This window comes from Pseudoalteromonas sp. ND6B (assembly GCF_000764215.1).
Taxonomy (GTDB): domain Bacteria; phylum Pseudomonadota; class Gammaproteobacteria; order Enterobacterales; family Alteromonadaceae; genus Pseudoalteromonas; species Pseudoalteromonas tetraodonis.
Genome location: NZ_JQFL01000089.1, coordinates 1 through 57,671, shown reverse-complemented (window position 1 = coordinate 57,671; position 57,671 = coordinate 1). Strand labels below are relative to the sequence as shown.

Below are 57,671 nucleotides of genomic sequence, written 5' to 3'. Positions count from 1 at the left end.
GGCTTTTTTACGAGGTTAAACTTTATTGGTGATTTATGGATATAAAAAAAGTTGCAATTGTAGGTGGTGGAACAGCCGGTTGGTTAGCTGCAAACCACATTGGCAAAGAGATGCTCAATCGTAAAGGTATATCTGTTACTTTAATAGAGTCCCCAGATATACCGCCAATTGGTGTCGGTGAAGGCACAGTCCCCGATATTAGGAATACCCTAAAAAGCTTTGGTATTCGTGAAGATGAATTTATTAGGCAATGTGATGCAACGTTCAAGCAGTCAATAAAGTTTATTAACTGGATGGATAAGAAAAAACATGGCGAAGGCAACTTTTTTCATCATTTATTTGATGTGCCAAGCCCTTATGATGCCAAGCATTTAACTTCTTATTGGTTAAATAACAAAGAGAAAAGTCAAAGTTATGCGCAGGGCTTATCTTCTCAGCATGTTATTTGTGAGGCAGGCTTAGCACCTAAAAATATCACTAATGCTCAATATGAAGGGGAGTTGGCTTACGCGTATCATTTTAATGCAGGCAAGTTTGCGCAACTACTTGCTTGTAATGCAAAAGAAAAATTTTCTGTAGAGCATATACACACCCATGTTACACAGGTAAAGCTTGGCGATGACGGCGCTATTGCTGCACTTATTACAGATAACAATGAAGAGCTTGAGTTTGACTTTTATATTGACTGCTCAGGCTTTGAATCTTTACTTATGAGTAAAGCGTTAAAGGTTCCTTTTGTTGATGTATCTGAGAGTTTATTAATTAACAGCGCATTAGTGGTGCAAGTACCAACCAAAGCCGATGATGCTATTCCTCCTTATACACTTGCCACCGCTCATCAAACTGGCTGGATTTGGGATATTGCGCTCACCAATAGGCGTGGAGTCGGTTTTGTTTATTCAGATAACCATATGACGGATGAACAGGCACATGAAAAACTTGACCGTTATTTAGGTGACAGTAAGCAAGATCTTACCTACAGAAAAATACCAATGCGGGTCGGTTACCGGAAAAAGTTTTGGCATAAAAATTGTATTGCCCTTGGCTTAGCGCAAGGCTTTTTAGAACCATTAGAGGCAACGTCAATATTATTAACTGACTTTTCAGCTAAATTTTTAACGTTGCGCTTCCCATCATCAACAACGCAGCTAGAGCAATTAGAAGAGCGTTTTAATCATGCTATGGGGTATGCATGGGAGCGGGTGATTGATTTTATTAAACTTCACTACTGTATATCAGACCGCACTGATTCAGCTTTTTGGATAGCAAATAAAAACCAAGACACTATTTCCACGTCATTAAAAGAAAAACTTAATTTGTGGAAAGAGTTTACCCCAGTCAGAGATGATTTTTTTAGTCAGTTTGAAGTGTTTTATCTAGAGAACTTCTTATTTGTACTTTATGGAATGAATTACAATACTAAGGCGTCTAACAGCCCCGATAAAGAACAGGCACACTGTTTAGCGCGTTTAAAACAAAGAGCTGAGATTGATCACTATTTAATAAATAAGCTTTCTGATCACAGAGCGCTTTTAAATAAAATTAAACAGTATGGGCTTCAGTCAATCTAACCTTATCTTACACTTGCAAAAGAGGCTATCGACAGACGGCCTTTTTTAGCATCGGCTAAGCAGCTTTGCTCAGAGTAAATATTTGCACTGTGTAATAAGTTACCTTGGTAAATAACAAGGCGATTAAATTTAGCATCTATTTTAAATACCTGCTCAAATAAGCTAGTGGTACCCGCTAAATAGCCTTGATGTTCATCAGGGTTATTTTTAACATCGTTAACTATATCTGCCAATAGTGGTTTGTGTTGCTCTTTAAATTCAATAATGTTTTGCGGTATGTATTTATAAATACTGGTGCCACCGAGTTCCTCACCAGATAAATAATGCACAAACGCATAGTCTCTTTCATCACATGAATCGATATGGGGCACTTTTTGATCGACAATTAAATTAGCCGGTTTACATGAAACTAATGAAAGCAAACTTTTATGAAGAATAGACTCGTGGTAGTTTTTGTTTTCTATTTTAGGCAGTATTTCATTTTGAAAAAATGCGTGCAGCAACCTCAAGTACGGTTGTGGCATATTATCGCGGATCCCCGGATAAAAGGAATTATCTGAAAACATAGGATTAAAGTAAGCTATGTTATGGGCAAAATTCATTACACTACTTGTATCTAAAAGAAAATCATCAACAACGTAAGCGTATACCTGTGTGCCAGGGATCATCAACTTTTCAATTTTTAACTGTGGATTTATGGTTAAATTTTTCATTTTTAAGGTCTAATTTTTGATGAGAATATTTAAGTGTAAACATCTTACCTCGCTGTAAAATTAATATATCACCTCTGACAACGCTGTCAAAGCTATCAGCGAGTGTATTTAATGGCTAATAGACCAGTGAACGTTGGCAAAAGTAACGTTTTTTATATATTTGTCTAAATAATCAGCGATAATGTTTTTGTTAATTAATAACGTACAAAATGACACAAAATTTTCACTTCCTTTTTGTCACCAAAACCATTAGCCTTAGGCCACTAATAGTAATAAATCAAATTAATAAATAACGGAGCAGTAACATGGCGGAGCAACAAGTACAGCCTTTACACAACGAAAAACATGCCAACACTAAAATTAAAAATGGCATCAATATCGAATTTATGAAAACTCAACACTTAGTGCCAGTTGTAGCACACGAGTTTGCGCGTATCGCCAATGAGTTTCCAATGTCTTTTGTTAAAAATAACGAAACAGGTACTTTTCAAGCGGTTGCTATGTTTGGCCTAGAGCCTGGCGAAAACTTATTTGTTGATGGCGACAAATGGACAGCAGCATTTGCACCTATGGCAACAACGCGTTACCCATTAGGTTTAGTAAAGCACCCTGAGCAAGATCAATTTGGTATTGTAATTGACGAAGCGAGCTCATTAGTTGGTGAAGAAGAGGGTAATGCATTATTCGAAAACGGTGAAGAAACTGATTACCTTAAGCGTCGTAAAGAAGCGTTAGTATCGTTCATTGAGTTTTCACAAGTCACTGATGCGTTTACTAAATTCCTTGCTGATAAAGAATTACTAGTAGCACAAACGCTAACGGTTGATATTAAAGGCGAGAAAAAAGACATCAACGGTATTTACCTTATCGATGAGAAAAAACTAAATGAGCTAAGCGATGCAGACTTTCTAGAGCTTCGTAAACGCGGTTATTTAGCACCTATCTATTCTTTCTTAACGTCTACTCACCAAGTAGCACGTTTAGCACGTTTAAAAGCGCAACAAGCGTAATTTTTAAACAGAATTCAAAAAGCGCCTCAGGGCGCTTTTTTTATGCCATTAAACTCAGTTCACTTGAAAAACCCCACGTAACCATTCACATTAGTTTTAATCTTAACTAACAAAAGAACGCACAATGAAAAAATCACTATTACTAGGACTGCTTTGCGGTAGTTTAATGAGTGTGAGCTCATCTGCATTGAGTGCGAGCACGCCGTTTGCCATTGCGATTCATGGCGGGGCAGGCACAATCGAAAAAAGTAAATTTACACCTGCTCAAGAGCAAGCTTACCGCGATAAATTAGCTCAAGCTGTTGAGACTGGGTATAAGGTACTTGAACAAGGCGGAGAAAGCCTTGATGCAGTCACAGCAGCCATTGAAGTGTTAGAGCAATCGCCTTATTTTAACGCCGGACGCGGCGCGGTATACACCTATGATGGTAGCCATGAGTTAGATGCCTCTATTATGGATGGTCGTAACCGCCAAGCTGGAGCGGTTTCGGGCATTAAGCATATAGAAAGTCCAATTAAACTTGCCCGTTTAGTGATGGAAAAATCAGTGCATGTGATGTTAAGTGGCCAAGGTGCAGAAGAGTTTGCTAAAGAGCAAGGAGTTAGCTTAGTAGAGAATAATATATTTGATACAAAGCATCGCTATGAAGCTTTATTAAAAGCAAAGGAAAAACTAGAGGCGAGCAAAAGCACCAATAAAGATTATCAAGCAGCGCACAAGGCGTTACCCGCTAATTATAAAATGGGGACTGTGGGTGCGGTTGCACTGGATAAACAAGGTAATTTAGCCGCGGGTACGTCAACTGGCGGAATGACCGCAAAACGTTTTGGCCGTATTGGTGATGCACCAGTTATTGGCGCGGGTACCTTTGCAGAAAACGCCTCGTGTGCAGTATCGGCAACCGGCCATGGCGAATATTTTATTCGTTATAATGTGGCAAGCGATATTTGCGCACGAGTAAAATATCAAGGTAAAACCATTGCTCAAGCCGGGGATGAAGTAATAAATGGGGTGCTTAAACCGATTGGCGGCACAGGCGGTGTTATTATTGTTGATACAAAAGGCAATATTAGCCTGCCGTTTAACACCACAGGCATGTACCGTGCGAGTAAATCGAATACGCAAGCGACTTATGTAGGTATTTTTAGCGACGAATAAGCGTTTTTCTTTAGTGGCTGGAGGTTTATATAATAATCCGCTGATTGTTATGTCCTTTACAGGATTAACCCCAGCCATTTAATTTGCTACAATCGGGACTCTTTGACTAATTTTTATAAGGTATGCAGGTGGTAAACCTAGGTCAGTTGTTTGGCGAGCTAAAAACGTGCTTAAAAAAAGATCAATTCAGTTTTAAAAAGCGCCTTCATGGCGTAAAAAAAATTACCGACGAGGCAAAACTTACCAGTGCGCTTGAAAAAATTACGGCTGATATCAGTCGCAGTCAATCGCTTCGCGAGCAGCGTTTAGCTGGGCTACCTAACGTTACTTATCCTGAGCAATTACCGGTCAGTCAAAAAAAAGACACCATTAAAGAAGCCATTGCTAATAATCAAGTGGTGATCATTGCTGGTGAAACCGGCTCAGGTAAAACCACACAAATTCCTAAAATGTGTTTAGAGTTAGGCCGCGGGGTTGATGGGTATATAGGCCATACTCAACCTAGACGTTTAGCTGCACGTAGCGTTGCCAATCGTATAGCAGAAGAAATGCAATGCGAGCTTGGTCAGCAAGTGGGTTTTAAAATTCGCTTTAGCGATCAGGTTTCTAATAACAGTTATATAAAACTGATGACCGACGGTATTCTATTAGCTGAAATACAACAAGACCGTTTTTTGAATCAATACGACACCATTATTATTGATGAAGCGCATGAGCGCAGTTTAAACATTGATTTTATTTTAGGTTACCTTAAAAATTTACTTCCTAAACGTCCTGACTTAAAAGTTATTATTACCTCAGCGACCATTGATCCAGAACGTTTTTCTAAGCACTTTGATGATGCGCCAATTATTGAAGTATCAGGCCGGACATTCCCTGTGGATGTACGCTATAACCCCATCAGTGATATCCAAAAAGAAGACATGGAAGCCGAAGGCGACCAGTTACAGGGGATTTTTGATGCGGTCGATGAACTTTGCGCTGAAGGCCCCGGTGATATTCTGATCTTTTTAAACGGTGAGCGAGAAATACGCGACACCGCCGATGCGCTAAGTAAGCGCAATTTAAAACACACCGATATATTACCTTTGTATTCAAGGCTATCGAACGCTGAGCAAAATCGTATTTTTGCGCCGCATTCGCGCCGCCACATTATTCTCTCAACCAACGTGGCTGAAACATCGCTAACGGTGCCAGGTATTCGTTATGTTATTGACCCGGGTACGGCGCGTATTAGTCGTTACAGTTACCGTACAAAGGTTCAACGTTTACCCATAGAGCCTATTTCGCAAGCCAGTGCTAATCAGCGAATGGGGCGTTGTGGACGTGTTGAAGCGGGTATTTGTATTCGCTTGTATTCAGAGGACGATTTTTTATCACGTCCTGAATTTACCGATCCTGAAATATTGCGTACTAACTTAGCGTCAGTTATTTTACAAATGCTGGCATTAGGGTTGGGTGATATGGCGCAATTTCCTTTTGTGCAAGCCCCAGATAGCCGCAACATTAACGATGGTTTAACACTGCTTGAAGAGTTAGAAGCGGTAAAAGAAGCTAAACGTCATCAAAAAACCAGTTTAACGCAATCTGGTCGAGAGCTGAGTCGTTTGCCAGTGGATCCGCGTTTAGCAAAAATGGTGCTGACTGCGCATAAGCTGGGTGCATTGCGTGAGGTGATTATTATTGTTGCTGCGCTCTCAATTCAAGACCCACGAGAACGACCACAAGAAAAACGCCAGGCAGCGAATGAAAAACACGGTCGCTTTGACGATCCAGACTCTGACTTTATCGCCTTTTTAAACTTGTGGAATTACCTCGAAGAGCAGCAAAGTGAGCTGACCAATAGCCAGTTTAGAAAGCTATGTCAAAAAGATTTTTTAGCGTATATGCGCATTCGTGAATGGCAAGACATCGTTTATCAAATCAGCACTGTGTGCAATGAAATGAAAATGAAAGCCACCACTAATGTTGCAGACAGCGAGCTTATTCACAAAGCACTGTTAAGTGGCATGCTCAGTCATATCGGTTTTAAAGACGAAAAGCAGCTGTATAAAGGCGCACGTAATAGCCAATTTCATATTTTTCCAGGATCTGGCTTGTTTAAAAAGAGCCCCAAGTGGATGATGTCGGCTGAATTGGTAGAAACCAGTAAACTCTATGCCCGTATTAATGCCAAAATAGATGTGAACTGGGTAGAACCGTTTGCTCAACATTTGGTAAAACGAAGCTATACAGAGCCACACTGGGAGAAAAAGCCCGGTGCAGTCATTGCCTTTGAGCAACAAACACTTTACGGCCTGCTTATCGTTAATAAACGCCGGTGTGTGTATAGCAAGATTGATCCTAAAGTAAGCCGCGAATTATTTATCCGCTCGGCGCTGGTTGAACAAGAGCTTGGATTAAATGAAGCATTTTTAGCGTATAACCGCGAATTAATTGAAGATATTCAAGTGCTCGAAAACAAGTCTCGTAGACGCGATATTTTAGTTGATGAGCAAACCTTGTTTGAGTTTTACGAGAAGAAAATACCCAGCGATATTAACAATCGTGCTGCGTTTATTAAGTGGTATAAAACACAAAAACAACAAGACAAACACTACCTGCACATGACGCGTGAAGAGCTCATGCAACATGGCGCCAGCAGCATTACCGAATTTGACTACCCAGATACATGGCAGCAAGATAATTTGATGCTGCCGCTTACCTATCACTTTGATCCAGGCCAAGCGGTTGATGGCGTTGCCGTACAAATACCCGTTGCACTGTTAAACCAAGTGCAAGAAAGTGGCTTTGATTGGCATATACCGGCATTTCGTCATGAGTTAATTTGTGGGTTAATTAAGTCATTACCAAAGTCATTGCGTCGTAACTTTGTTCCTGCGCCCAATTATGCCGATGCGGTGTTAGCGGCTATAGAGCCATTACAAGGCTCGTTAATCGACTCGCTAAGCAATCGATTACTACGTATGACCGGCGTCCGTGTAGACCCTGAGGCGTGGGATTTAACTGCGCTTGCTCCGCATTTAAGGCTACAATTTGAAGTGCGCGATGAACACGACAAGCTACTGGCACGTGGACTCGATTTAGCTAAACTTAAAGCGCAGCTACAAGGCAAGGTCACCGACACCTTATCTAAAGTCGCCGACAAAGGCATAGAAAAAACCGATTTAACGCAGTGGGATTTTGGAGAGTTACCAACATCCTATGTGAAAAAGCAAGGTCAGTACGAAATTAAAGCGTACCCTGCGCTGGTGGATAAAAAATCAACGGCGGCAGTGGAGTTATTCGATAACGAAATTAAAGCGCAATTAGCGCACCAGCAGGGGTTGCGTCGTTTAGTGTTATTAAACGTGCCATCACCCATTAAATACCTGCAGCAAAATTTACCAAACAAGGCTAAGCTAGGGTTGTACTTTAATCCTTTTGGTAAAATTGCCGATTTAATAGATGACTGCATTGCATCGGGTGTTGATAGCCTATTAGTTAAATATGGTGATATTCGTACAAGTGATGCATTTGAAGCGGTTAAAGAGCATATTCGCGGCGAATTAGGCGACACCGTAGTAGCAATTGCAACCCAAGTAGAACAAGTACTGAGTATTGCTCATGCGCTGCATAAAAAAATGAAAGGGCGAGTAGATTTAACCATGATCACTGCCCATGGCGATATTAAATCTCAGTTAGAATCGCTTATTTTTAAAGGTTTTGTGAGCCAGCATGGGGCGGATAAGCTCGGCGATTTAATTCGTTACTTAAAAGCGATTCAAAAACGACTAGAAAAGCTACCCGTCGACCCAAATCGTGATAGATTATGTGTGCTAGAGCTTGAAAAAGTGGCGCAAGAATATAAAAAACTGACGAATAAAACCCCTAAAGGAATGCCATTGCCTGACGATGTTGAGGCTATTTTTTGGATGCAGCAAGAATTACGCGTATCCTTATTTGCGCAAACCTTAGGTACACCTTATCCAATTTCAGCAAAACGTGTGTTAAATGCGATAAAAGAAATTGAATAATCCCTTTATTCGCTATTAAGCTAGGGTCTGTTGACCTTTGTGGATTAAAATTTGTTCAAACTAAGGGCGGTTTAATCGCGGCGCAAGGTTTGTAACCTAGTGGGCTAAGTAAAAACCACACCACATAGGCTCTGCCTTGCCTAAATACCAAACAGGCTACTGCAAATTCAACCTTGAACGGTCAACAGACCCTAAGGGACTAACTTGAGAAGGAAATGACATTGCTATGTCCTCATTACTAAAACACCAAGCGCGACAATTGTTAGTGGTTGATGATGAGTATTTCAATTTTGAAATACTCAAAGCAGGGTTAGCATCAACATTTGATTTAAGCTATGCTGATTCTGGTAAAAGTTGTTTAGCATCTGCCATTGCTAATCCGCCTGATATTATTTTGCTTGATGTATGTATGCCGGGGCTTGATGGTTATGATACCTGTCGCATACTTAAACATACGCCAGAGACAAAACACATTCCGGTGGTGATGATATCAGGACTTGAGTCAGAGCTTGAGCAACAAGCAGGCTTTGACTCAGGGTGTGATGCTTACGTTGTAAAACCTTTTTCTATCGCCGTACTACGAGAAAAAATTAATAATATTGTGTAGAGGGAATTATGTTTACTGAAGATAAGCGAAACTACAGACGTATGCAGGTTAACACACCCGCTAAGTTAACCTCGATTGAGCCCGTCGCAGGACTAAGTTACACAGGCACCTGCCTTGACTTAAGTGCAACAGGGCTCTCCTTGCAGCTCGATGATTTATTAGAGCTTAACTCAATTTTATCGGTTGATATTGCATCAACCCATCCAAGCATTGCACCGTTAAAAGCCACTGCAAAGGTGATACGTGCCAGCACAGAAGAGGATGGCACGATAACCGCAGGGCTAGAAATTATTGAGTTTAACTAAAATTAGTGTTTAGTAAACCTTACAAATAAGGCCTTTAAGATAAAAGCCTTCAGGGTAGCTGCCCGCAATAGGGTGGTCAGCTGCTTGATTTAAGCGCTCCATGATCAGCAAATCTTTACCTGCATCAAGTGCTGCATCTGCAACCACTTTTTGAAACAAATTTTGTTCCATTAAACCAGAGCATGAGAAAGTAAGCAGTGTGCCGCCTGGTTTTAATATTTGCATCGCAATCATATTAATATCTTTGTAACCCCGACATGCCCCAGTTAACTGCGCTTTATTATCAGCAAATTTAGGCGGATCCATCACAATCGTATCAAACATCACGCCGTCTTCACGGTATTGGCGCAATAACTTAAATACATCTTGTTTTACAAAGTCGACTTTATTTAAATCAAGGTTGTTATGTTCAACATTGCGCTTTGCTGTATCAAGAGCTGGTTGTGAAACATCGACATTGGTTACATGCTTACAGCCACCACGCAGGGCATAAAGAGAAAACGTTCCCGTATAACTAAAGCAATTTAATACGGTTTTATCTTTTGAAAAACGCTCCAGTGCAGCACGGCTATCACGTTGATCTAAATAAAAGCCGGTTTTATGGCCTTCAAGAATATCAACTTCAATTTTTAAACCATTTTCTTCAATGATAACTGGCGCTGTGGGTTCATTACCCCAAAGCACTCCTTTAATTGGCTCCAAGCCTTCTTTAGTGCGCACATCTACATCTGAGCGCTCATAAATATTTGAGCCTGGGAAAATAGCCATTAATGCGCCAACAATTTCACCTTTGTGGCGCTCAGCACCGGCACTGAGTAACTGACAAACCAAGGTGTTATCAAATTTATCTATGGTAACACCCGGTAAATAATCGGATTCAGCGGCGCAAAGCCTAAAACCGGTCAGTCCACCTTCTTCAATCGCATGGCTGCGCGCCTCTAAAGCACGACGTAGGCGACGCTCGAAAAAATGTTGATCTATGACTTCTTTTTCATCAAAGCTCCATACACGCGCGCGAATTTGTGAATGCGGGCTGTAAGCCGCGGTGGCTAAAAACTTACCTTCACTGTCGTGTATGGTTACCGTGTCACCTAATCCAGGTTTACCTTTAATTTTTTTGATGGCTTTAGAAAATAACCAAGGGTGTTTTCTTTTTAATGATTTATCGCGACCAGCTTGCAGGTAAACGGCAGATGACATATGGCTTCTCTGTAGTAATAAATAAGCGCTGTATTTTAGTCAAGCCACGCGCAACATACAATGAATGTTTTGCAAGGGCCTTATAAATCGCGTTAAAGTAGCCAATATTAACTCGTTTAAATAGATTTTTGGAAATTCGGTGGACAATTCAGCTCTTAGCCCCTCATTACAGCAACTTAATCAGCAATGCAGAGAATTTATAACAGCGCTTATCCATGCTGATGTAGCCCATGATATTACCCATATTGAACGCGTTGTCCGTGTCGCAGTTAAATTATGCACTGCTGAAAAAGCCAATATGAATGTTGTTTTACCTGCTGCTTGGTTACATGATTGTGTTGCGGTGGCAAAAAATCATCCAGACAGAGCGAAAGCATCAACAATGGCAGCCGATAAAGCGATTAGTTTTTTAGCGTCTATTGGCTATGATGAAGCGCTATTTGATGATATTCACCACGCCATAGCCGCGCATAGTTTTAGCGCCAATATTGCTATTAAAACCGTTGAAGCACAGATTGTACAAGATGCTGACAGAATGGATGCCTTAGGGGCTATTGGTGTTAGTCGTTGTATGAAAGTGGGGGGCTCAATAAGCCGACTTTTGTACAATCCTAATGATCCATTTTGTTTAGAGCGTGAACCTGATGATAAACAGTACACCTTAGATCATTTTTTTATAAAGTTGCTGCATATTGCAAAAAGTATGAATACACCTTCAGCTAAAGCTGAAGCACTTAGAAGAACAGATTATATGTATGACTTTTTAGAGCAGTTAAAATCTGAAATTGGAGGGTAAGACAGTGAGGCCAAAATTGAGCGGTATTGATCATTGTCATTTAAATGTTCAAAGCCTCAGCCAAGCCGTTGATTGGTATGAAAAGGTGCTTGGTTTTACCGTAGTAGAGGAATTAGCATTTTGGAATGAAGAAGGCAAAGGCCCTTTAACGCTTGAAGATGAAAACGCATCCACACGTTTAGCTTTATTTGAGGCACCAGGGACAAGCAAAGGAATCGCTTTTGCTGCAACCGGTGAGCAATTTATAGCGTGGTTAGCACATTTTGAGCAGCTTGAAATTAAAACGATACTGGCTGATCATGGCGTGACTTTTTCTATGTATTTTAAAGATAACAGTGGCAATAGCCATGAGATCACTTCCCATCACTACCGCATTATAAAACAGCATTTTCCGGCTGTAGCGTTAGGCTCTCACAATGCCAAAAGAGGCTAAATTAATTGCGTTCTTGATGAGCCTTTTTTATCGCTAAAATAGCGTCTATTTTGCTAATAAAAAGATCAACCAGCTGAGGGTCAAAGTGTTTTCCTGCTTGTTGTTGCATATGCTCTAGTGTTTGCTCAATGCTCCACGGCTCTTTATAAGGACGTTTTGATGTAAGTGCATCAAATACATCAGCAATCGCTACAATCCGCCCCTCAATAGAGATTTCCTCGCCTTTCAATCCATTAGGATAACCTGTGCCATCCCATTTTTCATGATGTTCAATAGCCAATACATGGGCAAGTTGCAGTAAGGGGGAAGGTGAGTTGGCCAATATTTTAGCCCCTATAGCGGCATGCTCTTTCATGTGTGCAAATTCGTCGGGGGTTAATTTGCCAGGTTTTAACAGTATCGAATCAGGAATACCTATTTTTCCGACATCGTGCATTGGCGCAGCTTGACGTAATAATTCTGCGTGTTGTTCATTCATTCCCAGTGCTAAAGCAAGTACTTTGCTGTATTGGCTCATTCGTGCAATATGCTCACCCGTATCGGTATCTTTATACTCTGCCGCGCGACCCAATCGCTCAACTAAATCTACATGTGCTTGTTTTAGTTGCTCGGCTTGTACTAAAGAAAGATGAGTTTTTACCCTTGCCTTTACAATCGCAGGGCTAATAGGTTTGGTTATATAGTCAACCGCACCTAGCGAAAACCCTTCCGATTCATCTTGTTCTTGCGTGAGGGCGGTGACAAAAATGACCGGAATGTGTGCGGTTTTAGGATTAGCTTTTAAAATTTTGCACACTTCAAAGCCATTCATATCTGGCATCATTACATCAAGTAAAATGAGTTTTGGCGGATCGTTTTCTATTAATTGCAGTGTCACAGCCCCCGATTTAGCAAACGATAAACGGTAGTTACTCGCTAAGACCTCGCGCATTACTTTTAAATTTGCAGGTTCATCATCGACGATTAATATTCGCGCCTGACTTATCGATTGATCCATCGTCATCCTCAGAAGAGCTAGTTATTGAGTGTTGTTAATAATGCGTTGAGCTGTGTTTGTGCATTATCAAATTCAAAGTCATTAAACTGCTCATAAATATTCAAAATAGCAGCTTTGTGTTGTTCGGGTGTTATTCTTTCAATATAACTTAATAACGTATCATCCAACTCTGCTCGTTTAGCTTGGCTGAGTAAAAGCGTTAATTGGTGAATAAATTCAGCATCTGACACGGTTTCTTTTTGTAATTCATTCTCTTTAAAAGCAATGTGTAAGTGTGATAATTCATCTGCTAGCTGCTGCCACTCTTGCTGACATTTTAATATGCACTGAGTATAACTTGTTATATCACGTTGTTTTTCAGCTTGCGCAATTAAGTAAGATAAATTATTGAGCGCTAAATTACCGGCAAGACCTTTTAAATTATGCAAAATATGAGCATGATGCTTATCGTTTAGCTTAGTGGTCGCCAAAGTTAGCATACTATTTTGATGCTGAGCTAAAAAGAGTACAACCTCTTTGAGATGTTTCTCTTTGCTGCCCCACATTTTTTCGCCTTTATTAAAATCTATACGAAGTTTTGAATCTATTGGATCGTTAGTTACTAACTGGCTGATAGTAAGCCCAAGCACCCGTGCTATTTCTTGGTTGAGTTGGTTTATGTCAACGGGTTTCGTTGTAAAACCATTCATACCCGCTTGTTTGGCTGTTAGCTTATCTTGCTGTAGCACACTGGCCGTTAAGGCAATTATTGGCGTGTGCTTTAGTTTTTTTTGCTGCTCTAAAGAGCGAATTGATGCTGTGGCACTGATCCCATCACATTTAGGCATATGAATATCCATTAGGATAATATCAAAGCGATGCTGATTAAACATGTCAATGGCCTCAAAACCATTATTTGCTTTACTTACCTGATGGCCTGCTTGGGAAAGCATAATAGTGAGTAGTTCGATATTTTGTTCAATATCATCCACCACTAAGATTTTTAATGGGGGTAAGCTAAATGCGTTTTTACTAATGGCTTGCACCTGACTTTTTTCGCCTGGCTCAAGCCCAACAGTAAAGGAAAAACAGCTACCTTGACCAAGGGTACTTTGTGCATATATTTTGCCGCCCATTAATTCAACCAGCTGCTTACTAATTGTTGTGCCAAGCCCTGTGCCACCAAATCGGCGTGTTGTGGTGCCATCTGCTTGCTCAAAGGGTTTAAAAATAGCCTCAAGGCGACCTTTTTCGATACCTATACCACTATCTTGTACTTCAAATAAAATGGGTTGATTGGGTTTATGAGTAACCGAAACAGTAACATGGCCTTGCTCAGTAAACTTTATCGCATTGCCGATTAAATTGGTTAGCACTTGGCGTAAACGCGTATCATCACCAAAATAAAATGGATTTACATTGTCAGCTATTTTTAAAATGAGCTGTAAGTCTTTGCGTTTTGCATCAAGCCAAAATGTCGACACAATATTATCGAGCAATTCTTGCAAGTTAAAATGTACTTTTTGAATTTCGAGTTTACCTTTCTCTAGCTTTGCTGAGTCAAGGATATCGTTGAGTAAATGCAATAAAGAACGCGCAGCGTTATTAACGGTAATAATTTGTTTTTGTTGTTCTTTATTAAGCGGACTATCCATTAAAATATCACTAAAGCCAATAATTGCATTCATGGGGGTACGTATCTCATGGCTCATATTTGCCATAAAAGACTGTTTAGCTTGCGCGGCTGCTTCAGCCTCGTATTTAGCTTGCTTTAAGCTTTGCTCATATTCATGGCGCTTGGTTATATCAACTAAAACGCCATCAACCCAGCGTGTATCATCTTTAGAGTTAGTGATAATACTTGCTTGATCAAGTACCCAAATAATATTGCCGTTGCGATGGCGAATGCGATACTCAATTGAGTATTGACTGGTCGATGCAACTGCTTGATCAATCGCTAAAGAAATAGCCGCTTCATCTTCTTTAACAATAAGCTCGGCAAAGGTAATACGCTGCTCAGTAAATTCTTCAGCGCGATAACCCGTTAGTTCATAGACGCTAGGGCTGATAAACAACATACTCCAGTGTTCATCTAACAAGCAGCGAAATACCACACCGGGCATATTGTTCATTAAGGTACGGTATTGTCGCTCTTTTTCAATTAAGCTTTGTTGTAACGCTCTTTGCTCAGTTAAATCGGTAATAAAGCCCACAAACAATGTTTCAGTTTGTAATTGCTTTACTTCACCAATCCCTAAGCGAATTGGAAATTGATGACCATTTTTATGTTTTGCCCACACATCGCGATTAACACCAATAACACGTTTTACCTCATGGTTTGTTGTATTTTTTAAAAAAGCATCGTGTTGATTAGCAATATCATCAGCCATTAATATTTTTACATTCTGGCCAATGACCTCATTATCTTGCCAGCCAAAAATTGTTTCTGCGGCTTTATTAAAGCTCAAAATAGTGCCTTTAATATTGATAGTAACGATGCCGTCAATGGCAGTTGATAAAATAGCATCAAGGCGAGACTCTTCAGCTGATTTTTTCCCCAACAGCATTCTATAACGGATCATGCCATTGATGATCACAACCACCGCTGTTAATAAAAGCGTGGCGAACGACACACTAATAGCAATAAAGGTTAGATGTGATTGGTTTGTTTGCTCGTTAATTATCGGGCTTGTTGCAATAAATCGCGTAGCAGCCATGCCCATATAATGCATACCAGCCACGGCAAGGCCAAGAATAAGGGCACAAATAATACGATTATGCACAGGCGTTAATTTTTTAAAGTGTGCTGGTAAATGAAAACGTGCATAGAGACTTATAAAAGACAGCAGCACTGCAACAACAATTGAAGCGCCAAACCATATTGGATCATAACGAAGTAAAGGACTTAATTGCATCGCGGCCATACCGCTGTAATGCATGGTGCCAACACCCGCGCCAAATAAAAGAGAGCTTAGAATTAAATTGATAATACGAGGGTTAGAGCTATATGTTTTCAAACAAGAAAAAGCAATGGTACATGCCAGTAACGCCGGTATAAACGACACAAAAGTGAGTGTGGGGTCGTATTCAATTGTAGTGCACAAAGAAAATGCGAGCATAGCAATAAAGTGCATGCTCCAGACCCCTCCGGCAAGGACTAAGGCTGCGGTTATATTGGCTAACTTTCGATAAGATTTAAAATGTGTATTATTTGCTAAATCGATAACGTGCAAAGAAAAATAAGCTGCAAAAATTGCGGTGAGTATAGATAGTGTCACTAAACTTGGGTCGTATACACCATTAATAATTAGGCTTGGATCTGGTTCGTTTATAAAAAAATTAGTTAACATCAATCATTCACATAATAACTCTTAAATTCAGTCTAATATAAAATACAATAATAATCACAAGGTATTGAGTTATAAATTACAAAAGTAACGTAAGTGTTTTAAGCTCTAAATCATACTATTTATTGAGTAGCACTAAATGCATTGTTATTAAAATGGCATTTAGTGGGGATTATTTATAGATTAGCCGTTATGGTACAAGGTAAAATAAAACCCAGTGGTTAATTATAAATAGGCAGCATTCATTGTTGGATTACACTTTAAAGCGTAGTAAGCGAAGAAAAACAGTGGCTATCAAAGTCGCACAACGTGAGCTTACGGTATATGCGCCCCATTTTGTAACGAAAACACAAATTAATGAATGGCTGTTAAGTAAACAGGACTGGATTGATGCTCAGTTACATAAGCAACAAATTCAAGCCGATACACGACAGTTTCCACTCAAAACCCAGAGTATTAAATTATTTAATGAAGCTGTTAATGTGCAATTTGATAACGCAGTACGCACTCAATGGCAGCAGCACAATGAAAGCCAAACGCTGTTACTGAGTATTTCTTCACGTGTAAAGCATCAAACGCAAATGTATCAAAGTTTGCTAGAGCAGTTTTTGCATGAGAAATTAGAAAGTTATATTGAAATGCGAGTTAACGATTATTGTCAGCTGATGGGTGAAAAGCTACCGAGTAATATTCGTATTCAATTGTATAAACGTCGCTGGGGTAGTTGTAATCGCAGGCGTGAACTAACCTTCAACTTACACTTGGCAAGTGCACCGACATGGGTCATTGACTACGTGATTGTTCATGAATTAGCACATTTAAAATATTTAAATCACAGTGCTCAATTTTGGCAACGTGTGGGATTATTTTATTCAGATTATAAACAAGCAAGTAACTGGTTAAACAATCATGGTATGAGTTTACAGTGGGTATTTGAATAAAAAGAAATAAGGTAGAGAAGAGAAGTGGTGGAGGGAGCTGGATTCGAACCAGCGAAGGCTGAGCCGTCAGATTTACAGTCTGATCCCTTTGGCCGCTCGGGAACCCCTCCACACTAATTGTTATTGCATTTGGCCCCACTTAACTTAGCCTAAGAAAAGTGGTGGAGGGAGCTGGATTCGAACCAGCGAAGGCTGAGCCGTCAGATTTACAGTCTGATCCCTTTGGCCGCTCGGGAACCCCTCCAATGCAACGCGGCAGATAATAGCAAACTTCTTATTTAAGTAAAGAAAAAAGCTAAAGAAAATTCAAATTTAGCCGATAAATACTTATTAATTAGTTAAATAGGCTAAAGTCTATGCAGATTGGTGATTTGTTAATCACGGAGAGCCAGTTAAAAACAAGGCTTAACGAAAGTGTGCACGAAAACCGCCGAGGCGAGTTTGCACTTTTATTAGCAATGCTCTCTCACGATGCACTCGATTTTAGTGAATTCCACCTACCCAAAAGTGACACTAAGCATTATCAAGCTAATGAAGATGCTCTGCGTAAACAATTTGGCGCAGGTCCAAAGCAGCCATTAGCGCCAGATACCTTTAATATGTTAATTGGTAAAAATAACACAGAGCTTTTAGCAAAAATGGGAAGCGCTGTAGGGATGAGTGATATAAAGTTAACTCAGTGCTTAAAGCCTGAGCCATTTAATATTCGTGATGATAGAAACCACATTCCGCTTAACGTAATGGATAACTGTGAATTAGCGGTACGTCGACGAATCCAAAATACCAACACCGAGTTATCAAACCCTCAAATGGATGCGGTGGCATTTTATGATGATTTACAAAATGAAGCTATCCACCAGCCATTACATTTGTTTAGTGCCTAATTATATGTGTTCAATTGCTGCTTTATACATGCCATTTAATTGTAATAAACTGTGTTTATAGTAGTAAGTAACTATTGGTTTTATAGGTGCTTTATTTTAATAACTGATTTAATATAAAAAAAGCATCCAAAATTTAAATGCAATTGCTATAATGGCGCAAATGGTATGACATTAAATGCCATTATCATTAAACCAAGGTAATTAGGAACGTAATGAAGAAAACATTCACGCTGAATCATGAGAAAATCAAATACCCTCGTATGGTTGATGCTGCAAAGCATGAAGTGAAAAAATATTTGAAAAGAGAACGTAATAAAACTTTACCTGTTGATGCCGACTACTGGGCATTTGATTGTAAGTTTGGTAACACGGCTGAAGAAGCCCAAGTGGTTCACGTTGCTGAAATTAACAATCACATCAGTGAAATTGAAAAGCAAGGTTTAACTTCTTTTTACTTAGAGATTTTAGCAAGACCTGCACAGCGTCAAGATTTCGATGAAGATGATGGCGAGTAAAACGCTAATTTGCGTTTAGTGTAGTTTTTGAAAATGGGCCTTGTGGCCCATTTTTTGTAGCTGAAGTTTATACACTATGACATTTTTTGTATTTTTTATTACTGCCACAAGGGCACGTATCATTACGTTTTACTTTAATATCGGCAACCGGTGTAATCTCACCATCAAGGTACCGCCATTGTCCATCTTCTTTAATAAACCTTGAATTTTCTGTCAACTCGCAATATAAATCTTGATAAAAGTAGTGAGCTTTAAATGTAACAAATCCTGTTTCATCATTATAACCAGAGTCTAATACGGCTAAGTTTATAAAACGGCAACTATTTGCAAAATCTTTAATTTCTGAAATTGAATTTTCAGCTTGTTTTTCTTTTGCATAACTTTCACGAACAAAAACCGCGTTTTTAACAGCATAAGCACTGTAGCGTGCACGCATAAGTTGCTCTGGTGTGAGTGGCTGTTTGGTTTTTAAATGAAAAGGCTCGCAGCAATCAGCATAAGGTTGCTGACTGCCACAAAAACATAATAGGGCGTTAGAAGTCATGATAAATGTACTGTGTATTAAAACGCTAGTTTATCAAGCTTATTGCGTAAGTGAAATCTCAGAATGAGCGCTTTTTTTGCTAAAGCAATACAACTTAGTGCGCGTATGGCTCAAGTTTAATGATAACTGCGACAGTTGTTGGTTATTTATTATGTCAGTCCAGGTGATCACCGCGGCAAAATTTCCATTGTGAAGTGCAGAACTTAAAACATACTCTAAATTAACTAAATGCTTTTGACGAATAACCAGTAATTTACTGGTATCAATTGAGCATGAATCAAGTAGCGCTTTGCTCGGTACGTTATCTGGTGCTATTAACAGTGTCCATGCGTTTAGGCTGTTGTATTGGTGTAATACTTTTAATAACTCAAACGTTGCTGAAATTTCATCTTCAATTTGTACAACGTTAACACAATCTGATTGGTCATCTTGCTGGTAGCTTTTAACTGTTCTTACGGTAATTGGCTGTAACATATTCTTCTCACTCACTGGGTTTTTATACAGTACATTCATACAGTAGTTTATACAGTTGTTTGGTGCAAGTGTTTTTTGCTATTTTTTTGTACAGTTATTCATCTTAAAACGCGACAGTTACTATAAATATACAAATAATCTATATATAACAATGGTTTAATTTTTATTGAAAGTTAATGCCCACAGAATTAATTTTAAGGCTGGGAGCAAATAAATACAGATGAACAGGGGGTATACAGTAGTTTAAATTAATTAAGCGTGCTTGCTTTGGCTATTAACGCTTAATTAATTTACAGATGAAATGAGTTGCTGGGCAGTGAAATTATTTTTCGCTACTAGAGGGGATCAAATGTGAAAATTGTAACTGGTGAATTTGTTCATACAGGCTGGCTGCGTAGCATTGAGCATCTTTAAGTCGTTTGGTACTAATATGTTTTCGTATATCGCTCATTGCTTCTATGGCAGGTTCATAGCCTTGACTACCGGCTAAGCTAAGCCACGCAGCACCATGAAATACACTTTGCGGCACACCTTGTCCTTTTATAAAAAACAGCCCTAAATAAAACTGCGCGCGATAATTTCCTGCCATTGCTGCCAAACGCATCCATTTTGCGGCTAAGGCGCCTTGTTCATTTTTAAGGTAATAAAGGGCTTTATTTAATGTGTCTTGATCGGTGTTTTTAGAGCTCGCAGGGAGATTTGCATCGCTTGGTTGCGTTACAAAAGAAAGAATGTTGTCTAATTGTTGCTCTAAGTCTTGGCCACTTGGTGTCGTTTTGATCATGCTACTTCGTTTGTTATTTTAATCACTTAGCTAGTTTAGTATATAGCAAGGTAAAATGTCCTGTAAAAAGTTATTTTTATGCTAAAATCTCGCCACTTTTTACAACCACAAGTTTATTATGCTCGAAGCCTTATTCAAAATCCGTGCAAATGATTCTTCGGTTCGCCGTGAATGTATTGCCGGTATGACTACATTTATTACGATGGTTTATATCGTATTCGTAAACCCAGCTATGCTTGCAGAAGCCGGTATGGACCAAGGTGCTGCTTTTGTTGCCACCTGTATTGCTGCTGCAATAGGGTGTTTTATTATGGGTTTGTGGGCCAATTATCCACTGGCATTGGCACCGGGTATGGGATTAAATGCATTTTTTACCTATGGTGTTGTATTAGGTATGGGTTATAGCTGGCAAGCTGCGTTGGGTGCGGTATTTATGTCAGGGTGTATATTTTTAATTCTAAGCTTATTTAAGGTGCGAGAGTGGATTATTAATGCAATCCCTCTGGTGCTCAAGCAAGCAATAGCAACGGGTATTGGCGCATTTTTAGCTCTCATCGCACTTAAAAGTGCCGGTATTATTGTATCAAGTCCTGCAACACTGGTGCAGTTGGGTGATATTACCTCGCATGGTCCTTTATTGGCTATTTTCAGCTTTTTTGTTATTGCTGCACTGCTTTATCGCGATTTTAAAAGTGGCGTACTGATTAGTATTTTACTAGTCACCGCGATTGCTGTGTCTATGGGGTTAGTGGAGTATCATGGTGTTATTGCTATGCCACCTTCTATCATGCCGACCTTTATGCAACTGGACTTTAGTGCCGCGTTTGAACTGTCGATGTTGAGTGTTATTTTTGCGTTTTTATTCGTTGATTTGTTTGATACCTCAGGCACGTTAGTTGCGGTAACTCAGAAGGCTGGTTTAGCAGATAAAAACGGTAATATGCCGCGTTTAGGTCGTGCATTAAGCGCTGACAGCACAGCAACCATTGCAGGTGCAATGCTCGGTACTTCAACAACCACGTCATACATTGAGTCTGTTGCAGGTGTATCTGTTGGTGGTCGAACGGGTTTAACCGCTGTGGTTGTGGGTTGCTGCTTTTTACTGATGATGTTTTTTGCGCCTTTAGCTCAAATGGTGCCTGCATACGCAACCGCGGGAGCTATTTTATATGTATCTGTATTGATGCTACAAAACTTAAAGTTTGTGAATTGGGACGACATGACTGATGCAATTCCGGTGAGTGTTGTATTATTAATGACACCGCTGACTTTCTCAATTGCACACGGTATTGCACTTGGTTTTATTTCTTATACGGCGGTAAAAGTGCTGTGTGGCAAAAAAGATCAGGTAAGCATTAGTGTTTGGATTTTAACTGCCTTGTTTATTGTTAAGTTCGCATTTTTATCTTAATGCAGTCAGCTTGTTAGAATGTGTATATGTCCTAATATGTAAACACAAAGTGGGGCAAAATCCTATTTAAAAAAAGCCCATGCAACTGCATGGGCTTTTTTATTTAGAAAGGAATTACCATTTCTTTTTAGGTGCAAATAATACGTCTAAATCATCTTGCTCTTGTTCGTTCTTTTTCTTCAATGATGTAGCATTTGATGCCTTGAGTTCATTACTTATCGTTTCAAGGTAGCCTTCAACTTCAGCTCGTTTTGCCGTAATGTAATCGTCATTAAATGAAACACTGTTAAGTGTGGCAGCTGCTTTTTCAAAGTACTGCCTAGCAGAGCCTATCATTCCAGCTGTTTGCGCTGATAACCCTCGTTTTATTTGGCTTTCAATGTTGATTCTTAGTTGTAGCTTTTCAAGGCGTTTGTCTTCTGCAATAAATACCTGGCTGTCTACTTTGCCTTTATTATGCTCAGAACGAATAATAGTGCGTAACTTTTTAATGCCTTGTATCAGCGATATCAGTTGTTTGTCGTTGCCTGGTAATACAAAGCCATCTGAACCGTCTTGAATTGGGTTTTGTAGTCGCTCTTTTGCTTCTTTTAAGCGGTTTTTTAGTCCACTACCTCCGCTTGAAATAGACACCATTTGACTGAGCGCATCATGAATTCGTCGTTGTAATATTCGCTGAGTTGCCTCTGAAAGTGGAATGTTGGCGCTATTCATTAATGCTTCTTCGGTTTCTTCAATGATTGCTTTTTGTTTTGTTAACTCTTTGCGTCGTTCAGCTTCTTGTTTTTCTTTGTGTTGCTGAACAGCACTAACCCATAGTGCAATGACTATAAGTGCAACAATTAATACAATTATAATGGAAACTATCATGTTATAATTCTCAAATTCTTAACCTTATTATCTAATCTTACATTAAATATATAAAAGGTGGGAAACTTTGCTCAGATTAACTGAAAAAAGCGTCACCATAAAGCGTTTAAATCTTAATATGTTATGTTTCGATTGCTGATAATCATTGCTACCTCAAGTTTATTTATTGTGTTAACCTGAAATTTCAACAAATTAATTGTTATATTATGTAACATTAATCAGCCTTTTATATAGCTACCTATAGTTAGGGTGCGCTTTTATCTGTCAATGTGAATTATAACGAAACTACATAGCCATGAAATTACAACAACTTAGATATATCGTAGAAGTTCAAAATCATAAATTAAATGTTTCAGCTACGGCTGAGAGTTTATTTACCTCCCAGCCTGGTATTTCTAAGCAAGTACGTATGTTAGAAGATGAGCTCGGTGTACAAATTTTTGGCCGCAGTGGTAAGCATTTAACTCATGTTACAGGCGCTGGCGAGGAAATCATTAACATATCACGCGAAATACTCTCAAAAGTTGAGGGTATTAAAGCGGTTGCGAATGAACATACTTTACCGGATCAAGGCAAACTTAATATTGCTACCACGCATACACAAGCACGGTATGCGTTACCGAGTGTAATTAAAGGCTTTACTCAAAAATACCCTGCGGTATCACTGCATATGCACCAAGGTACACCACAGCAAATATCGGATGCAGCCGCTCGCGGTGATGCTGACTTTGCCATTGCCACAGAAGCGCTTCATTTATATTCAGATTTAGTAATGCTGCCTTGCTACCATTGGAATCGTAGTATTGTGGTTGCTAAAGATCATCCCCTTGCGAAAAAAGTGGATAATTTAACAGTGGCTGATATAGCCCAATACCCACTCATTACTTACGTATTTGGCTTTACAGGTCGTTCGGAGCTCGACAAAGCATTTAATGCTTACGGATTAGAGCCACATATTGTATTTACTGCCACCGATGCCGATGTCATTAAAACGTATGTGCGTTTAGGGCTAGGTGTGGGTGTGGTTGCATCTATGGCAATTGATCAGGTAAACGACAGCGACTTAGTGTGCATTGATGCTAGCCATTTATTTGAGGCGAGCACGACTAAAATTGGCTTTAGAAAGGGCAGTTTTTTACGCACCTACATGTATGACTTTATCGAACGTTTTGCACCGCATTTAACTAAAGAGCGAGTAGAGCGTGCGAGTTTACTGCGTAATCAAGAAGATGTTGATAAGTTATTTGCTGATATTGAATTGCCGGTTAAGTAACCGCCATAAACAGCAATGAAAAGCCGCTTAGTTTTGCAACTAAGCGGCTTTTTTTGTGCTATGTAATTAACCTGAACTGTGGATAATAAATCCATCTCAAGCAGCTATTTTCAGCGCTAACTGCGTTGAATTTACTTGCAATAGGCTAGCTATTGACGCGTAATTTCGCCTTGTTTTCACTAAAAATCTCTAGCTAGAGAAAATAAACATAAATATCATTTTGATTCAATATGTTAGTAAATCTCTTAACCAGAGTTCAGGTTAATTAGCACTCGATAATATTAACGGCCAGTCCACCGCGAGCGGTTTCTTTGTATTTTGTTTTCATATCGTTACCCGTATCGAGCATGGTTTTTATTACTTTATCCAGCGATACTTTTTGCTCACCACTACCGCGTATAGCAAGGCGCGACGCATTAATTGCTTTAATAGCGCCCATTGCATTACGTTCAATACAGGGGACTTGCACTAAGCCGCCAACAGGGTCACAGGTTAACCCTAAGTTATGTTCCATACCAATTTCAGCGGCATTTTCTACGTGTACAACGTTACCACCAACAATTTCTGTAAGTGCGCCTGCGGCCATTGAACAAGCAACACCGACTTCGCCTTGGCAACCCACTTCAGCACCAGAAATAGAGGCATTCTTTTTATATAAAATGCCTATTGCAGCGGCTGTTAATAAGTAGCGGGTAGCAATATCACGGTCTACTTCTTTAATAAAAGTATGATAATACATTAATACTGCAGGTAAAATTCCGGCTGCGCCATTTGTGGGGGCAGTTACTACACGTCCTCCGGCTGCATTTTCTTCGTTTACAGCTAATGCGAATAAATCAACCCAGTCCATGGCGCGCAGCGGATCGTTACTGACTTCTACATTAAGCTTTAAATATAAGCTTGGCGCACGGCGTTTTACTTTTAATCCGCCAGGTAAAATACCTTCGGTGCGCATACCTCGCTCAATACAGGCTTTCATTACTTGCCAAATATTAAATAGCTCATCTTTAATGGCTTCTTCACTGCGTAGCGTCTTTTCGTTTTTCATCATTAACGTTGATACGCTGTAACCCGACTCTTTACACATTTCGAGTAATTCTTTAGCCGAGCCAAACGGGAACGGGGCTGGGTTTTCTTCACGGATATCTAAAGCGGCTTGTTTTTCTTTTTCAAACTCTTCATCAGTAACAATAAATCCGCCACCAATAGAGTAGTAAACTTTGCTATATACTTTTTCGCCATTGTTATAGGCAATAATTTCCATTGCGTTGGAATGTTTAGGGAGTGTCTTTCTGCGATGAAAAACAATCGCGCCTTGCTTAGGGAATTTAGCTTTGTGAGTTTGGTTTAGGTAAATAACCTGTTCTTTTTCAATTTTAGCGAGTATGTCATCCACTAAATCGGCATCAATGGTTTCAGGATCATACCCTGCTAAGCCAAGTATCACTGCTTTACCAGAGCCGTGGCCAACACCTGTTTGGCCAAGCGAGCCGTAAAGCTCTACTTTTACATCGGTCACATTTGCTAATAGTTGTTGTTCGTTTAGGTCATTAACAAATAAGCGTGATGCACGCATTGGGCCAACGGTATGTGACGATGAAGGGCCAATACCAATGCTAAACATATCAAATGCACTGATCATAATGTGTGTCTCTACTTAGTTTTCTCAGCATTAAGCTGTTCTTTGAACGGTCGACTATAATAACGTGGAAACGCAGGTGTGTAACCCTTATTAGTAAAGATTTAAACTGGTATGGCGAGTTGTTTTGTAAAGTTTTTAATAATGCTGGCTGTGGCTCCCCACAAAAGCCCGTGTGGGGTGATAAAGCCATTTAAGGTAATGATTTTTCCACCTCGTTCAAAGGGCAAAGGTTGCCAGTTAGCCGCGTTATTCAGCGCTTTTATAGAGAGTAAAAAGCTAGCTTGCACTTCGTTGTGGTCGTTTTCCCACACTGTTTCTTTTTTAATTAAGCCTACAAAGGGGCGTATAGTAAATCCGGTCAGGGTTGAATATTCAGGTAACTGACCTAACACATGGACATTTTGCGGGGCAATATTAAGCTCTTCATGTAATTCACGCAGTGCGGTGGTGCGTAGGTTAACATCATCAATTTCAAACTTGCCACCCGGTAAACAAATCTCCCCAGGGTGGTGATGAAGGTAGGTTGGTCGCTTACACAATAAAATATGTGCTTCGTTATCTATATCAATCAATGGCAGCATTACTGCGCTTGCGCGCTTTTTTTTATTATCTTTGAGCTGATCCACGGCTAAACTGCGGTTTAATTGAAAACGAGCCGAAATGGTTTCACTATTCAAAGCGACCTTCATTTAATATAGGAAGTATTTTATTTACTTTATCGTAAGTTTCTTGATATTCCAATTCGACTTTTGAATCAGCAACAATACCACCCCCAGCCCAACAATATATTTGTTGTTGATGTGTGACTAAAGTTCGAATAGTAATACTGGTATCCATATTGCCGCAGCCACTAATGTAACCAATAGAGCCACAATAAATGCTACGTCTATGTGGTTCTAGTTCTTCTATTATTTCCATGGCACGGACTTTTGGTGCGCCTGTAATTGAACCACCGGGAAACGCAGCTTCCAGTTGATCAACCGCTGTTTTACCCTCATCAAGGGTTGAGGTGACCGTACTCACTAAATGGTGTACCGCCGGAAAACTTTCAATAGCAAATAATGAGGGCACAATAACCGAGCCCGGTTTAGCGACTTTTCCTAAATCATTTCGCAGCAGGTCCACTATCATGACATTTTCGGCGCGGTCTTTACTCGAATTTGCCAGCAAGGTCGCTTGTTTTGCATCCTCAAGGGCATCTGCTTTGCGAGGTAAAGTCCCTTTAATGGGTTTTGTTTCTACTTTATTGTCGTGTACTGCAATAAAACGCTCGGGTGAGATTGACAAAATAGCGCCCTGAGGATGATTAATAAAACTAGAAAAAGGCGCTTTATTAGCCTGAGTTAATTTAACATAGGCGCTCCAAGGCGAGCCTTGGTAATGTGCGCTAAAACGCTGCGCTAAGTTAATTTGATAGCAATCACCACTTTTTAGGTATTCTTCAATCGCGGCAAACTTTTCGCTATAGCTAGTCTGACTCATATTTGACTGCCACGGTGATGTAAGCGAAAAGCTTTCGTGTTTAGTTGGTTGCGCTAAATGATGTTGATACAGCCAAAGGCGGTCTACATTGGGCTGCGAAACATAAAACCACGTGCGCAGTTGTTTATCGTAAATCAGTGCATCGAGGTAAAGTCCAACCGCCATTTGCGGTAAATTTATGTCGTGTAAAGCGCTGCTTGGTAGTTGCTCTATAGTACGGCCTAAGTCATAGCCAAAATAACCCAGCCAGCCACCATTAAAAGGTAAGTTGTTGGCGGCTTTAGTGCTGTCTAACTTTGCCAGTTCATTATTCATTATTTCAAAGCAGCTTTTTATGTTTGGCTGGTTATTAAAAACGCTTTGATTATTTTCGACTTCAAGGGTGCTCTGGGGGTCAATCGCAATAATGTCAAAACGACTGTTTATGTGATCACTATCACCCGAATCTAATAAAATGGCGTAAGGCAAATGAGCAAAATGCGAAAATACCTCAATACAATTTTGTGATATGGCTAATTCAACACAATTTTTTTTATTGTTTAGCATTTACTACCCCTATAAGAACTGGCTCCAAACGGGCTGGGAGGGTATCATAAGTCAAATTTATTTGGCAGCGTTTAGTGAGCGCTGTAGTTGAAAACAGTTCGAACCACCGTCACGGGTTTGATATCGCTTACGTGCTGCGTGAGTAACAACAACTTAAGGAACCACTATGAGTACAATTCGTCAGCAAGACTTTATTGATAGCATTGAAGATGCCTTGCAATACATCTCGTTTTACCATCCTCTTGATTTTGTTCAAGCACTAGAGAAAGCGTATAACAAAGAACAAAGTAAAGCCGCTAAAGATGCGATTGCGCAAATTTTAATTAACTCGCGTATGTCGGCAGAAGGTAAGCGCCCACTGTGTCAAGATACCGGGATCATCACTTGTTTCGTAAAAGTAGGGATGGATGTTAATTGGGATAAAACCGACTTAACAGTACAACAAATGGTTGATGAGGGAACGCGTCGTGCGTACTTAAATCCAGATAACCCTTTACGTGCATCGATTGTTGCAGATCCTGCGGGAACACGTAAAAACACTAAAGATAATACGCCATCAGTGGTTCACATTGACTTAGTTGCAGGCGATAAAGTCGAAGTGATGGTCGCTGCTAAGGGCGGCGGCTCAGAAAACAAAAGTAAAATGGTGATGTTAAACCCATCTGACGATGTGGCTGAGTGGGTAGAAAAAACGCTACCAACAATGGGGGCGGGTTGGTGTCCACCAGGCATGCTAGGCATAGGTATTGGTGGCACGGCAGAAAAAGCAGCGGTAATGGCCAAAGAGTCATTAATGGATCCGGTTGATATTCATGAACTAATTGAGCGCGGCGCAGAAACAACAGAAGAAAAGCTGCGTTTAGAAATCTTTGAACGTGCGAATAAATTAGGTATTGGTGCGCAAGGCCTTGGCGGTTTAACCACGGTTGTTGATATTAAAATTAAAACGGCGCCAACTCACGCGGCTTCAAAGCCAGTGGTTATGATCCCAAATTGTGCTGCTACGCGCCACGTTCACTTTACCCTTGATGGTTCAGGCCCTGCGAATTTAAAAGCACCTAAATTAGAAGATTGGCCAGAAGTGACTTTCGAAGTGGGTGAGGGCACACGCCGTGTTAATTTAGATACTCTTACTAAAGAAGACACTAAAGAATGGAAAATGGGTGAAACCGTTTTACTCTCAGGTACTATTTTAACGGGTCGAGATGCTGCTCATAAGCGTCTTCAGGATATGATCAACTCAGGGGAAGGTTTACCTGAAGGTGTTGATTTTGATAACAAGTTTATTTACTACGTTGGCCCTGTGGATGCAGTAGGCGATGAAGCAGTAGGTCCAGCGGGTCCTACAACGGCAACTCGTATGGATAAATTTACCGACATGATGTTAGAAAAAACCGGCATCGTGGGAATGATTGGTAAAGCTGAACGAGGCCCTGCAACGGTTGAGTCTATTAAAAAGCACCAGTCAGTGTATTTGATGGCGGTAGGCGGTGCGGCTTACTTAGTATCTAAAGCTATTAAAAAAGCACGTGTTGTTGCCTTTGAAGACTTAGGTATGGAAGCTATCTACGAATTTGAAGTAGAAGATATGCCAGTAACAGTTGCCGTAGACAGTGAAGGAGCAAATGCTCACACCCAAGGCCCTGCTATTTGGAAAGCAAAAATTGAAGAGCTAGACAGCAAAATGAAGTAAATTTTTACTTAAAAAGCAATCATATAAGCGAGCACTGTGTGCTCGCTTTTTTATTTACTTTTACATTTGCAAAGACTTATACACCTCAGACCAGTTTATGCTGCGTAGGCAATTAGTGTATAAGCCACTGTATTTTAAGCTGTAGTATACTTTTTTAGGGTGTATGGTTAAGTTTACAAATAACTGCAAGGTGACGTTCACGTAAGCGTAAGCTTTAATTGCGATGGTGTTTTTAGCTTTTATACTTAATCAAATGGTTATTTTTGGAATTTTTATGCTTACTTTTAACGATAAGTCATTTTATTTTTCACTTTGACGCGCTTTATTTGGTTTATCTACTCATAGTGTGGCGAACCATTAACTGAAGTGATAAAGTCTCGACAATTTGTAGCGTGCTTGCCCAAAAGGGCCCATTATTTTCGGAGTATTTAAAGTGGTTGTATTTAATCAAGTTGAATTTGATAACCATGAACAAGTGGTTTTTTGTTCAGACAAAGCGTCTGGTTTGAAGGCCATTATTGCGGTACATAACACAAACTTAGGCCCTGCGGTAGGCGGTTGTAGAATGTGGGATTATGCTAACGATGAAGACGCAGTATATGATGTGCTGCGTTTATCAAAAGGGATGACTTATAAAAATGCCGTAGCACGCTTGCCATTTGGTGGTGGTAAATCGGTTATTATTGGTAATGCCAAAGAAATCAAATCAGAGCAGTTATTTCGCGCATTTGGTCGCCAGTTAGAGCGACTAAACGGTAGCTACTACTCAGCAGAAGATGTAAACATTACCTGTGATGATGTGGCGTTAATGAACAAAGAAACAAATTACGTGCTAGGCCTTGAAGGAAAAAGTGGTAACCCTTCGCCGTTTACAGCCTATGGTACGTTTTTAGGTATGAAAGCAGCGCTTAACCATCAACGCGGTATTCAAGACTTTTCTGGTATTAAAGTTGCGGTGCAAGGTTTAGGTGCAGTAGCTTATGGATTATGTAAACATTTGTCTGAAGCTGGTGCTGAGTTATTTGTTACCGATATTAATCAAGCTGCAGTAGAACGTGTAGTAAATGATTTTGGCGCAACCGCAGTTGGTATTGATGAAATATACGACCTAGATGTGGATGTTTATGCACCCTGTGCATTAGGTGCCACTATTAATGACACAACAATCCCACGCTTAAAAGCAACGATAGTAGCAGGCTGTGCAAACAATCAACTTGCTGAATCACGCCATGGTGAAATTTTACGTGAAAAAGGTATTTTATATGCGCCTGATTATGTAATAAATGCAGGTGGTATTATTAACGTTTATTACGAAACTGCACCAGAGGGTTACAGTAAAGAGGCTTCTAATAAACACGTAGAAAGAATTTACGATACACTTAGTGAAATTTTTACCCGTAGTGAAAAAGAGCAAAAATCAACGCATTTAATTGCCGATGAACTGGCACAAGAAATTATTGAAAACGGACTTTAAGTTTCCACTCGGTTTAAAATAGGAGCGAAATACGCTCCTTTTTTACACCTTATGTAAGACTTTGGTATAACTACACCCAAAGCGTCATTTTAGTTAATGCGAATATAGATAAAGCACGGTAAAATTTAGTTTTACACTTTATCTATATTTTATGTCCTCTACTGATTTTTCTATTACCCCTCTTGATTTTGAGCAATGGCCTCGAAAGCAACACTTTGAGTTATTTCAGCAGTTCACTCAGCCTTATTTTAATGTGTGCGTACAACTGAATGCGAAAAAGTTATATACCGCCTGTAAACAAGCTAATATTGCTTTTTTTCATGGTTATATTTATTGCTTATTAAAAGTCTGTCATCAGTATGAGCCGATGATGCTGCGCATTATTAACCAAAAACCTTGTTACTTAAGTGCTACGCGGGCAAGTGTAGTCGAGCTTGCCGATGATGAGTCGTTTCGCTTTAGTTATTTTAAATTACACGAGTCGTTAAATGAATTTGCCCGTGAGGCGAAAGTTATTAGCGATACCACAAAATTAAACCCACTGTTTTCTGATGCGTTTGCAGCAACTGAAGGGCAAGCAGATTTAATTCATGTTTCTGTATTACCTTGGTTAAACTTTAGCAGCTTTTCGCATGCATTTACCCACGGTCAAAGTAATGGTATTCCTAAATTTGTGTTTGGCCAATACAACACTGAGACAGGTAAAATGCCGCTTGCTATTGATGTTCATCATGCGTTGTTGGATGGGCTTCATGTCGCTAAATTTATAAAGCAATTGCAGTATACATTTGATAATTTAAGTAATAATAATTAATGAAAAAGTTGTAAATTTTATGTTATTATTTGCCAGCAGTGCTTTTAACTTAAATTGTCACTCTAAACTTACCCAAATATAAAAATTAATAATTATAATTATAAAGGCAATATCTGATGAATCGCTTAGTGATTTTATGTATTTTGTTGGTGATTTTTTCTGTTGACGCACAACAGCAGACTCGTTTGCCGTTACGTGATTATTTTTTTGAAACTTGGAATACACGTACGGGTCTTCCTCACAATAGCATTAATAGCCTTGCACAAACACAAGATGGGTATCTATGGGTGGGTACTTGGGAAGGACTTGCCCGCTTCAATGGCCAAGAGTTTAAGTTATTTACTCGCTCCGAAATTACTGACTTGCCTGACTCAGGCGTACGTGCGCTAACCCCTACATCTGATGGCGGTTTACTTATTGCAGGGGCGCGCGGCGGTATTAGCTTATATCAACATCGCCAATGGGACACGCAACCACCTGCCCAAGCGATGGTTAATCATATATTTAAAAGTAAAAATGATAACTTGTGGCTAGCGCTTGAGAATGATGGTGTGTTTTATCGTTCAGCTAGTAGCACTCAAGACATCCCAATAATACAAAATGTCAGTGCGTATCGAATCATTGAAGACCCCAAGGGGGTTATATGGGCAGCAACCAGTGATGGCCTGTATAAAATAGTCAACTACAAACCCACTTTGATGACGCCACAACAAGGGTTACCAGATGCTCCCGTATATACCTTATTAATCACCCGTGAAGGTCGACTCATTATAGGAAGTGAAAGAGGGGCACGAATCCTTAATGGTGGGCTATTTGAATCGCCTCACCCACAACTCGACGCGGAATCTATTTCCAGTTTGTTAGAAGATGATCATGGGGATCTGTGGTTTGGCACCATTAATAAAGGTGTTTTTAGGCTTAGCGTCGATGGTTTAGAGCAATTAGATGCTAAAAATGGTTTACCCGCCAACCGTATTCTTTCTTTGTTACAAGACAGAGAAAATAGTATTTGGGTAGGCACCAATGCTGGTGTATTTAGGTTAAGAGAAGCGCCGTTTTCATCGTGGGGCAAAAAGCGAGGCTTATCTAGCGATTATGTGCGTACGGTATTGTCACATTCTGATGGCAGTTTATGGATAGGCGGAAGCACGGGGTTAGATCGGCTGCAAAATAATCAGATCAGCCATATTAAAGGCACTAAACAAGGCTCGCCATATTCAGTATTAAGCTTACTAGAGCAAAACCAAGGTGATGTCTGGGTAGGCACATACACCTCGGGTGTTTTAAAAGTGGTTAATAACGAACTCATACCTTATTTAAACCGTGATAATGGCTTAGGTAGTAATGAAGTAAGATCTTTACTTTTTGATTCAAAAAATCGCTTATGGATAGGCTCGGCCATGGGGCTGACACGCGTTAATACCGACGGTAGCTTAAACCAATTTACTAATGAAAAAGAGCTGCCGAGTGGGTTTATTTTAGCCTTGAGTGAAGATAACTCAGCTAATATTTGGGTAGGAACCGGTAATGGGGTCGTGGTTTATGACACTCAAACTGACGTGTTTAATCCTGTTGAGTTTCCTGCTGAATTTGCCGCGCAATATGCGTTTGGCTTTTACATTGACGATAAATACACGTGGATGGCTACCGATCGCGGCTTAGTTCGTTATCAGCATTCAAACGCAAAGATGACTATTTTAGGGCGTGAATTAGGTTTACCCGTTGATAAGCTTTTTCAAATTGTGCCGTTTAAAGACTCACTTTGGCTATCAAGTAACCGTGGCATTATTGAAGTCAATTATAAGCAGGTAAATGAGCTGCTTGATTCAAAATCTAACAATAGAGGTACGCTCGCCTTTCAATTATACGATGAGGGTGATGGTATGCTCAGTGCACAAGCAAATGGCGGTTCAACCCCCTCTGCAACCGCTCATTCAGATGGCACAATTTGGTTTGCTACCGCAAAAGGGGTGAGTACAGTAAAACCGGAACGCTTAAAAGAAGCCACTAAAATAGCGTTACCAACGATTGTTGAAAGCTTTTCTGTTGATGGTAAACCAACGTCGTTACCTATAGACGGTGAAACTATTATTTTACCACCAGGGGTGACGCGCTTGTCATTTCAATACGCGGGACTGAGCTTTATTATGCCGCAGCGATTAAACTTTCAAACAAAATTGGAAGGCTTTAATAACGAATGGATCAACCGTCAACACATAGCGACTGCTGAATACACTAACTTACCTGCGGGCAAGTATTCTTTTGCTGTACGTGCAGCCTATCCAAATACTGATTGGCAACAAAATCACAAAGTCGTTAACTTTGAAATTCAATCGCACTTTTGGCAAAAAACAAGCTTTAAGTTGTTTATGTTTTTTCTTTTTGTGGTGGTGATATATAGCGCTTATCGCTACCGCTTATATCGTTATAAACAAGTTGAAAAGGAATTAACGAGTCGAGTGGTGAAGCAAACGCAAGCACTGCAAGAGCAAGCCAGTGCCTTTGCGTATCAAGCCACACACGATCAGCTTACCGATTTACCGAATCGCCGCGCATTTGATGGCTGGCTGGCGGATAACTTTTCAGACTTTAAAGCATGTAATAAATCACTTGCTATCGCTATTATGGATATTGATCACTTTAAACGGATTAACGATGGTTGGTCACACCTCATAGGTGATCAGGTTATATGTGAAGTAGCTAACATTCTTAAAGCGCACTGCGAAGGTGAGCAAGAGGTAGCTCGCTGGGGCGGCGAAGAGTTTACTTTTGTGTTTCCTGATACGAGTGCAGTGCAGGCACAAGAAATGTGCGAGAAGTTGCGCAAATGTATTGAAAATAAAAACTTTTCAAATATCGCAGAAGGCCTCAGCGTAACCGTGAGTTTTGGTGTTTCTGACTCTGGTGATGTTGATGATTATGACCGATTATTATCACGGGCTGACCAAGCTTTGTATAAGGCAAAAAACAATGGCCGAAATCGAACTGAAGTGATGTGATTGAAAAACAGCCTCACTGCACCCATTACTATTTTAATAATACGGGCGCAGTATTTTGGCGTTAAAGCTAAATGGTTTGATTTAGGACGACCCAATGATAAATGGGCTATTAATTTTTGTTTTAATTGTATTTATTATAATGTTTTGGCGTTGGCCTGATATTCAAAATGCCGTGTGGCACCGTAAATACAGTGATTTATTGTTAAGTGAGCAACAACACACGTTGTTACTGCGTGCTATGCCCATATACAACAAAATGACCGATGCAGAGCGAGCCAAGTTAGCATCCCATATTGTGTGGTTTTTAAATGAAAAGCGTTTTGTTGGCTGCGATGGGTTGCAACTAACGGAGGCAATGAAACTCATTATTGCCGCCGATGCCTGCTTGCTGGTGCTTAACAAGCCTTGGCCTTTGTATAAAAACGTAAAAGAAATTTTACTCTACCCCAGCGCGTATTACGCGCCCCAATCAAGCCGCGATAACGCAGGCCTTGTCAGTTTTCATAATACAGTAAGGCAAGGTGAATCGTGGCCGGGGGGTACATTGGTGCTTAGCTGGCATGATGTGCTTGAGGGCAACCGCTTACCCAGTGATGGGCATAACTTAGTGTTTCATGAATTTGCACATCAACTTGATCAAGAAACCGGTAAAACCACCGGCACGCCACTACTTGCATCACAGGCAAAATACCAACAATGGGGGCGAGTGTTTAGCCGAGCGTTTTCGCAGTTAAAAACCCATGTTGCATATAGTATGCCGCATGTAATACATAGCTATGGAGCCACCAATGAGGCTGAGTTTTTTGCGGTGATCACCGAAACATTCTTAGAGAAACCTGCCGATTTACGCCGTGAAGACCCTGAAATTTACCATTTGCTAGTGGATTTTTATCAATTTGATCCTATTGTTTGGCACTGATTTTATGCACTTCATCCTATTACGCTGGTAACTTGCTGGCGTTTTTGTTGCAATCATGTAATAGATCAACACACAGCAACAATAATAAGTGAGATAAGCATGAAAAAAATGCTGCAAACAGCACTCGCGTTATCAGTTTCATTGGCATTAGGCCACGCACACGCAGAGCAAACGGATGAAAAAAAATGGCAAGTTGATTCACCTAAAGGGCAATTTGTTGATGCATCTATTAGTGTAGAGCAAGGCACATGGATGAATGTCGATATAAGTCCTGACGGAGAAACCTTAGTATTTGATTTACTGGGCGATATTTACACCATGCCAATGAGTGGTGGTAAAGCGACTAAAATAACCTCAGACATTGCATGGCAAATGCAGCCGCGCTTTAGCCCAGATGGCAAGCACATTGCTTTTACATCAGATCAAGGCGGTGGTGACAATATTTGGATAATGGATGTTAACGGCGAAAACCAAACCGCCGTCACTGACGAAACATTTAGATTACTCAATAGCCCTGCGTGGAGCCCTGATGGCGATTATTTAGTTGCACGTAAGCATTTTACCGCCAGTCGCTCGCTAGGTGCGGGTGAAGTTTGGCTTTATCACAAAGCCGGCGGTAAAGGGGTGCAACTGACTAAACGTGAAAACGATCAAAAAGATTTAGGTGAACCCATGTTTTCACCGGATGGTCGGTATGTTTATTTTTCGCATGATGCAACCCCGGGTAAAACTTTTCATTATTCAAAAGACTCTGTTGCCGGTATTTATAAAATTAAGCGTTATGACCGTGAAACAGGCGACATAGAAACCATTATAAGTGGCATGGGCGGGGCAATAAGACCGACGCCGTCGCCAGATGGTAAAAAACTAGCGTACATAAAGCGTGATGACTTTCAAACCAGCCTGTACTTATATGATTTAACCAGTGGTGAGCATACTAAGCTATACGACAAGCTAGAGCGCGATATGCAAGAAACGTGGGCGATTCATGGCGTATATCCGACTATTGCGTGGACCCCAGATAACGAAGAGCTGGTATTTTGGGCTGGTGGCACCCTTCATAAACTCAATGTCGATGATAAATCAGTTAGCGATATTGCATTTAAAGTAGACACCACGAAAAAAATTCAAAAAGCAGTGCGTTTTACTCAAAATATCGACACTGATGAGTTTGATGTAAAAATGCTGCGTAATGTGCAAATTAGCCCTGACGGTGAAACTGCACTTTTTGAAGCATTGGGCTATATTTACAAGCGCGACTTAGAATCAGGAAAAATAAAGCGCTTAACTAAGCAAACCGATCATTATGAGTTATTCCCGCAGTATTCTCGTGATGGCAAAAACATTGTCTACACCACGTGGGATGATAACGAACAAGGCACCGTGCGTGTCGTCTCTGCACGCAGTGGTCGTGGCGACACTATTACACAAGAGCCGGGAAAATACGTAGAGCCAACATTTAGTCCAGATGGCAAAACCGTGGTGTATCGTAAAGCCAGCGGCGGCAGCATTTTAAACCCTAAGTGGTCACTGCATTCTGGGGTATACAGTGTTAGTGCTAAAGGCGGAAAAAGTGAGCTCATTTCTAAAAGTGGCTATCAACCTCAGTTTGGCAGTGCCAACGATCGTGTTTATATTATGAGCCCATGGCCTAAGCCGACATTAAGTGTGGTAGAGCTTGAAAGTAAAAAAGTACGTAAACTGTATGAGTCAGAGCACGCCACTGAATTTAGAGTCTCTCCTGATGGTGAGTATTTAGCTTTTGCTGAGCGCTTTAAAGTATTTGTTACTCCATTTGTAGAGCGCGGCAAAACGATAAATATTGGGCCCAAAGACAGTCAATTTCCAATTGAGCAACTATCTGTACGCGCCGGTGAAAACATTAGCTGGAGTGCCAACAGCAATAAACTGTATTGGACACTAGGGCCTGAGCTTTACCATGCCAGTTTAGAGGGTATGTTTGCTATTAATAAAGCAGATGATAAAGACGTTAAAGTAAAAAGCGGGACTAATATCGGCTTTAGTAAAAAAATGGCTGAACCGCAGGGCATGATTGCATTAACTGGCGCTAAAATTATTACCATGGAGGGTGAAAAGGTCATTGAAAATGGCGTGATCATTACCGATGGCAAACATATCAAAGCCATTGGCACTGCTGCTGATGTGAGTATTCCTAAGGGGGCAAAGGTCATTGATGTAACAGGTAAAACAATCATGCCTGGCATTGTAGATGCCCATGCTCATGGCTCACAAGCCAGTGATGAAATTATCCCGCAGCAAAACTGGAAAAACTTAGCAGGTCTTGCGCTGGGTGTTACTACTATTCACGACCCATCAAACGACACCACTGAAATATTTACCGCGAGTGAAATGCAAAAAGCGGGGATGATCGTTGGTCCGCGTATTTTCTCTACCGGTACTATTTTATACGGCGCGAATATGCCTGGGTATACCTCGCATATTGATTCATTAGATGATGCTAAATTTCATTTAGAGCGCCTTAAAAAAGTGGGTGCGTTTAGTGTTAAATCTTATAACCAACCGCGCAGAGAGCAGCGTCAGCAAGTTATAGAAGCAGGGCGAATGCTTGAAATGATGGTAGTCCCTGAAGGGGGGTCATTATTACAACATAACTTGAGTATGGTAGTCGATGGCCATACAGGCATTGAGCATTCAATTCCTGTTGAACATATTTATGACGATATTAAGCAGCTATGGTCACAAAGTGATGTAGGTTACACACCTACATTGGTAGTTGCCTATGGCGGTATTTGGGGTGAAAACTACTGGTATGATAAAACGGACGTATGGAATCATCCACGTTTAAGTAAATTTGTGCCTAAAAACCAATTATTACCGCGCTCAATGCGCCGAGTTAAAGCACCCGATCATCACTATAATCACTTTAACAATGCTCGCGTAGCGGCTGAGTTACAAGATTTAGGTGTACTTGTTAATTTGGGTGCGCATGGCCAACGTGAGGGGTTAGGTGAGCATTGGGAAATGTGGATGTTTGCCCAAGGCGGCATGACGCCACTGGAAGCAATTAGAGCATCTACACTCGATCCGGCAAAATATTTAGGCCTAGATAAAAATGTGGGTTCATTAGAGGTCGGTAAACTGGCAGATTTAATGGTTATTGATGGCGACCCACTGAAAAACATTCGTGATTCAGACAAAATTGATTACACCATGATCAACGGCCGTTTGTTCGACGCAGCCACCATGAACGAAGTAGGCAAAAAACAGCGTGAACCATTATTTTTTGAATAATGCAGCCATTTTTTAGTCAATAAGCGGCTATTTAGCCGCTTTTTTAATACTGTATTTACCTATTTAACCAACCGCTACTATCGCTTTTAAAATATTATCACTAGGTGGAGTCACTGTTACATCATGCATCACCCTCGCTCTACATATATAACCTTCCTTTAGAATAAGTAAGTGTTGCGTGGCTTCAATTGCTTTTTCTCTATTGTGAGCAAATTCAGGCGTTTCTAAAAGAGCTGATAGTATGATCTCAAAGTTCGCTTGCTTGTGCTGTTTGCAAAGTTTGGCAATAGGGTCGTTCTCTACAGGGTACTCAGCTGCAGTATTAATAAAAAAACAGCCATTAAAACACCCTAACTCTGAAACCTCATTATTAATCCACTTTTTCAGTCCGGCAAAAATTGCCTGTGCGACTAACATAGCACTTGGTTGTATACATATTTTTTTAAGCCAAGCGTTAAAGCAGATGTCACGTGAGACTAAACAAGCACAAATAAGCGCGTCTTTGCTTTCAAAGTGCTTATATAAGGTTTTTTTTGCAATGCCCGATACAGCTAAAATTTCATTAATACCAACAGCGTGTATACCCTTTTTATAAAAAAGACTCAGTGCCGTACTGATTATTTGTTGTTGTTTATCCATGATATTCCAAATTTGAGCAGTAAAAACACAGCTTGACATAGGTAGACCGACTTGTCTATATTGCAAGTGTAGACAAGTCGGTCTACTTTTGAGGAGGTAATATGCATAGTGATCAAATAAAGTCGGCATTAATCGCAGGTGTTTTTTCTACTTTTGTTTTGGGGTTTTTGGCGTGGCTAAATTATTTGGGTGATTACGGTATTTGGTTAATGGCGCCATTCGGCGCAACAGCTGTACTTGTTTTTGGCGTACCGCAGAGCCCGTTAGCTATGCCAAAAAACGTAATAGGGGGGCATATGCTGACCGCAATGATTGGGGTTGTTTTTAGCTACTATAGTGCTGATAGTGCGATTATGATTGGGCTGGCTGTGGGTATTGCTATAACATTAATGATAATCACAAAAACTATTCACCCTGCTGCCGGCGCAAACCCTATCTTAATTATTGAGTCTGGCCAAAGTTGGGATTTTTTAATAATGCCAGTACTGGCAGGAACTGTATTTATAGTTTTGTCTGGCTTTGTTGCGAGGTGGTTTATTCAATACTTGATGGATAATAAATATAAAAAAACCGCTTAACGCGGTTTCTTTTATACAAAGCACTCAGCTGATCAAACAACACCGCGAGGTAGGCGGCAATCGTGATCTTTGCGAGCAAGCTCAACTATCCAAAGCTCTTCTGCTGTGTAGCCTTCTTCGTTTTGTTTGATCACGGTGAAAGGCGCTTTTTTCTGTGCTTTTACAGGAGCAGCTTTTTTAGTTTTTTTAGCAGGTGCTTTTACTGCAGCTTTTTTTGTAGACTTACCAGAGCTTAATTCTTTAGTCAGCTCTGCTACATCAGCTAGGCGCATGTTCTTGCCGCCATCAATGCTATACCAGCCAGGTTTAGTTGTTATTTCAGGTTTTTTACCGTTGGCAGCTTCATATGCAGCTTCAAAGGCAGATAACACTTCTGTTTTGTCTAGTTTGCTCATCAGAGACCCTATACGTTGTTTACACAGATAAAGAAGAGGTATTTATACCTATTTTAGAACTGTTTTTCAATTTTTTGCGATTTTCCTTTCATTTTTAGCGCATAACCGCCAAAATTTGTACAAAATTCAGTGCAAAGTAAGGTAAGTAGTATGCAACGTAGAGAATTTAATCAATTATTAAACACCCTGTTAAAGCCAGAAACCATTAACGATTTTTGTCCAAACGGGCTTCAGGTAGAAGGTAAAGATGAGATACGCACCATAGTAACGGGTGTAACAGCAAGCCAAGCACTTATTGATGCCGCGATTGAAAATAATGCTGATGCTATTTTGGTACACCATGGCTATTTTTGGAAAGGCGAGTCACAACCTATCACTGGCATGAAAAAACGTCGTGTGGCTGCGCTTTTAGCTAACGACATCAATTTATTTGCCTATCATTTGCCGTTAGATATTCACCCTGAAATGGGTAATAACGCACAGCTGGCGCAATTGCTCGATATTGAAATTGAAGCAGGCCTTGAGCCAACTAACAACAGTGTAGCGATGAAAGGGCGTTTAAAAACGCCGCTAACGGGCAGTGAATTTGCCAAAAAAATAAGCCAAGTGCTTAAGCGCGAGCCACTAACGAGTTTAGTACGTACTGATAAAATTGAAACCATCGCTTTGTGTACAGGTGGCGGGCAAGGGTATATCGACTTAGCAGCCGAGCAAGGTATTGATGCTTACTTAACCGGTGAGGCATCAGAGCAAACCATACACAGCTCACGCGAGCAAAATATCGACTTTTTTGCCGCAGGTCATCACGCCACCGAGCGCTACGGTATTAAAGCGTTGGGTGAATACCTTGCCGATAAACATGGCTTTGATGTGACATTTATTGACATAGGCAATCCTGTGTAAACACCTAGCTTAAAAGTAATTTTATAAATAACCTACTTGTAACGTATTTCGGGTAGGTTATTTAAATCTAGCGTTCTAAATAGCTAATTTAGCAAACTATAATAAGCCAGTATGTTGATTTTTTATATACCCGCATACCCTCTTATCTTTTTGTGAGTTAATTATTTTTGGTTTTATGCATCCCAAAAATTGAATAAACGTAATAGATATAAACCTACGCTTAAAATCATAATTACATCCATTCTTATATTGCAAAAAACACAGATCTTTCACTGTACTTACCTCGTTTAAATTACAATGTTACTTTGCTTGCTACTAAGGTAGTTACTTTAAAGGAATGAAATGGAAGGGGTATTAGCTTTAATTGAGCAGTACGGGTTGTTGGTTTATCTGTTACTTTTTGGTTATTGTGCGTTAAAAAGTGGATGGCTACCTTTGTTCGCAGGCTATGCTGCACATACTGGCGCACTAGATGTTGGTTTTGTTGCTTTGGCTGCTTTTATGGGTGGCTACTTGGGCGATGAATTACGTTTTGCTTTAGCAAGAGCGTATGGCGCGGCATGGCTTGAAAAACCAGGCCGCCTTGGTCGATTATTCAAAACAGCCAGTGAGCTTGCTGAACGCCATGGCACAGCCTACATTTTTTTATATCGTTATCCTAAAGGATTACGCACGATTGGTGCCCTTCCCGTAGGGCTTACAGCAATTAGTTGGCGCCGCTTTAGTGTGTTAAATGGATGTTCTGCACTGCTATGGGTTATTGTTTTAGTCGGTGGCGGCTATATTTTCGGTGCTACTTTTGATGCTTTAGGTGTTGAGAATTTAACAGCACTAAGTCTATTATTTCTTTGCGTATTTTTAGTAACACTGTATCGGCTTTGGAATAAAACAGCTGAGGTTAAAGCTCACCAAGAATAACAAAACAGCCAACGCTATTTTTTAGTTTAAGATGTTATTTTAGCCAAACAAACGAATATTCAGTTTTTATTTTTTAATAACCCCCTGTGTAAAACGCAAATAATTGCGGTTTTTTAGGGGGGACGTAATAAGCGTTAACTTAATTAAAGTGCTTCAGGGTTAATTGTACGGCGTACATTTATCCACGCATTGCCAATAACTTCATGAGCATACTGGGTAACTACTAGTAATGCTTTTGCATTGGGTATGAGTTGTTTATACCAAGGGAAAGCGGCAAAGTTGTGATAGTCGGTTGCGGCAGGGATAACGTTAATGCCTTGCGCATTAAATAAATTCTTTGCTCTGGGCATATGGCTTACTGAGGTGACTAAAGCGACCTTGTAATCAACAAGTTTCGAGGCTAAAAGTTTTGCCTCTTGGGCGGTATCCATCGCGTTTGGATTTTGCACAATACGATTTTTATTAATACCTAAGCTAATCGCGGTTTTATACATTAACGCACTGTTGGTGACTTTTTCATACCCCCCACCTGAAACAATCAGCTGCGCATGAGGATAAATGTTAGCAAGTCTCATTCCTTCCACCAAACGGGTTAACGCACAATTACCTAACTGACTGTTAGCACTCAATGCAGGGTTGGGGTTTATGTCACAGCCAAGCACCACAATTTTATCTATATTGGGGTGTTTAAGATAATTAAATGCTAATGAGGTTGGTTGGCTATTTTTAATCAGTAAGTTGGCCACCAAAGGGGTGCTGGCAATAAGCAGGGTTGCTAGGCTCATTAAAGATATAGCGATTGCGACTTTTCGTTGTTTGAGCGCAAAAATAAGTAATATTAGGCTTACTAAGCCCAACAAAGGTAACGGCATGAGCAAGCCGCCCAGTATTTTTTTTAGTTCAAACATAGTGAGCAACATGATTAAGTATATTTATTAGCATGTTACTCATAAGTTTAAGATTTATCGACCGTTATTTAATTTACAGGTGTTTAAAAAGTGACGATAAACTGGATTGTCTTTCATGTCTTTTTTCATCGCTAAGTACATTGGACGCGTTAAACCAAGCGCGCCCAGTGGAATTGACTTAATTAACCCTTGGCTTTCGTAAGGGGTTACTAACCAATCGGGTAAGGCGGCCACACCCATACCTGCACTGACTAATTGAAATATAAGTAAACCTTGATCAACCGTTTTTAGCGTGCCGTCAAAACGCGCATTTTGGATGAAATGCTTAAATATATCTTGGCGCTCACGCGGAATAGGGTAAGAAATAATAGTTTCGCTTTTCAAATCAAGCGCAGTTACATAGGCTTTTTTCGCTAAGTCGTGATCTGGTGCCACAATCAGTTTCAGCTTAAAGTCAAACAAATGGGCATATTCAAGTTTGTCAGGGTCGCGAATATCTGATGTAAGCACGAGATCTAATTCATCATTTAATAAGTCTGGGATAGCGTCGTAACTAAAGCCACGCTCGTAATCAATTTTTATATCAGGCCAAAAGTTATTAAATTCTTTAATAGTAGGCAATAACCAATGAAAACAGGCATGACATTCAACGCTTAAACGCAGCTGCGAAATAGGCTGGTTTAGACTTTCTTTGAGTCGGCACTTGGTGGCTTCTAATTTAGGTAATATTTCGTGTGCTAATTCAAGTAATAACATACCTTGAGGTGTAAATCGGACTGGTTGAGTTTTACGCTCAAACAACTGGCAGTCTAATTTGTTTTCTAAATCTTTGATTTGATGTGATAAAGCTGACTGAGTTAAAAATAGTTCGCGGGCTGTATTGACGAGAGAACCCGTTTCTTTAAGGGTAGCAATTGTTTTTAAGTGTTTAATGTCAATCATCTTTAATAAATCTCATGGATATGGTGAGTATAGCTCAGATTCATTACATACTACGCCTTTACAAAAACCGTTTCAACGTCTGGATGGCTATAAAATTGCACTTTAGTGTGTTTTTTACTGCGAACATTAAGTTTTTTAACTTTGCTGAGTCAAATAGTGTTTAGTTTTTTATTTATTGTTGAATTTGTCTCATGTTTGTTTGAGTTTTTATTAATGATTATTGTTCTGGTAACAGATAACTTTATTGTCATGTAACTCTCTAAAATAAGTAGGTTATAGCGCGACATTAATATTTAGATGTTTCATAGCGAGGTTAAAATGCGAATTAAAATTTACGGCGAAGGGTTTGGCAGGCAAAAGCTCAGTAAACGCAACTGAGGTTTAAAGGATACACGATTGAAAAAAGCAGCGAATGCAAGGATTGAATGATTAGGGGCTACTCATTGGCATACATTAATACCAATTCGTATACGCCTTTAAATAATGTAATGTATTAAAGCATTCGCTAACGGGGTTAAAGATTTTTATTAAGAACAATGTGGCACAAACTAATTATAAGGTTTTCTACTGGTTAAATAGACCCTTACTTAAGTAAGCAGTTATAAGGCAGATTGTAAAAAGCTGTAAAGTGACGTTGCATGAGTTAGTGTTGGCAAAAGCGTAAAAGTAATTACTGTGATTTTTAAAAGCCAGCAAACCTGGCTTATTAATTAAAGAGGGCTATGTATTAGTAAAATAGCTTCTTTTGCTGTAACAGGTTTAGACTTTAAAAAGCCTTGGCCATAATCACATTGGGTTTTTTGCAAAATAGCGAGTTGTTCAGGGCTTTCTATCCCTTCTGCTATAACAATAAGATCTAATGAAATGGCTAAGGTTAAAATAGCATCAATCAATGGATTGGCCGTGGTTTTTAAATTATCGATAAAGCTTTTATCAATTTTAAGGACATGAATAGGCAGTTGATGCAAGTAACCAAGGGCAGAGTAACCGGTGCCAAAGTCATCTAAACAGAGCAATACTTTTAAAGGCGATAATCCTTGAATAATTTGTGTTGCTAACTCTAAATTTTCAATCAATCCCGATTCGGTTATTTCTAGACATAATGAGCCTAAAGGTAGTTGATGTTTTTTGTAGATTGCGTGAAGCTGATCTACAAACTCTAAACTTGCGAAGTGGCGAGATGAAACATTAACCGTAACGCGTAAAAAACGATGCCCTTGTTGTTGCCATAAAGCGATATGCTGTGCTGCAAGGTCGAGCAAATGCAAATCTAAATTGATAATCTGCCCCGTTTTTTCTGCAATGGGGATAAAGTCACCTGGCGATACAAACCCTTTTCGTGGGTGATGCCAACGTACTAAAGCTTCAAACCCCATAACGTCACTGCTAGTAATGTTAAAAATAGGCTGAAAATACAGTTCAAACTCATCATGCTCAATACCGTGTTGTAAATCATTTTCAAGGTCGGCATGTGTTTTTAACTTGTTACGCATGACATTATTAAAAAACTTAACTTGGCCACGCCCTGATGATTTTGCTTCGTACATAGCCGCGTCTGATTGCTGTAATAAAACAAATGCTTCATCGTTTACATTATCACTAAATGCAACGCCAATACTGGTAGAGGGTTGCAGTAAATGGCCATCAATATCAATGGGATCTGACAGGGCGGTTTTTATTCGAGCGAGGGCATCGTTTACTTGGTCACGATGACTGAGATTTTCCATAAAAATAGCAAACTCATCGCCACCTAAGCGAGAAAAGGTATCAGTATTGCGAACGGTTTGAGTAATCAATTTACAAATAGCAATTAAAAAATGGTCACCTACTTCATGGCCTAACGAATCATTAATACTTTTGAAGCGATCAAAATCAAGGTAGAGCAGAGCATGAAAAGTACCTTTTTTAGCGCGATTCAAGCGTAAAATTGCATGCTTCATTCTTTCTATTAGTAACGAACGATTGGCAAGCCCTGTTAGTTCATCATGCAGTGCTTTGTGCTCGAGTTCTTGGCGAGCTAAATGCCTGTCTATAACCATACTTATTTGTCGGCTCACATACGTCAACAGCGAGCTATCATGTTCGTTGTAGTAATGTTGCTTGTCATAGCTTTGTACGACAATAACGCCACTCATGCGCTCATTAACTTTATATGGCACACCAAGCCAAGAGTCTGCTAGTTCACCGACCAATTTAAAGTGGCCTTGCTCTATATAGTGTCGGTATTGCTCTTTATTAAGCAGTAAAGGGCGCTCGTTAATTAATAAATAGTAAGAGGCTGTTTCTTTTAACTGATCTTTTGAAATAATTTTATGCGTGTTTGTTTGTACACCGCCTTCAACGGTATAGACAAAATCTAGAACATCTTCTTTTTTATCATACAAAGCAATAAAAAAGTTACTTGCATTAAGAAGGCTATCAATAATCACATGCAGCGATTTAAAAAAGGTATCTAAATTTTGTGCTTTATAGGTTAAGTTAGCTATTTGCAGTAGGCTACTTTCTAATTTTTGCGCATTATTAAGCTGCCGAACGGTATCTTGCAAGCTGTTGACGGTATTCACTTGATTTATTTTTGCGCTTAGTAAGTGGGCAACGGTAGTTAAAATTTCTAAATGTGAACTGGTAAAGTAATTTTTTATTGGGTGTTCACAGTCAATTACGCCGAGTACTTTATCTTTATATATTAAAGGCACACACAGCTCTGATTGCGCAGGGCGCTCATCAGCAATGTAGCGGCTGTCTTTAGTTACATCGCCTATTATTAAAGCTTGCCCAGTTGATGCAGCATAGCCCGTTATCCCCTCATTAAAGCGGATTAACTTTCGTTCTGACTGATAACTAGTGTGTTCGCTTTCAATACCCATAGACGCCACTTGATTTAGCGTAGATTGGCTGTCATCGGCTAAATAAATCACGCAGTCGACAAATCCAAGTCGATTAACAACTTGTGTGGTGACATAACTAAAGAGCGCTTCTAACGTATTCAGTTGCAATAAACTTGAGGAGAACTGATTGATTATACTCAATTGATCCGTTTTAGTTTCGAGCGCTTTAGTAGTATCGATAGTGTTCGACATAGGCAACGAAGGTAGGCCTTATAATTATTATTAAAGGTACATACGTTAACCTAATATTAACCTTTCTACAAAATAAAACGATAAATGAGAAGCGTGAAGTGTAAAGTTTACTTTATATATAGTATCTAAGGATTATTTTTAATAAGGTCTTTACTCGAAAACCCCATATGCCTATGATCAGTTAACTTAAGCATTAGGATTTTACGATGACGAGCAAAATGACAACTCTAACGATTACTAGGCCCGATGATTGGCATGTACATTTACGCGACGGGGATCAGCTAAAAGATACAGTACGTGATATCAGTCGTTATATGGGCCGCGCGATCATTATGCCAAACCTAGTACCGCCAGCCACGTGTACTGAAACCGCATTATCGTACCGAGAGCGCATTATGGCAGCGAAACCTCAAGGGCAGTTTGAGCCACTAATGGTACTTTATCTTACTGATAAAACGACACCAGAAGAGATAAAAAAGGCAAAAGCAACGGGTAAAATATTTGCAGCTAAATTGTACCCAGCGGGTGCAACCACAAATTCAGATTCTGGCGTAACATCGGTTAAAAATATTTATCCGGTGTTAAAAGCAATGCAAGAAGTTGGCATGCTGTTACTCGTCCACGGTGAAGTAACCGACTCGTCTATTGATATATTTGATCGTGAAAAAGTGTTTTTAGAGACTATTTTAGGGGATGTTGTCGCTGACTTCCCTGAGCTTAAAATTGTTCTTGAACACATAACAACGAAAGATGCGGTAGAATTTGTAGAAAGTGCCTCTGATAACGTAGCAGCTACAATTACTGCGCATCATTTGCTATACAACCGTAACCATATGTTAGCAGGGGGCATTCGCCCACATTACTATTGTTTACCTATATTAAAGCGAAACATTCATCAGCAAGCACTTATGGCGGCAGCAACGAGTGGCAATAAAAAATTCTTTTTAGGCACTGATTCAGCGCCACATTATAAAGATAAAAAAGAAGCTGCATGCGGTTGTGCAGGTGCTTACACTGCACATGCTGCTATTGAACTTTATGCAGAAGCTTTTGAAGAGGCTGGTGCGCTTGATAAGTTAGAGGGCTTTGCAAGCCATTTTGGTCCAGATTTTTATGGCTTAGCGCGTAACACCGACACTATTACCTTAGAAAAATCGCCTTGGACAGTGCCGGCAAGCTACTCGCTAGGTGACTCTGTAGTAGTACCAATCAAAGCCGAGAGCGTTATCGACTGGCAAGTTAAATAGTTAATATTTAAACACTAAACTTTAAACCACCTTAAATTCAAGGTGGTTTTTTATTTTAAGTGGCTAAAAAACATACTGATAAAAACTATTTTAAAGCAATTGTAATCTGTTTATAAAAAATACAATTTTTTGCTTGTTATTTTCTATAAAAATTAAAAGGTTACACCGTTGTTAGTAAAACAATGAAACTTCAAAAATAAATCCTAATTAATAGAGCTAAAAAAATTTTAATGTGTTAATCTTAATTGGCTTTGAGTTTTTGCGTATTGAATTACGGTATTGTGCTGCGTTTAAGGTTACCGGTTTGGTTATTACTTCTTCCTGTACTATCACCTCCAGTTTTTTGGGCATTGACTCAGGGAGGATATTGCCATAATTATATGGCTGAATTTTAATTATTGACTTACAGGAAAATTTAGTATGTCGGTTACTGGTAAAGTAAAATTTTTCAACGAAGCTAAAGGCTTTGGTTTCATTGAACAAGAAAATGGTCCTGACGTGTTTGTACATTTCAGCGCAATCACTGGTTCTGGTTTTCGCACTCTTAGCGAAGGTCAAGCAGTGACTTTCAGCATCAAGCAAGGTCAAAAAGGCCCTGAAGCTGAGAACGTAGAAGTAGCATAATTTATTATGTGAACCTAAGTTCATCGTGGTGAAACACTAACCTGTTTCACCATAATTCTTAAATAATTTTCAACTCTATTTTTAATCTCTCTGTATTGCCTTTCATTTCTGATATCCGTTATTCATATTTTTAACTCCGATATACCAAATTAAACGTAAACCTTTATGCGCTAGTCCGTTGTTGGCCAATGATCGCCTTGCGATTTAAATTTAGTCTACTGCTTGATGTGAGTTTAATTATATTGAGTTCATAAAAGTGCGTAAGATTGATATTTCTCCATGGAGAAATATAAAAAATCGGCAGGATATTAATGATCAGTAGAAACAAAAAACACAGGTGTTAATAAAAATGATTCTTTGTAATCTATTTCCCCTCCTTTGTATTGCTTTTTAGATAATCGGCACGTCCTTATTACTATGCGACGAATGCGCGAATAATAACGATTAGCTGTATTTTTAGCTTAAAAAGTCTCAAAAACCACTAAAAAAGAATATTCGGGACAGAAAATAAGCTTATTTTTAATTTTTTTTCAGCCACGATTAAGTTAATTTTAAATGTTATATTTTTGTTTACTTTAACTAGGTGGTTTATCAGTATTCTTACTATATCTGGCTTTGCTGAAATTGCATTTGTCACGTTAGTTACGATAATGTTAATTTTTTTGTGTGAGCCCTTTAAATATCTTACAAACAAGCTGATTTATTTATAGGTTATGCGAAACATGAAGTTGACATGACTTAATGCATTTAGCATTATTGGTAAGTTGATATCTATTAAAAGATATCAGGGTTGTCTTCCCCTTGCGGGTTGATAATTAAATTATAAAAGTAACATTACTTAATTGGTTGGGAACTATGTCTGTTAAAATCAGAAAGAGTCTTGTAGCAACTGCGTTGGTTGGCGCTTTTGCATTTGCAAGCAGCAATGTGATTGCAGATCCTTTGAATGACGTGCAAAAAGCAGGTCAAACAATTCAAAAGGCTGCGGTTAAGTCTCAAACTAAAATTGACAATGTATATGGTCAAACTCAGGAGCTAATCGCTGAGTACCGTAGCATCGTTGATGAGACTGAACTTATGAAAGTGTACAACGATCACGTAGCACGTTTGGTCGCTGACCAAAATGCGTCTATCGCATCGTTCGATCGTCAAATCGCGACTATCGATAACACTAAACAAAACGTTGTGCCTTTGATGTATCGCATGATCGATACGCTTGAGCAATTCATCAAAGCGGACGTTCCATTTAACCTTGAAACTCGTCTTGGACGTGTTGAAAGATTACGTGAGATCATGGCATCTGCATCTGTAACAACGTCTGAGAAGTTCCGTCAGGTACTTGAAGCGTACACTGTTGAAACAGCATACAGTTCAGCTGTAACTGCTTCTCAAGGTACTTTAGATGTTGATGGTCGTAGCATTAACGTTGATATCGGTCGTTTAGGTCGTATCACTTATGTAGCGCAATCATTCGATCTAAAACACGCTTGGGTGTGGGATAACAACACTAAACAGTGGAAAGAATTAGGTGAAGAATACCTAAAACCTGTTAAAGAAGTGATCCGTATGGCGCGTAAGCAAGCCACACTAGAACTTGTTAAACTACCAATTTTTGGCGCGGAGTAATCAATAATGAAGAAACTATTTAAAGGTTTTGCTGTTGCAGCAGTACTGTCTGTTTCTGCCGGTACCGCGCTTAATGCACATGCAAATACTGATGCTTTAGATAAAATTCTTGAGCAAGTAAAGCAAGAGCGTATTTCTGAAGGGAAAATCAATAAGCAACGTGAACAAGAGTTCTTATCAGATCGTGCTGATAAGCAAGCGTTACTTAACAAAGCGAAAAGCCAATTAGCTGCTGAAAAAGCACGTGGTGATCGTCTTAGCAAAGAATATGCACAAAACGAAAATACTTTAGCGGAAAAAGAGCAAGCTCTTCAAAACGCGCAAGGTACGTTAGGTGAAATGTTTGGTGTTGTTCGTCGTGCAGCAGCTGACGCGATTGGTTCAATTGAAGCATCTTTAGTAAGTGCTGAAAAACCAGGACGTGCTGAAGTACTTCGTTCATTAGCTGCGGCTAAAGAACTTCCAACAGTTCGTGAGTTAGAAGAACTTTGGATTTCACTTCAAACAGAAATGACTGAGTCAGCTAAAGTTTCAACGTTTGAAACTGAAGTTGCAGGTCTTGACGGTAACCCGTCAATGAAAAAAGTAACACGTATCGGTAACTTCAACTTAGTTACAGACGATGGCTACTTAATCTACTCACCAGAGACTAAGTCTATACAGCCTCTAGGTAAGCAACCTGACAGCTATATCTTAAAAGGTATTTCTGATCTAGAAGGTACTTCAGCTGATAATTACGCTGGCGTATACGTGGATCCTACACGTGGTGCAATCTTACGTATCAACACGCAGAAGAAGTCTCTTATGGAGTACTACGAGCAAGGTGCTGAAGTTGGTTACATCATCACCGTATTGCTTGCTGTAGGTCTTTTAATCTTCTTAGTACGTTTCGTTGATTTAGCGCTTACTACTTCTAAGATCAAAGCTCAGCTTAAGAACTTGTCTACACCGAATACAAACAACCCATTGGGTCGTATTCTTAAAGTGTACTCTGACAACAAAAATCAAGATGTTGAAAACCTTGAGCTTAAACTTGATGAAGCGATTCTACGTGAAACGCCACGCATCGAAGCGGGTATTAACATCATCAAGATCCTTGCTGCTATCGCACCATTACTAGGTCTACTAGGTACGGTAATCGGTATGATCCTAACGTTCCAAACAATCACATTGTTCGGTACGGGCGATCCGAAGATCATGGCTGGTAACATCTCTCTAGCACTTGTAACTACAGCGCTAGGTCTAATTGCAGCACTACCACTTATCCTACTTCATTCAATTGTTGCAGGTCGTAGTAAGTCGGTACTACATATCCTTGATGAGCAAAGCGCGGGTATCATCGCGACTCACGCGGAGAAGGAGAAAGCCTAATGCTAGTCCTGATGGAGATCTGGGAATCTATCAGGGATTTTGTTGGCACAGGCGGCCAGGTTTTATACGTGGTCGCGATAGCACTCTTTCTTATGTGGGTTTTAATGATTGAGCGCTATTGGTTCTTACTTGCTGAGTTTCCTCGTTTAACGAAGGAAATTGTAGCTAAGTGGGATGCCCGCCAAGACACTACGTCTTGGTACGCACACAGAATCCGTGAAGCATGGATTTCTGAAGCGTCTGAAAAATTAGATCAGCGTATGTTGTTGATTAAAACATTAGTAGCTATATGTCCTTTAATAGGCTTACTTGGTACTGTTACGGGTATGATCGCGGTTTTTGAAACCATGGCAACCCAAGGTACAGGTAATGCACGTTTAATGGCATCAGGCATATCAATGGCAACAATCCCAACAATGGCTGGAATGGTTGCGGCACTATCTGGGGTATTCTTTAGCTCACGCCTTGAGGCAAGAGCGAGAATGGTGAAAGCCAAGCTTGTAGATAGTATGCCTCATCACTAGAGAGAGAATTAAATATGGCACGTAAACAACGTTTTCGTGAAGAAGAAGAAGCAGCGGTAGATATGACGCCAATGCTTGACATCGTATTTATCATGCTTATTTTCTTTATCGTAACTACATCGTTCGTTAAAGAGGCTGGTATCGAGGTCAATAAACCAAAAGCTGCCCAAGCTACGAAGCAAAAAAATGCTAACATTTTTATTGCAATTCGCAGTGACGGTGCAATCTGGATTGATAAACAGCAAGTTGATGTTGAACGTGTTTCAGCAAAAATCGAAAGTTTATTAGCAGAACAACCTACTGATGTTGTAATTTTGCAAGCTGATAAAGAAGCAAAACACGGCACAGTGGTTAAAGTGATGGACCAGATTAAAGCGACGGGTGATAACCTGAGAATTTCAATAGCTGGAGATCAGTAATGATTCGTTTTCTGTTTTCACTGATTGCAGGTGGGGCAGTTACTTTCGGCTTGTTCTACTTCATGGCATACCTCATCTCTGGTGGGGCTGACCGTAATACGGAACAAAAAGAGCAGATCATAGTCGAAATTATGACGAATCCGCCTGAATCTAAGGTGCAGGAGAGGAAGCGTGTACCGCCTCCGCCTCCGCCACCGCCAAAGCAGCCGCCTAAACCGCAGCCGCCACAGCCGGAAAATAGCAACCCAAATACTGGTGGCTTGTCATTTAATATGCCAAGTATCGATGTGGGAAGCACGGCCGGTGGACTAAGTGGTCCAGGTGCATTTGGACGAGATGGTGATGCGACACCTATCGTTCGTATTGAACCAAAATATCCAACACAAGCAGCACGTGATGGTAAAGAAGGTTGGGTTCAACTTTCATTCACAATTGATGAGTTAGGTGGCGTGATTGACGTTGATGTTATAGACGCAGATCCAAAACGTATCTTTGACCGTGAAGCTAAACGTGCATTGCGTAAGTGGAAATACCGTCCTAAGATCATTGACGGGAAACCACAAAAGCAAGTTGGTTTACAAGTTCAACTAGACTTTAAACTTAACCAAGGCAACTAAGGAGGCGAGTAATGAGAAATTTTTCTAAAGTAACTGCACTTGCAATTCTTATGTCTGTGTCAGGTGCATCATTAACTGCACCTGTTTTAGCGGCGCCAGATAACGCGAAAATTGAAGAGCGTAAGAAAGCAAAAACTAAAATCATGGGCGAACGTACTGGTAAAAAAGTAATTAAAGCGTTTGAATTGTATAACGAAGATGATGTTGATGGTGCAATAGCGTTATTGAAAGAGTTAGATCCGTCTAATGACTTTGATAAAGCAACAGTTAATCGTTACTTAGGCAGCATGTACGCTCAAAAAGAGCAATACAAAGTTGCAATTAAGTATATGAAAGCAGCGATTGCACCTGATGTATTGAACTTTGCTGATCAGGCTCAAGGTTTAAAAACCTTGGGCGATATGTATGCGGGTACTGAACAATACAGTGCTGCCAAGCAAGCATATTCTGATTGGATGGACTTCACAGGTGAAGAGGACCCGAAAGTTTACACTCGTATTGCGCAAGCAAGCTATGAGCTTAAACAATTTGATCAGGTTCTTGAACCGGCAAACAAAGCAATTAAGTTATCTAAAGAGCCAAATAAAGCTCCTTATCAACTTAAATTAGCTGCCTATTTTGAGAAAAAGCAATATCAAGATATGGTTAAAGTTGCAGAAGAAATTGTTCGTGTATGGCCTGAAGACAAAAAGTCTTGGGTAGGTTTAGGTAAGTATTATTTACAAACCGAAGACTACCAAAAAGGTCTAGCAACTATGGAAGTTGCATACAAGAATGGTTACTTCGAAAACGAAGTTGAATACAAAGTACTGGCTAACTTTTATTCTTTAAACGAAATTCCTTATAAAGCAGCAGTAACGCTTGAAAAGGCTGTTAAAGAAGAGAAAGTAAAACGCACTAAGCAAAATATTAGCGCGATTGCTAGTAACTACCATCGTTCGAAAGATATAGAGAAAGCTGCTAAGTATTACGAAGAAGCTGCTAAATTTGATGACGACGCTGAGCTCTACCGCAAAGCAGGTTCATTACTTTTACAATCTGAAAAATTCAGCGCTGCTGTTGTTCGTTTGAACAAAGCATTAGAGCTTGGCTCTGATAAAAAAGGCACTATTTATTCAGATTTAGCTGAAGCGTTTTACTACCAAGGTAAGTATAAGCAAGCTTATGCTGCTATTACTAAAGCCATGGACGACCCAAGCACACGTAGGTTTGCTAAAGGTTGGGCTACATATATTAAAGATAAAGCCGCTCGCAACGGTGTTAAAATTTAGTATTTAATGTACTCTAGTATTTTTAAAAAGCCCCATTGGGGCTTTTTTTATTGGAATTGACATGAAAAAAACGCCTATTATTTCACTGCTATTTTGTTTGCTGTTAACGTCTTGCTCTAAGCCTACAGATATATTTTCATCTTATGAAGAAGCGCAAAGCGCGTTAATATCACTTAATACGGCTTTAAGTGCGCAGCCGAATTCACAGGTTACACAGCTCAGTAATGAGCAGCTCCCTTTTACAGATGATTATTTAGAGCGTCGCCACGCTATTTATCAGCAGCTAATGCAAATGCAGTTATCAGCAGAGCAAACCAATCAGGTTAATTATTTAGTTATTGCTGAGCGATTCCCAGAGCGCTATTTTGCATGGCCTGCACAAACAAATGTTTTGGCTAATATGCTCACTATGGCGAAAAATGATGCCCAGTATAAAAATATTGAGCAATGGTTAAGATTTGTAAAATCTCAGCTAGAAGCTGCCGAGCAAAGTAATTTAAAGCTAAATAAAGTTGAACATAGTTATTTAAAAAAGTACGTGCAACAAGCCATAAATCGCACTAACACACCGGTTGAACTTAATGCAGCGTTGAGTGAGTTAAACAATTATTTGGCGCACTATAAGCCAAGAGGCAGCATTGGTTTATCAGGCCTTGCTAATGGCAGTCAGTGGTATCAAAGTAAATTGAATTATTTTGCAAATGCTGTGCTCTCACCGCTTGAGTGGCTAAGTCGTATTGATAGCAAATTCAAATCAATGCAGAGTCAAAAACAGCAAACAACGGTAGAAGCCTCAAATGCCTCACAGCTTACCACATTACTTTTAACTGATTCGAAAATAGCGGGTTTAGACTGGTTAACGGGTTATACGCTATTACCTCTGAGGGCTAACGCTTCACAATTAGAACCAGCCGATGAACTGCTCTATATGGCTATGATGGAGACTGATCTAGGGGTGCATTATCACGCTTGGACATTGTCACAAGCACGCTTAAATTTACTTAAACGACTAAACATAAGTGAAGAGGAAGCGACTTTATTAGTTGAAGATATTCTTTTTTATCCAGGGCAAGCGTTTAGTTTTGCTCCACAACTACTTAATTAAACTTTAGTGCGCTATTAACTAGCGCACTGATCACATCGCTGCGCTGCAGGGTCTTGCTCTAAGCGCTGCGCTGATATTTTTTCCTCACAGTCACAACAGTAACCATACTGGCCAATGTCAATTTGGCTTATTGCCGCTTCAAGCTTATTCATACGCTCAATCAAGGGATTATACTCGGTGCCTAATTGCTGAGCTGCTATATCAAGCCACTCTTCATTTGAGGTACGGGTTAGTATACAAAGCAAATTGTGATGTGTAGGGTGTGTAGATTGTGATAGCAAGCCTAATATAGTCGCTTTAACACTTTCAATTTCATCGTTTAGTCGTTGCTGATGATGCATTAGCAGTATAACCCTTAAATTAGTCCTCAGTGATACTGCTATTATCTAGTTAGATTATCTTAGATGTTATGATTTGTATCAAATTGTGGCGCTTTCGCATATTTTTTTAATACCTCTGCCACTTCATCTTTGGCTTTTAAACGACGTATTTCGTCAAATAATAGTCCTGCTTGTGGGTACTGACGTTTTAAATAACCAAGCCATTGTTTTGTGCGTGAGGCAAAGTACTTGGTATCTTTACTGGCGGTTTGGTGCATGGATGAGTAAATAATATGGTGTAAAATATTTTCCCACGTTAACTCACTATAATCTTCATTATTAATATGAGCTTTAATTTTACGAGCTAAATCAGGATGTGAAAGGGCGCCACGGCCAATCATTAAGTCAGTGCAACCGCTGCGCTTTTGGCATAAAAGGGCATCTTCTACCTGCCAAATCTCCCCATTGGCGACCACCGCAATTTGTTTATCTTTAACTAAAGGAGGGATTTTTTCCCAATAGGCAGGCGGGTTATAGCCATCGCGTTTAGTTCGCGCATGAATGGCGATACTGCTCGCACCTGCACTGACAACGGCATCGACAATCTCTTGGCTATTACTATCATCATCAAAACCTAAGCGAATTTTTGCACTTACCTCGTGTTCAGCGTCTACGGCATCCCTTACAGTTTTAATTATTGAATACATATGTTCAGGGTCTTTGAGTAAAACAGCGCCCCCTTTGCTTTTATTCACCGTTTTTGCCGGGCAGCCAAAGTTTAAGTCAACACCATGGGAGCCTAAGCCAACTGCTTTTACTGCATTTTCAGCTAGGACGTCAGCCACTTGGCCCAATAACTGAATTCGAACTGGCGTGCCACATCGAGTTAGCCCTGCATTTTTTAGTTCAGGGCAATAGCGGTGAAATACTTTATCAGGCAAGCAAGTATCTACAACGCGGATAAATTCAGTCACACAAAGATCAAAGCCACCTATGTCGGTGAGTAGTTGGCGCATTTTAAAGTCAACGACACCTTCCATAGGTGCTAAAACAAGTTTCATAGTGTGATTAATTTATTACTGAAAAAGAGCGCCAGTTTACCTGTAAATCATAAATTGATAAAACGCTTATTAGGGTTCATAGTTAGTTTACTAAGTTATTTTTGAAAAAATAGATAATGTGAAAGTTTTTAGTTTTATGCAGGTCTACTTGTATAATGATGTTCAACAAGTTTAGAAGGTAATAAAAAATGAATACAATAAAGAAAAATTCAATTGCATTAACACTCGGCGCAGTGGTTGTTGGTAGTGCAAGTATGGCCAGTGCAGATGTACAAGCTAACCCATTTGAATTTCAGCAAATGGTTGCTGGTTACCAGTTAGACGCAGGTGAAGGCAAGTGCGGCGAAGGTAAATGCGGTGAAGCTAAAACCAAAAAAGAAGGAAAGTGCGGCGAAGGTAAATGCGGCGAAGCGAAGGCCAAAAAAGAAGGTAAGTGCGGCGAAGGTAAATGC

The 57,671-nt window shown here is 39.9% G+C and carries 50 protein-coding genes and 2 tRNA genes; 32 read left to right on the top strand and 20 right to left on the bottom strand.

Features of this window, described 5'->3' with window-relative positions; all coding sequences use genetic code 11:
* The first annotated feature begins 35 nt into the window (after positions 1-35).
* Positions 36-1,571 (top strand): tryptophan halogenase family protein, encoded by a 1,536-nt coding sequence (locus ND6B_RS00345; RefSeq protein WP_033104401.1) that lies wholly within the window; start codon positions 36-38, stop codon positions 1,569-1,571.
* Positions 1,572-1,573: 2 nt separating this feature from the next.
* On the opposite strand, the gene ND6B_RS00350 is transcribed toward ND6B_RS00345, so the two are convergent.
* Positions 1,574-2,284: a DUF6445 family protein gene (locus ND6B_RS00350; protein ID WP_024601129.1), complete on the bottom strand. Its 711-nt coding sequence runs from the start codon at positions 2,282-2,284 to the stop codon at positions 1,574-1,576.
* Between the two features lie 305 nt (positions 2,285-2,589).
* On the opposite strand from ND6B_RS00350, the gene ND6B_RS00355 reads away from it, so the two are divergent.
* The 5 genes from ND6B_RS00355 to ND6B_RS00375 all read left to right on the top strand — a co-directional run bounded on the left by ND6B_RS00355 (position 2,590) and on the right by ND6B_RS00375 (position 9,381).
* The gene (locus ND6B_RS00355; protein WP_013465241.1) at positions 2,590-3,294 is read left to right on the top strand and encodes a SapC family protein; all 705 of its coding nucleotides are present in this window, start codon (positions 2,590-2,592) and stop codon (positions 3,292-3,294) included.
* Positions 3,295-3,418: 124 nt separating this feature from the next.
* A complete protein-coding gene (locus ND6B_RS00360; RefSeq protein WP_013465240.1) occupies positions 3,419-4,453 on the top strand; it encodes an isoaspartyl peptidase/L-asparaginase family protein in 1,035 nt (344 codons plus the stop codon).
* A 128-nt stretch (positions 4,454-4,581) separates the two neighbouring features.
* On the top strand, positions 4,582-8,469 hold the full coding sequence (hrpA, locus tag ND6B_RS00365; protein WP_175527434.1) for an ATP-dependent RNA helicase HrpA: 3,888 nt from the start codon (positions 4,582-4,584) through the stop codon (positions 8,467-8,469).
* Between the two features lie 226 nt (positions 8,470-8,695).
* The gene (locus tag ND6B_RS00370; protein WP_013465238.1) at positions 8,696-9,076 is read left to right on the top strand and encodes a response regulator; all 381 of its coding nucleotides are present in this window, start codon (positions 8,696-8,698) and stop codon (positions 9,074-9,076) included.
* Positions 9,077-9,084: 8 nt separating this feature from the next.
* Positions 9,085-9,381, top strand: coding sequence for a PilZ domain-containing protein (locus tag ND6B_RS00375; RefSeq protein WP_013465237.1), 297 nt, complete (start codon positions 9,085-9,087; stop codon positions 9,379-9,381).
* A 9-nt stretch (positions 9,382-9,390) separates the two neighbouring features.
* Here the strand turns inward: ND6B_RS00375 and ND6B_RS00380 are convergent, their stop codons facing one another.
* Positions 9,391-10,581, bottom strand: a complete 1,191-nt coding sequence (locus tag ND6B_RS00380; RefSeq protein ID WP_013465236.1) for a class I SAM-dependent methyltransferase — start codon at positions 10,579-10,581, stop codon at positions 9,391-9,393.
* Positions 10,582-10,720: 139 nt separating this feature from the next.
* Here ND6B_RS00380 and ND6B_RS00385 point away from each other — a divergent pair, with 139 nt between their 5' ends.
* A complete protein-coding gene (locus ND6B_RS00385) occupies positions 10,721-11,377 on the top strand; it encodes an HD domain-containing protein (protein ID WP_033104399.1) in 657 nt (218 codons plus the stop codon).
* A 4-nt stretch (positions 11,378-11,381) separates the two neighbouring features.
* Entirely contained in the window at positions 11,382-11,810 is a 429-nt protein-coding gene (locus ND6B_RS00390) for a VOC family protein (RefSeq protein WP_235420581.1), read from the top strand.
* 1 nt (position 11,811) lies between these two features.
* Here the strand turns inward: ND6B_RS00390 and ND6B_RS00395 are convergent, their stop codons facing one another.
* Together ND6B_RS00395 and ND6B_RS00400 are read right to left on the bottom strand one after the other, a co-directional pair.
* On the bottom strand, positions 11,812-12,807 hold the full coding sequence (locus ND6B_RS00395; RefSeq protein ID WP_033104397.1) for a response regulator: 996 nt from the start codon (positions 12,805-12,807) through the stop codon (positions 11,812-11,814).
* Positions 12,808-12,824: 17 nt separating this feature from the next.
* Positions 12,825-16,136: a PAS domain S-box protein gene (locus tag ND6B_RS00400; protein WP_033104396.1), complete on the bottom strand. Its 3,312-nt coding sequence runs from the start codon at positions 16,134-16,136 to the stop codon at positions 12,825-12,827.
* Between the two features lie 245 nt (positions 16,137-16,381).
* Here ND6B_RS00400 and ND6B_RS00405 point away from each other — a divergent pair, with 245 nt between their 5' ends.
* Complete coding sequence (locus tag ND6B_RS00405) at positions 16,382-17,074, top strand: M48 family metallopeptidase (RefSeq protein WP_033104395.1); 693 nt, start codon at positions 16,382-16,384, stop codon at positions 17,072-17,074.
* 25 nt (positions 17,075-17,099) lie between these two features.
* On the opposite strand, the gene ND6B_RS00410 is transcribed toward ND6B_RS00405, so the two are convergent.
* Both ND6B_RS00410 and ND6B_RS00415 read right to left on the bottom strand, forming a co-directional pair.
* Positions 17,100-17,184, bottom strand: a tRNA-Tyr gene (locus tag ND6B_RS00410).
* Positions 17,185-17,233: 49 nt separating this feature from the next.
* Positions 17,234-17,318 (bottom strand) — tRNA-Tyr (locus tag ND6B_RS00415).
* A 112-nt stretch (positions 17,319-17,430) separates the two neighbouring features.
* Between ND6B_RS00415 and ND6B_RS00420 the strand changes: the two genes are divergently transcribed.
* Together ND6B_RS00420 and ND6B_RS00425 are read left to right on the top strand one after the other, a co-directional pair.
* A complete protein-coding gene (locus tag ND6B_RS00420; RefSeq protein WP_033104394.1) occupies positions 17,431-17,958 on the top strand; it encodes a VC2046/SO_2500 family protein in 528 nt (175 codons plus the stop codon).
* A 212-nt stretch (positions 17,959-18,170) separates the two neighbouring features.
* Complete coding sequence (locus ND6B_RS00425; RefSeq protein WP_008113037.1) at positions 18,171-18,473, top strand: DUF6172 family protein; 303 nt, start codon at positions 18,171-18,173, stop codon at positions 18,471-18,473.
* Positions 18,474-18,540: 67 nt separating this feature from the next.
* Here the strand turns inward: ND6B_RS00425 and ND6B_RS00430 are convergent, their stop codons facing one another.
* From ND6B_RS00430 to ND6B_RS00440, 3 genes are all read right to left on the bottom strand, one after another.
* Entirely contained in the window at positions 18,541-19,017 is a 477-nt protein-coding gene (locus ND6B_RS00430) for a YchJ family protein (protein WP_033104393.1), read from the bottom strand.
* A 39-nt stretch (positions 19,018-19,056) separates the two neighbouring features.
* Entirely contained in the window at positions 19,057-19,491 is a 435-nt protein-coding gene (locus tag ND6B_RS00435; protein ID WP_013465228.1) for a SulA-like leucine-rich domain-containing protein, read from the bottom strand.
* A 322-nt stretch (positions 19,492-19,813) separates the two neighbouring features.
* Positions 19,814-20,275 (bottom strand): sel1 repeat family protein, encoded by a 462-nt coding sequence (locus ND6B_RS00440; protein ID WP_033104392.1) that lies wholly within the window; start codon positions 20,273-20,275, stop codon positions 19,814-19,816.
* A gap of 118 nt (positions 20,276-20,393) precedes the next feature.
* Between ND6B_RS00440 and ND6B_RS00445 the strand changes: the two genes are divergently transcribed.
* Positions 20,394-21,686, top strand: coding sequence for an NCS2 family permease (locus ND6B_RS00445; RefSeq protein ID WP_051686724.1), 1,293 nt, complete (start codon positions 20,394-20,396; stop codon positions 21,684-21,686).
* A 114-nt stretch (positions 21,687-21,800) separates the two neighbouring features.
* Here the strand turns inward: ND6B_RS00445 and ND6B_RS00450 are convergent, their stop codons facing one another.
* Positions 21,801-22,556, bottom strand: coding sequence for a hypothetical protein (locus ND6B_RS00450; protein ID WP_013465225.1), 756 nt, complete (start codon positions 22,554-22,556; stop codon positions 21,801-21,803).
* 295 nt (positions 22,557-22,851) lie between these two features.
* Between ND6B_RS00450 and cysB the strand changes: the two genes are divergently transcribed.
* The gene (cysB, locus tag ND6B_RS00455) at positions 22,852-23,829 is read left to right on the top strand and encodes an HTH-type transcriptional regulator CysB (RefSeq protein ID WP_008466190.1); all 978 of its coding nucleotides are present in this window, start codon (positions 22,852-22,854) and stop codon (positions 23,827-23,829) included.
* A 265-nt stretch (positions 23,830-24,094) separates the two neighbouring features.
* On the opposite strand, the gene ND6B_RS00460 is transcribed toward cysB, so the two are convergent.
* The 3 genes from ND6B_RS00460 to pabB all read right to left on the bottom strand — a co-directional run bounded on the left by ND6B_RS00460 (position 24,095) and on the right by pabB (position 27,499).
* Entirely contained in the window at positions 24,095-25,471 is a 1,377-nt protein-coding gene (locus ND6B_RS00460) for an L-serine ammonia-lyase (protein WP_008112780.1), read from the bottom strand.
* A 101-nt stretch (positions 25,472-25,572) separates the two neighbouring features.
* Positions 25,573-26,148: an NUDIX hydrolase gene (locus ND6B_RS00465; protein WP_008112778.1), complete on the bottom strand. Its 576-nt coding sequence runs from the start codon at positions 26,146-26,148 to the stop codon at positions 25,573-25,575.
* A complete protein-coding gene (gene pabB, locus ND6B_RS00470) occupies positions 26,141-27,499 on the bottom strand; it encodes an aminodeoxychorismate synthase component I (RefSeq protein WP_033104391.1) in 1,359 nt (452 codons plus the stop codon). The genes ND6B_RS00465 and pabB overlap by 8 nt, the downstream gene beginning before the upstream one ends.
* Positions 27,500-27,665: 166 nt before the next feature.
* Here pabB and ND6B_RS00475 point away from each other — a divergent pair, with 166 nt between their 5' ends.
* From ND6B_RS00475 to ND6B_RS00500, 6 genes are all read left to right on the top strand, one after another.
* Positions 27,666-29,192, top strand: a complete 1,527-nt coding sequence (locus ND6B_RS00475) for a fumarate hydratase (protein ID WP_008112774.1) — start codon at positions 27,666-27,668, stop codon at positions 29,190-29,192.
* Between the two features lie 433 nt (positions 29,193-29,625).
* Positions 29,626-30,666 (top strand): Leu/Phe/Val dehydrogenase, encoded by a 1,041-nt coding sequence (locus tag ND6B_RS00480; RefSeq protein WP_033104390.1) that lies wholly within the window; start codon positions 29,626-29,628, stop codon positions 30,664-30,666.
* A 151-nt stretch (positions 30,667-30,817) separates the two neighbouring features.
* On the top strand, positions 30,818-31,480 hold the full coding sequence (locus tag ND6B_RS00485; RefSeq protein WP_033104389.1) for a CatA-like O-acetyltransferase: 663 nt from the start codon (positions 30,818-30,820) through the stop codon (positions 31,478-31,480).
* A gap of 116 nt (positions 31,481-31,596) precedes the next feature.
* Positions 31,597-34,479 (top strand): ligand-binding sensor domain-containing diguanylate cyclase, encoded by a 2,883-nt coding sequence (locus tag ND6B_RS00490; protein WP_033104388.1) that lies wholly within the window; start codon positions 31,597-31,599, stop codon positions 34,477-34,479.
* A 94-nt stretch (positions 34,480-34,573) separates the two neighbouring features.
* Entirely contained in the window at positions 34,574-35,398 is an 825-nt protein-coding gene (locus ND6B_RS00495; protein WP_013465218.1) for a M90 family metallopeptidase, read from the top strand.
* A gap of 99 nt (positions 35,399-35,497) precedes the next feature.
* The gene (locus ND6B_RS00500) at positions 35,498-38,671 is read left to right on the top strand and encodes an amidohydrolase family protein (protein WP_033104387.1); all 3,174 of its coding nucleotides are present in this window, start codon (positions 35,498-35,500) and stop codon (positions 38,669-38,671) included.
* Between the two features lie 63 nt (positions 38,672-38,734).
* Here the strand turns inward: ND6B_RS00500 and ND6B_RS00505 are convergent, their stop codons facing one another.
* The gene (locus tag ND6B_RS00505) at positions 38,735-39,310 is read right to left on the bottom strand and encodes a TetR/AcrR family transcriptional regulator (protein ID WP_033104386.1); all 576 of its coding nucleotides are present in this window, start codon (positions 39,308-39,310) and stop codon (positions 38,735-38,737) included.
* 101 nt (positions 39,311-39,411) lie between these two features.
* Between ND6B_RS00505 and ND6B_RS00510 the strand changes: the two genes are divergently transcribed.
* Positions 39,412-39,888: an HPP family protein gene (locus ND6B_RS00510; protein WP_033104385.1), complete on the top strand. Its 477-nt coding sequence runs from the start codon at positions 39,412-39,414 to the stop codon at positions 39,886-39,888.
* A gap of 32 nt (positions 39,889-39,920) precedes the next feature.
* Here the strand turns inward: ND6B_RS00510 and ND6B_RS00515 are convergent, their stop codons facing one another.
* A complete protein-coding gene (locus ND6B_RS00515; protein WP_013465213.1) occupies positions 39,921-40,283 on the bottom strand; it encodes a hypothetical protein in 363 nt (120 codons plus the stop codon).
* A 150-nt stretch (positions 40,284-40,433) separates the two neighbouring features.
* On the opposite strand from ND6B_RS00515, the gene ND6B_RS00520 reads away from it, so the two are divergent.
* Together ND6B_RS00520 and ND6B_RS00525 are read left to right on the top strand one after the other, a co-directional pair.
* Positions 40,434-41,186: a Nif3-like dinuclear metal center hexameric protein gene (locus ND6B_RS00520; protein WP_033104384.1), complete on the top strand. Its 753-nt coding sequence runs from the start codon at positions 40,434-40,436 to the stop codon at positions 41,184-41,186.
* A 342-nt stretch (positions 41,187-41,528) separates the two neighbouring features.
* A complete protein-coding gene (locus ND6B_RS00525; RefSeq protein ID WP_033104383.1) occupies positions 41,529-42,104 on the top strand; it encodes a DedA family protein in 576 nt (191 codons plus the stop codon).
* A gap of 143 nt (positions 42,105-42,247) precedes the next feature.
* On the opposite strand, the gene ND6B_RS00530 is transcribed toward ND6B_RS00525, so the two are convergent.
* The 3 genes from ND6B_RS00530 to ND6B_RS00540 form a co-directional block, all read right to left on the bottom strand.
* Positions 42,248-43,012 carry a YdcF family protein gene (locus tag ND6B_RS00530; RefSeq protein WP_033104382.1) on the bottom strand — a complete coding sequence of 255 codons (765 nt, stop codon included), beginning with the start codon at positions 43,010-43,012 and terminating at the stop codon, positions 42,248-42,250.
* 54 nt (positions 43,013-43,066) lie between these two features.
* Positions 43,067-43,954: a LysR family transcriptional regulator gene (locus ND6B_RS00535; RefSeq protein ID WP_008114241.1), complete on the bottom strand. Its 888-nt coding sequence runs from the start codon at positions 43,952-43,954 to the stop codon at positions 43,067-43,069.
* 710 nt (positions 43,955-44,664) lie between these two features.
* Positions 44,665-47,034, bottom strand: a complete 2,370-nt coding sequence (locus tag ND6B_RS00540; protein ID WP_016900410.1) for a bifunctional diguanylate cyclase/phosphodiesterase — start codon at positions 47,032-47,034, stop codon at positions 44,665-44,667.
* A 206-nt stretch (positions 47,035-47,240) separates the two neighbouring features.
* Here ND6B_RS00540 and pyrC point away from each other — a divergent pair, with 206 nt between their 5' ends.
* From pyrC to ND6B_RS00585, 9 genes are all read left to right on the top strand, one after another.
* Positions 47,241-48,281, top strand: coding sequence for a dihydroorotase (gene pyrC / locus ND6B_RS00545; RefSeq protein WP_033104381.1), 1,041 nt, complete (start codon positions 47,241-47,243; stop codon positions 48,279-48,281).
* A gap of 420 nt (positions 48,282-48,701) precedes the next feature.
* Positions 48,702-48,905 carry a cold-shock protein gene (locus ND6B_RS00550; protein ID WP_004588138.1) on the top strand — a complete coding sequence of 68 codons (204 nt, stop codon included), beginning with the start codon at positions 48,702-48,704 and terminating at the stop codon, positions 48,903-48,905.
* Positions 48,906-49,760: 855 nt separating this feature from the next.
* Entirely contained in the window at positions 49,761-50,531 is a 771-nt protein-coding gene (locus ND6B_RS00555) for a DUF3450 domain-containing protein (protein WP_013465204.1), read from the top strand.
* Between the two features lie 6 nt (positions 50,532-50,537).
* The gene (locus ND6B_RS00560; RefSeq protein ID WP_013465203.1) at positions 50,538-51,902 is read left to right on the top strand and encodes a MotA/TolQ/ExbB proton channel family protein; all 1,365 of its coding nucleotides are present in this window, start codon (positions 50,538-50,540) and stop codon (positions 51,900-51,902) included.
* Complete coding sequence (locus ND6B_RS00565; RefSeq protein WP_008109346.1) at positions 51,902-52,426, top strand: MotA/TolQ/ExbB proton channel family protein; 525 nt, start codon at positions 51,902-51,904, stop codon at positions 52,424-52,426. The genes ND6B_RS00560 and ND6B_RS00565 overlap by 1 nt, the downstream gene beginning before the upstream one ends.
* Before the next feature lie 14 nt (positions 52,427-52,440).
* Positions 52,441-52,845: an ExbD/TolR family protein gene (locus ND6B_RS00570; RefSeq protein ID WP_006792384.1), complete on the top strand. Its 405-nt coding sequence runs from the start codon at positions 52,441-52,443 to the stop codon at positions 52,843-52,845.
* Complete coding sequence (locus ND6B_RS00575) at positions 52,845-53,462, top strand: energy transducer TonB (protein ID WP_008109338.1); 618 nt, start codon at positions 52,845-52,847, stop codon at positions 53,460-53,462. The genes ND6B_RS00570 and ND6B_RS00575 overlap by 1 nt, the downstream gene beginning before the upstream one ends.
* An 11-nt stretch (positions 53,463-53,473) precedes the next feature.
* On the top strand, positions 53,474-54,733 hold the full coding sequence (locus tag ND6B_RS00580; protein WP_033104380.1) for a tetratricopeptide repeat protein: 1,260 nt from the start codon (positions 53,474-53,476) through the stop codon (positions 54,731-54,733).
* Between the two features lie 61 nt (positions 54,734-54,794).
* On the top strand, positions 54,795-55,838 hold the full coding sequence (locus ND6B_RS00585) for a hypothetical protein (protein ID WP_033104379.1): 1,044 nt from the start codon (positions 54,795-54,797) through the stop codon (positions 55,836-55,838).
* Between the two features lie 14 nt (positions 55,839-55,852).
* Here ND6B_RS00585 and ND6B_RS00590 read toward each other — a convergent pair whose 3' ends face one another.
* Positions 55,853-56,179 (bottom strand): TraR/DksA family transcriptional regulator, encoded by a 327-nt coding sequence (locus tag ND6B_RS00590; protein ID WP_033104378.1) that lies wholly within the window; start codon positions 56,177-56,179, stop codon positions 55,853-55,855.
* A gap of 59 nt (positions 56,180-56,238) precedes the next feature.
* Positions 56,239-57,219: a tRNA-dihydrouridine synthase gene (locus tag ND6B_RS00595; RefSeq protein WP_028835056.1), complete on the bottom strand. Its 981-nt coding sequence runs from the start codon at positions 57,217-57,219 to the stop codon at positions 56,239-56,241.
* 188 nt (positions 57,220-57,407) lie between these two features.
* Here ND6B_RS00595 and ND6B_RS00600 point away from each other — a divergent pair.
* Positions 57,408-57,671: HvfA family oxazolone/thioamide-modified RiPP metallophore (locus tag ND6B_RS00600; RefSeq protein WP_033104377.1), on the top strand; the 264-nt coding region annotated here is incomplete at its 3' end.

Bases quoted from the DNA above. Each gene is read 5' to 3' on its own strand.
- ND6B_RS00345 (WP_033104401.1), top strand. From the start codon at position 36: ATGGATATAAAAAAAGTTGCAATTGTAGGTGGTGGAACAGCCGGTTGG.
- ND6B_RS00350 (WP_024601129.1), bottom strand. From the start codon at position 2,284: ATGAAAAATTTAACCATAAATCCACAGTTAAAAATTGAAAAGTTGATG.
- ND6B_RS00355 (WP_013465241.1), top strand. From the start codon at position 2,590: ATGGCGGAGCAACAAGTACAGCCTTTACACAACGAAAAACATGCCAAC.
- ND6B_RS00360 (WP_013465240.1), top strand. From the start codon at position 3,419: ATGAAAAAATCACTATTACTAGGACTGCTTTGCGGTAGTTTAATGAGT.
- ND6B_RS00370 (WP_013465238.1), top strand. From the start codon at position 8,696: ATGTCCTCATTACTAAAACACCAAGCGCGACAATTGTTAGTGGTTGAT.
- ND6B_RS00375 (WP_013465237.1), top strand. From the start codon at position 9,085: ATGTTTACTGAAGATAAGCGAAACTACAGACGTATGCAGGTTAACACA.
- ND6B_RS00380 (WP_013465236.1), bottom strand. From the start codon at position 10,581: ATGTCATCTGCCGTTTACCTGCAAGCTGGTCGCGATAAATCATTAAAA.
- ND6B_RS00395 (WP_033104397.1), bottom strand. From the start codon at position 12,807: ATGGATCAATCGATAAGTCAGGCGCGAATATTAATCGTCGATGATGAA.
- ND6B_RS00400 (WP_033104396.1), bottom strand. From the start codon at position 16,136: ATGTTAACTAATTTTTTTATAAACGAACCAGATCCAAGCCTAATTATT.
- ND6B_RS00420 (WP_033104394.1), top strand. From the start codon at position 17,431: ATGCAGATTGGTGATTTGTTAATCACGGAGAGCCAGTTAAAAACAAGG.
- ND6B_RS00425 (WP_008113037.1), top strand. From the start codon at position 18,171: ATGAAGAAAACATTCACGCTGAATCATGAGAAAATCAAATACCCTCGT.
- ND6B_RS00430 (WP_033104393.1), bottom strand. From the start codon at position 19,017: ATGACTTCTAACGCCCTATTATGTTTTTGTGGCAGTCAGCAACCTTAT.
- ND6B_RS00435 (WP_013465228.1), bottom strand. From the start codon at position 19,491: ATGTTACAGCCAATTACCGTAAGAACAGTTAAAAGCTACCAGCAAGAT.
- ND6B_RS00440 (WP_033104392.1), bottom strand. From the start codon at position 20,275: ATGATCAAAACGACACCAAGTGGCCAAGACTTAGAGCAACAATTAGAC.
- ND6B_RS00445 (WP_051686724.1), top strand. From the start codon at position 20,394: ATGCTCGAAGCCTTATTCAAAATCCGTGCAAATGATTCTTCGGTTCGC.
- ND6B_RS00450 (WP_013465225.1), bottom strand. From the start codon at position 22,556: ATGATAGTTTCCATTATAATTGTATTAATTGTTGCACTTATAGTCATT.
- cysB (WP_008466190.1), top strand. From the start codon at position 22,852: ATGAAATTACAACAACTTAGATATATCGTAGAAGTTCAAAATCATAAA.
- ND6B_RS00460 (WP_008112780.1), bottom strand. From the start codon at position 25,471: ATGATCAGTGCATTTGATATGTTTAGCATTGGTATTGGCCCTTCATCG.
- pabB (WP_033104391.1), bottom strand. From the start codon at position 27,499: ATGCTAAACAATAAAAAAAATTGTGTTGAATTAGCCATATCACAAAAT.
- ND6B_RS00475 (WP_008112774.1), top strand. From the start codon at position 27,666: ATGAGTACAATTCGTCAGCAAGACTTTATTGATAGCATTGAAGATGCC.
- ND6B_RS00485 (WP_033104389.1), top strand. From the start codon at position 30,818: ATGTCCTCTACTGATTTTTCTATTACCCCTCTTGATTTTGAGCAATGG.
- ND6B_RS00490 (WP_033104388.1), top strand. From the start codon at position 31,597: ATGAATCGCTTAGTGATTTTATGTATTTTGTTGGTGATTTTTTCTGTT.
- ND6B_RS00495 (WP_013465218.1), top strand. From the start codon at position 34,574: ATGATAAATGGGCTATTAATTTTTGTTTTAATTGTATTTATTATAATG.
- ND6B_RS00500 (WP_033104387.1), top strand. From the start codon at position 35,498: ATGAAAAAAATGCTGCAAACAGCACTCGCGTTATCAGTTTCATTGGCA.
- ND6B_RS00505 (WP_033104386.1), bottom strand. From the start codon at position 39,310: ATGGATAAACAACAACAAATAATCAGTACGGCACTGAGTCTTTTTTAT.
- ND6B_RS00510 (WP_033104385.1), top strand. From the start codon at position 39,412: ATGCATAGTGATCAAATAAAGTCGGCATTAATCGCAGGTGTTTTTTCT.
- ND6B_RS00515 (WP_013465213.1), bottom strand. From the start codon at position 40,283: ATGAGCAAACTAGACAAAACAGAAGTGTTATCTGCCTTTGAAGCTGCA.
- ND6B_RS00520 (WP_033104384.1), top strand. From the start codon at position 40,434: ATGCAACGTAGAGAATTTAATCAATTATTAAACACCCTGTTAAAGCCA.
- ND6B_RS00525 (WP_033104383.1), top strand. From the start codon at position 41,529: ATGGAAGGGGTATTAGCTTTAATTGAGCAGTACGGGTTGTTGGTTTAT.
- ND6B_RS00530 (WP_033104382.1), bottom strand. From the start codon at position 43,012: ATGTTTGAACTAAAAAAAATACTGGGCGGCTTGCTCATGCCGTTACCT.
- ND6B_RS00535 (WP_008114241.1), bottom strand. From the start codon at position 43,954: ATGATTGACATTAAACACTTAAAAACAATTGCTACCCTTAAAGAAACG.
- ND6B_RS00540 (WP_016900410.1), bottom strand. From the start codon at position 47,034: ATGTCGAACACTATCGATACTACTAAAGCGCTCGAAACTAAAACGGAT.
- pyrC (WP_033104381.1), top strand. From the start codon at position 47,241: ATGACGAGCAAAATGACAACTCTAACGATTACTAGGCCCGATGATTGG.
- ND6B_RS00550 (WP_004588138.1), top strand. From the start codon at position 48,702: ATGTCGGTTACTGGTAAAGTAAAATTTTTCAACGAAGCTAAAGGCTTT.
- ND6B_RS00555 (WP_013465204.1), top strand. From the start codon at position 49,761: ATGTCTGTTAAAATCAGAAAGAGTCTTGTAGCAACTGCGTTGGTTGGC.
- ND6B_RS00560 (WP_013465203.1), top strand. From the start codon at position 50,538: ATGAAGAAACTATTTAAAGGTTTTGCTGTTGCAGCAGTACTGTCTGTT.
- ND6B_RS00565 (WP_008109346.1), top strand. From the start codon at position 51,902: ATGCTAGTCCTGATGGAGATCTGGGAATCTATCAGGGATTTTGTTGGC.
- ND6B_RS00570 (WP_006792384.1), top strand. From the start codon at position 52,441: ATGGCACGTAAACAACGTTTTCGTGAAGAAGAAGAAGCAGCGGTAGAT.
- ND6B_RS00575 (WP_008109338.1), top strand. From the start codon at position 52,845: ATGATTCGTTTTCTGTTTTCACTGATTGCAGGTGGGGCAGTTACTTTC.
- ND6B_RS00580 (WP_033104380.1), top strand. From the start codon at position 53,474: ATGAGAAATTTTTCTAAAGTAACTGCACTTGCAATTCTTATGTCTGTG.
- ND6B_RS00585 (WP_033104379.1), top strand. From the start codon at position 54,795: ATGAAAAAAACGCCTATTATTTCACTGCTATTTTGTTTGCTGTTAACG.
- ND6B_RS00590 (WP_033104378.1), bottom strand. From the start codon at position 56,179: ATGCATCATCAGCAACGACTAAACGATGAAATTGAAAGTGTTAAAGCG.
- ND6B_RS00595 (WP_028835056.1), bottom strand. From the start codon at position 57,219: ATGAAACTTGTTTTAGCACCTATGGAAGGTGTCGTTGACTTTAAAATG.